Raw genomic sequence first — 57671 nt, forward strand, 5'->3', positions numbered from 1 at the left:
TGAATCTTCAGATATCATAGAGTATCCAAGCGATATTATATCGATAAATTATATATCTTTCACACCGGCTAATAGTTCCGGCTATACAATATATGTAAATGGATATTCAGGAAATGACTAGCCCGTTTAAACTGAACGTACCACTTTAATGTTTATATTGTTTTTTGTACCCTTGTAAAAAATTACAATGGAAAAACCACTGATAAACATAACCTATTGCCCAAAATGTGGCTGGATGCTGCGCTCCGCCTACATGGCCCAAGAGATTTTGACTACATTTACCGAAGAGATAAAGGGTGTAGCTTTATTGCCTAGCGAAACAGCAGGGGTTTTCACCATAAAAGTGGATGAAAAATTAATTTTCGATAGAAAACAGATGCAGCGTTTTCCCGAAATTAAAGAGTTGAAACAGCTTATCCGCGATGAGGTAAACCCTAGCATGCATTTGGGGCATTCGGATGTTAATAAATGAGAATATTGGCAGAATGCTAATAAAAGCTTAGGTATGGCTTAGATAGCATAACTTTGTCAATCCAAAATATCCTTATAATTACAATAATTAAATCACTCCCTGTTTTAATTAAAGTTATGATAAGAAAAATTGTACTGTTTTTACCGCTGCTGCTTTGTTTGAGTTTCATTGGTTATGGTCAATTTCGAGAAATAGGCAAAATTAAGGAATCATTAAAAGGTACTACCGATAGCCTTAGTTATGTAAATGCATTGAACCGATTGGCCATACTCATGTACGAGTATAATATCGATAGCACCTTTTACTTTGGCCGGAAAGCCCGCGAAATTGCCAATAGGCATAATTATACCAAAGGAAAAGCAGATGCCCTCAATAACCTGGGTATTTTTTTTGGCATCAAGGGCGACGTGCAGCTTTCTCTCCGTTATTTTAACGAGGCTTACAACATGTACACAAGTATTGAAGATCAGGGTAACAGTGTTCAAGCCATAATGAATATTGCCATTGCCTATAAAGAAACAGGCAAAAACCATCGGGCACTCAAGTGGTTCGATAGGGCGGTACGGGCCGGAAAAGAATTAAAACAAGATTCTATTATGTCGCTCGTCTACTTTAATTACCTCTTATATTTTCCGCAAAAGCTAAAAAATCAAGATCGGGTTAAATACATGTCCAGAGCAAAAAACATTGCTTTAAAATACAATGATGAGAGAATGATTTTAGCAATGGATAAGCTTGTAGCCGACGAACTTATCGTTAACGGACAGGTTAAAGCCGGTTTGGCATTAGTTAACCAAACCATAGATAGCTCAATCCATAAAAAGTTTTATTACGGTTCAATCGGTATGCTGATCGATATGGGCGATAAGTTTGTTGTAAATGACCCAGCTTTAGCCTTAAATTATTATCAAAGAGCATTAGCTATTGCCGATAAAAATGATTTTCAAGTTTACAGTCAAAATGTATCAAAAAAAATATTCGATTTTTATCTCCTTAAAAAGGATACCGTTTCAGCAGGCATTTATGGCCGCAAACTCGTTTTATTAAGAGAAGAGCAAGAAAAAGTAAATAACCTGTTAAGTATTGATTACTTAGATTATGCCCGCAAAGAACATGAGGTTGATGCCTTAGTGGTCCGCTCAAAGTATCAGGTTATGCTACTCGTTGTTATTACCATAGCTTGCGTGCTGGCTATCGCCATTACAATGGTTATCAGGCAAAACCTTAAGCATACCAAAAAGCTTAACGAAAAGGTAATTGACCAAAATGATAAAATGAAAATAGCACTTAACGCTTTAGAGCAAAGTCAGGCAGATAATACCAATATACTCAAAATTGTAGCTCACGATCTCCGCAGTCCCATTGCAGGTATACATGCATTAAGTGGGTTAATGATCAGTGATGATCACAGGTCGGAAGATGATTTGGAAATGCTTAAAGTCATTAAAGATTCGAGTAAAGATTCGCTTGTATTGGTTAACGAGCTGCTGCAGGCACAGTTTAGAACCGAAACGCTGGATAAAATTCCGGTTAATTTAGCAGAATTGCTGCGGCACTGTGTAGCCCTGTTAAAAAGCAGTGCCGATGCCAAAGCACAACAGATACTTACCGATTTTAAACCCATTGTTGTTTTTGCCAGTGGCGAAAAACTTTGGCGTGTAATGAGCAATTTAATTGCAAATGCCATTAAGTTTAGTCCAAACAACACTACCATTAAAGTAACAATAGAACAATATGGCAACCAGGTGCGTGTTGGAGTGGCCGACGAAGGCATTGGTATACCAGTTGAAATTGAAGATAAAATTTTCGAAATGTTCAGCGATGCGAAACGTGCCGGTACAGGGGGGGAGCAGCCCTTCGGATTGGGTTTGGCAATATCTAAACAGATTATTGCTGCCCACAATGGTAAACTTTGGTTCGAAAGGAAAACTAAGGGCGTTATATTTTTCGTAGAACTTCCCATAAATATCGATTAATCTATTTCCTTATATAAGCAGAATAAAATTATTTAAATAAAGCATAGTAATTCTATAGAAATTATATACATTTGTATTGTTGAAAGCGTTTTAAAGCTTTTGACCATAAATAGTCATGTGGCCGAGTGGTTAGGCAGAGGTCTGCAAAACCTTTTACAGCGGTTCGAACCCGTTCATGACGTCGATTTGAGGTGTTAACTCAAGTAGAAGCTCAATATTAATTGGGCTTCTGTTTTTTATTTAGATAGGGTAATTAATGTGTTACGCTATCGCGGATAATAAAACCTTATGTTTAGATTGGAATAACGGTTAACCCCTACCTATGGTTTTACCATCACCTTTAGCTATGAATAAACGTATATCTATTTTAAGTTGTGCTGCTTTGCTACTTTTTTTCAGCGGCACTTTACCAAAACCTGCTCAAAAAGTAAAGTCTCCTAATATTCTGCTGATTATGGCCGATGATATGGGCTATGCGGATATTGGCTGCTACGGCAGTGAAATTGCAACCCCCAATTTGGATAAGCTTGCCGCAAATGGCATTCGGTTTAGGCAGTTTTATAACAATGCACGCTGTTGCCCTACACGTGCTGCTTTGCTTACCGGTTTGTACCCACATCAGGCAGGTATAGGGCACATGTCCAACGATCCTGAAGATAGTACCAGCTTTAATTACAACCTGCCAGGTTATCAGGGCAGCTTAAATAATAAATGTGTAACCATTGCCGAAGTTTTAAAATCGAAAGGCTACCAAACTTTAATGAGTGGTAAATGGCATGTTGGTTATCATGGCGAGCAGCGTTGGCCGCTACAACGTGGGTTCGATAAATATTATGGCTTACTCGCTGGTGCAACCAATTATTTCAACCCTTCGGGCGGTCGTGGGTTAATGCTCATGAACGATAAAATTCAACCAACAGGTGATAATTTTTATCTTACTGATGCCATTACAGATTATGCAGTTAAATTTCTGGATGAAAACAAAAAAGAAAATAAGTCGCCTTTTTTTATGTATTTGGCCTATACCAGTCCGCACTGGCCATTAAATGCTTTAGAGAATGACGTGAAAAAATACCGCCACCAATACCAAAAAGGGTGGAAAGCACTTCGGCAGGCCCGTTACGAAAAGATGAAAGCATTGGGCGTAATTAAAAGCAATGCACTGCTCAGTGCAGCAGATGGTGCCGATTGGGATCAGTTATCGCCGGCTAAGCAAGATGAAATGGATCACCGGATGGCCCTATATGCCGCACAGATCGACCGCATGGACCAGAACATTGGCCGTGTAATTAAGCAGTTGGAGGCTTCTGGCGAGCTGGATAATACACTCATCTTTTTCCTATCCGATAATGGGGCCTGTGCCGAAGGTGGAGAACTGGGCGGCGGCCTTCCACAAAACCTGGGTACAAAACTGGGCTACCTGCTCAGCTACGGACAATCGTGGGCAAATGCCTCCAATACCCCTTTTAAAAAATTTAAGCACTGGATTAATGAGGGGGGCATTAGTACTCCTTTAATTGTACACTGGCCTAAAGCCATACCGCAGGTCAAGCTTGGAAAATTTACCGATCAGTATGGCTTCTTACCCGATATCATGGCCACCATTGTAGATGTGAGTAAGGCCAAGTATCCTACCAGTTATAAAGGCAATACCATTACACCCTTGCAAGGCAAAAGTTTGTGGCCGGTTATTTCTGGTAAAGAAATTCCCATTCATACTGAGCCCATTTTTTGGGAGCACGAAGGAAATGCTGCAGTTCGCTTGGGCAATTTTAAACTGGTTACTGAGTACGGCTCAGGCCGGCCAACCAAATGGGAGTTATACGATTTAAATAAAGACCGTTCCGAGCTGCACGATCTGGCAGCAGCAATGCCTCAAAAAGTTACCGAATTAACCACAGCTTACCAGAAATGGGCTGCCTATGCTGGGGTTGTATCTTACGATGAAATACTCAAAATTGCTGCACAAAAGAAAAAGGCAGTAAAGGCAGGGATTTAGCGCAAATACCGGATGTAAGTAGGCCCTGTAAGGATTAACATACAGGCTAAAACAGCGGTATATACTTGGGTTTTTAGGAAAATATGTATATTCGTTTCATACCAAGTATATCCCGGTACGGAATTTCTATGCTCCTTATTCGTAAAATTACTGCATGTTTCATACTCTTCATGTGGATGGGCATAAGTATTTGTCTAGCTCAAACACCTGCTGTAACCATTAAGTATTTGGGGGTAGAAAACGGCCTGTCTAACAACGTGGTAAACTCCTTATACCTTGATCGTTTTGGCTTTATGTGGATGGGAACCTACGATGGGCTGAACCGCTACGATGGCTACCATTTTAAGGTTTTTAGAAATGGCTGGGGCGATGAAAATTCGTTAATAAACAACCACATTACTGTACTTAACGGAGATAAGAAAAACAGGATATGGGTAGGTACACAAAAAGGAATTTCTTACTACGACTATGCCGATTCGAAATTTCACCGCTTATTTTATGGAGAAGCAGGCAAAAAAAGTGAAGTAAGTTTCCCCATTACGTCAATCGCAACAGGATCTGATTTATCAGTATATATTGCAACGGATGAAAAAGGGCTTTTTTTGCTAAAAAACAACAGTAAGGAGGCCACCCGTATTGCTTTTGGAAAAAACCTCAATTTTACCGTTAAAGCTTTATGCATCGATGATAAGCAAACCCTATGGCTTTTTATAAAAGATGTTGGCCTTTGCCGGTACAATGCTGCTAAAAACTTAATTTCACTGGTTACTGCAGGGCTGCATTCTGCAACAAGCATTGCGGCAGGTGCCAATCAAACTTTGTGGATAGGAACAGAAAGGGGGCTTTTTCAGTTTGATCAACTGACTGGAAAGTTAACCAAATTTGGTCAGCAACTGGCCAACGAGAATATTATGAACCTATTGCTTGATAAGCAGCAGAAACTTTGGATAGCTACAGATGGCGGTGGTATTACCCTTTATGATACCAAAACTCAGAAAACCAGTTATTTATCTGCAGGTAAAGAAAAAGGAGTGCTCAGCAGTAATTCTGTGGCACAGGTATATGAAGATAACGAATCGCGGAAATGGATTGCTACCTTACGGGGTGGGATAAATATAATCGACCAGCAGAACGACCAGTTTAAAACCATTAAACATGATCCTTTAAAGAGTAATTCGCTGATTAACAACTTCGTGCTTTCTTTTAGTGAAGATGAAAATAAGAATATCTGGATCGGAACCGACGGCGGTGGCTTAAGTGTTTGGAACCGCAAACAGAATACTTTTACCAACTATGCCAAAACCACTAGCCCCAATTCATTAACCAGTAACTTTGTTACCAGTATTTTAAACGATGCCGATCGCAACATCTGGGTGGCCACATTTAGCGGTGGGATTGACCGTTATGATAAAACGAGCGGCAAATTTGTACACTACAGCTGTTACAACACGGTTAAAGGGCTAGATGAAGTTAACCTATGGAAACTTTACCAGGATAGGCAACAGAATATTTGGGCCGGTACCACCAAAGGCGGTGCTTTATACCGCTACAACAAAAGCCTCGATAAATTTGAACTCTTCGATAACAGCCTGAAAGATATCCACACGCTGTTTCAGGATTCGAAAGGCAGGCTTTGGGCCGGAAATTATACCTCATTGATCAAAATTGATCCAGTTGGCAAAAAACATGGCTACACCAAAATCAATTTCCCCATCAGGGCTATCCACGAAGATGCCAAACAGCAGATATGGATTGGTACTGAGGGTGGGGGACTATTGCTCTACAATCCCGAAAGCAAAAAAATAAAGCGCTACATTCAGAGTGATGGCCTGCCGGGCAACTCTATTTTAAACATCCTTCAGGATAAACAGGGCAATTTATGGTGCAGTACCTACAATGGTTTATCCAAGTTTGATGTAAAGAACAATACGTTTAAAAACTATTATGCGAGTGATGGTTTACAGAGCAACCAGTTTAATTACAATGCCGCTTTAAAATTGAGCAATGGCGATTTTTTATTTGGTGGTATTGAAGGTTTTAACCTGTTTTCGCCAGATAGCATTAAAAAAAATAAACGCATACCTAAAATTGTACTTACCGATTTTAGGATCAACAATATTCCATTGGATCAGGATTCGGGCTACAGAAACGTTTCTGTTGTAAATTTAGACCGCATTGCCATTCCTTTCAATTCGGCCGTAATATCAGTTGATTATGCTGCAATTGAATTTTCTTTTCAAGATCAGATTTCTTACGCCTACTACCTCGAAGGTTGGGATAGGGACTGGAACTATGTAAATAAGCTCAGTACCGCCTATTATTCGAGGCTTAACGAAGGCGAATACAAACTGCACATTAAAAGTACCGATACCGAAGGTGCCTGGAGCAACAACGAAAAAGTGGTTGTTATTACCATTTTACCGCCGTGGTACCGCACCTGGTGGGCTTATGCCATTTATATTACGCTTGGCGCATCGCTATTTTATGTTTTCCAAAGCTATCGCAACCGCCAAAGAAGGTTAAAGCATGAGGTAGAGATTACCAACCTTAAAATGGAGCGCGAGAAAGACCTGAACGAGAAAAAACTGAATTTCTTTACCAATATTTCGCACGAATTAAGAACCCCTTTAACATTGATTGTTAATCCGATAAAAGATATCCTGAATAAAAAGGATGCTGGACAGGAAAAGAACGACCTGAATGTGGTGTACCGGAATTCGCGGCGTTTGCTAAGCCTTGTAGATCAGTTGCTGCTCTTTAGAAAAACAGAGAGTGAGAACGATATGCTGAAGATTGTAAGCATTAACCTATATAAATTTACCAACGAAATTTTCCTGTGCTTTAATTATCTGGCCAAAAATAACCACATTAATTATGTTTTCGATTGCGAAGAAGAAGAACTGAACATTTATGCCGATAAAGATAAACTCGAAATCGTGCTGTTTAACCTGCTTTCGAACGCCATGAAATTTACACCTAAAGGCGGTTTTGTTAAATTTAGTGTTAAAACAGCGGGTTTAGGTGTTCAAATTGAGGTGCGCGACAGTGGTCCGGGTATACCGGCTGATGTTGGCGAAAAACTTTTTGATAAGTTTTATAAGGTAATGACCAACGAATCGCTTAAAATGGGTTTTGGAATAGGTCTTTATCTGGCCAAAAACTTTGTAGAACTGCATAAAGGAAAAATTTCTTTCAGTGCCAACCCGGGTATGGGTACCACATTTTTAGTCGATATTCCAATCGGAGAGCCAAATCAGCCACATTATAACAGTGTTTTTCAGAATGAACTCACTTACGTAAACGAACTGATTGCGCAGGAAGAAGAAGTAGAAAATAATGAAGTTGACAATGTGGGCAACCTCGAACTGTTGATTTCTGACCTTCACTCCATCCTTATTGTGGATGACAATCCCGAGATTATCGATTACATTAAACAGATTTTTCAGGATAGTTTTAAAATATACAGGGCCGAAAACGGTTCGGACGGTTTGCGTTTATGTAAAGAATACCTGCCTGATATTGTCATTTCGGATGTAAATATGGATGGTCTTAACGGTATCGAACTGTGCAGGGCCATAAAAGAAGATTCGGCCATGAGCCACATCCCTGTAATTTTGTTAACCGGCGATCCTGGTCCGGAAGTTAAGCTAAAAGGGATAGAGGTTGGTGCATACGATTTTATCAGTAAGCCTTTTGATAAAGACCTTTTTACTGCAAAAATTAATGGTATTATTAAAAACCACACCAATTTGCAGTCTTATTTTTATAACGAAATTACCTTAAAATCCGATACGCATAAAGTATCCCAAGAAGATAAAGGCTTTCTGCAGAAATGCATAACCATTATTGAGGAAAACTTGATGGAAGATAGCTTTAATGTAAAAACATTGGCTTCCGATCTGGGCATGAGCCATTCTAACCTCTATAAAAAGATCAAAACAACCTCTGGCCAATCCATAAATGGCTTTATCCGTTTTATCAGGTTAAGAAAAGCAGCCGAACTGTTAATCAACACCAATTTAAACATTAACGAAGCAGCGTTTAGGGTAGGGATAAATGACAGTAAATATTTCAGGGAGCAGTTTCAAAAACTATTTAAATTAACCCCTTCCGATTTTATCAAGAAGCACCGGAAAAGTTTTCACAAGTACTACAACATTAATGCTACCACATAAAAGTTACGCTAATTTGGGCTTTGAAGCGCATTTATCTTAAAACGCCCCCTGCAAAGTATGATTTAGCCCCCTGTACATAGCTTAAAAATTTCGGTACTTCGGCCTTACCAAATGTAAAAAACTGAGCATCCAAATCATCTAATGCATCTAAAATTCAACAAGCCTATTTTATTAACCGTTTTACTGTTTGCAGTAAAGCTAATCTGCTATGGGCAGGATACGCAGCTCAGTACCATTGCCAATAATGGCTGGTCTAATAATTCCGTTAATGCCGTTATTTTCCGTAAAAATGCATTGGTTACCTTTAAAAATATACAATACGCTGCGTTTTACGATAACGAACAATATGTGGTGCTGGCCAAGCGCAAAACCGGATCGTTGAAATGGGAGACTCAAAAAACAGCATACAAAGGAGACGCAACCGATGCCCACAAATCCATCAGTATTATGGTTGATGGCGATGGTTTTCTGCACTTGGTTTGGGGGCTGCACAACAACAATTTAAACTATGCAAAATCGGTTTCGGCTGGCGCTTTAACGTTGGGTGAAAAATTACCAATGCTTGCCGCAAAAGAAAGTAAAGTAAGCTATCCTGAGTTTTATAAACTTGCCAATGGCGATCTATTGTTTTTGTACCGCGATGGCGGTTCTGGGAACGGAAATCTCATGATTAACCGTTATAACCGCCAAACAAAGAAATGGACACGCATACAAGATGGAATGATTGACGGCGAGGGACAACGGAATGCCTACTGGCAGGTAGCTGTTGATCGGGCCGGTACCATTCACCTCTCTTGGGTTTGGCGCGAAAGTCCGGATGTGGCCAGCAACCACGACTTATGCTACGCCAAATCAGCCGATGGCGGTTTAACCTGGCAAAAATCAACCGGCGAAAAATATGTACTGCCCATTACGTTGGGCAATGCCGAATACACACTTAAAATTCCACAAAAAAGCGAACTGATTAATCAAACCTCTATGTTTGCTGATGCCAATGGAAAGGTATTTATTGCTGGCTATTGGCGCGATGCTGACCAAAAAGTTCCACAATACCATTTGGTTTTTAAAACAGGGAGCGAATGGAAAGTGAGTAACCTTGGTTTCAGAAAAACGGCCTTTAGTTTAAGCGGTGGAGGTACCAAACAGATTCCTATATCAAGGCCTCAGATTATTGTATGGACAAACAAAGTGCACTATGCTGCAGGTTTGCTTTTCCGAGATGCTGAACGTGGAAACAGGGCATCAATTGCCATAAACGATTATCTGGGCTCAGAAAACTGGAAGATAAAAGATTTAACCGAAACCAGCGTGGGCGATTGGGAACCCAGCTACGATACCGAAAGGTGGAAAAACAAAAACATTTTAAGTCTATACCTACAACACGTTACCCAGGTAGATGGCGAGGGTAGGGCCAACCAGGCGGCAACACCGGTACAGGTATTAGACTGGAAACCCAATAATAAATAGCAGATTATCACATCAATGAAACCTCATTTAATTAAATATCATATCGCGCTGTTCATGGTGCTGTTTGCTGTATCAGCAGATGATGTTATGGCGCAAAAGAAGCAGGCTACAGCTGCTGCTAAAGAAAATGTGGCTTATCTTTTTACCTATTTTACAGGAAATTCGAAGGCAGAAGAAGCCATCCGCTTTGCGGTGAGTACAGATGGCTACCGGTATAAAGCTTTGAACGGCAACAATCCGGTAATTTCTTCCGAAAAAATTAGCAGTACAGGCGGTGTGCGCGACCCGCATATATTGCGCGGTGCCGATGGGAAAACATTTTATATGGTGGCTACCGATATGGTTTCGGCAAATGGCTGGAATTCGAATAGGGCCATGGTTCTGCTTAAATCAAATGATCTGATCAATTGGAAATCCAGCATTGTTAATATTCAGAACCGTTTTCCAAACAACGGTAATCTTTTGAGGGTTTGGGCACCACAGACCATTTATGATGCGGTTGCCAAAAAATACATGGTGTACTGGTCTATGAAGCATGGAGATGAGCCCGATAAAATTTACTATGCTTACGCTAATTCCGATTTTACTGATCTTGAAACCGCTCCAAAACAGCTGTTTTTTAGTCCTACAAACGGTTCTTGTATCGATGGCGATATCATTTACGACAAAGGCAAATATAACTTGTTCTTTAAAACAGAAGGCAATGGCAATGGCATTAAAAAAGCAGTTTCTGATCAATTAACAGGAGGCTATGTACTGGAAGACCGGTACCTGCAGCAAACCAAAGAAGCGGTAGAGGGTGCTGGTGTTTTTAAGCTGAACCATAGCAACCAATACATACTGATGTACGATGTGTACATGAAAGGCCGCTATCAATTTACAAGAAGCAGCGATCTCAAAAACTTTAGTGTGGTAGACCAAGAGGTTACCATGGATTTTCACCCTAGGCATGGTACAATTCTGCCCATTAACCAACTGGAATTAAACCGCTTGCTATCCAAATGGTATACGGTAGAATCGGTGCTGAAAAGTGCGAATAACAAAGCTATCAATCAGCATAATATCGTACTGGATAGCCTGAACCAGAAACTTTACCTGCCAGTAAGCTACGGAACAGCGTTAAAGGCTTTCGATCCGCAGTTTAATACCTTTAACCAGATTGAAGTTTTGCCCAAGGGTAAGCTCGATTTTACTAATGGGCCGGTAAAAGTACAGGTTAAAATTCCTGGCCAGCAGCCAAAAACCTTTACGGTAAACGTTGCGGTAGCCAATAATCCAGTTCTAAAAGGTTATTACGCCGATCCCGAAATACTGTATTCCAATAAAACCGCTAAATATTATATCTACCCAACAAGCGATGGCTTTACCAATTGGAGCGGAACTTATTTTAAAACTTTTTCTTCAACCGATCTGGTTAACTGGAAAGATGAAGGTAAAATCTTGGATCTCGAAAAAGATGTATCCTGGGCTAAAAAAAATGCCTGGGCACCAACCATTATCGAACAGAAAATTAACGGGGCCTATAAATACTTCTATTACTTTACGGCTGCCCAAAAAATAGGCGTGGCTGTTGCCGATGACCCAGCTGGCCCGTTTAAGGATGGCGGCCATGCTTTGATTTCTACGAAGCCAAAAGGTATTAAAGGTGGTCAGGAAATTGATCCCGATGTATTTAACGATCCTAAAACCAATAAAAACTACCTCTACTGGGGCAATGGTTACATGGCAGTTGCGCCCTTAAATGAGGATATGGTTACGATAGATACCAATGGCATTAAAATTATTACCCCAAATAATGGTTTTAGAGAAGGGACAGAGGTTTTTTACAGAAACAACAAATATTATTTCCTGTGGTCTGAAGACGATACCCGAAGCGAAAATTACCGGGTGAGATATGGTTTTTCTGATTCGCCCACGGGTAAGATCACCATTCCCGAAAACAATTTAATTTTAGCCAAAGACGCAGCTCAGGGCATTTACGGAACCGGGCACAATAGTGTAATCAAAATAAATGGAAAAGATGAATGGTATATGGTTTATCATCGTTTTACAAGGCCAGAAGGCATTTTGATGGGACGCGCTGCTGGCTACAACCGCGAAGTTTGCATCGACAAAATGGAATTCAATGCAGATGGAACAATTAAACCGGTAATACCAACCATAAATGGCATTAAACCAATACAGTAATGAATTTAAAATTATATAGCCTCATTGCCCTGCTGCTTTTTGCAAATTTTGCGGTACATGCACAAAAACAAACTGATGTGCTTGAAGCGCTTAACCGTGCAAACGCCTATTGGCAAAACAACAATAAAGCCCAGGTGCGTGCTTTTTGGGACCATGCTGCCTATCACACTGGTAATATGGAGCTTTTTGCACTTACCCAAAACCAAACTTACCGTAAATATTCAGAAGATTGGGCCGAGTATAACCAATGGATGGGCGCAAAATCGACCGATAAAACCAAATGGAAATACAAATATGGCGAAACAGATGAGTATGTGCTGTTTGGCGATTGGCAGATCTGTTTCCAAACGTATATCGATCTGTATCACCTTAAACCCGAACCCTATAAAATTGCGAGGGCCAAAGAGGTAATGCAGTACGAAATGAGTACGCCCAATAACGATTACTGGTGGTGGGCCGATGGTTTGTATATGGTAATGCCTGTTATGACCAAGCTTTACAAACTAACCGGAGATAAACAGTATTCGGATAAACTGTACGAGTATTTTATGTATGCCAACAGCATAATGTACGATAAAGATGAAAAACTGTACTACCGCGATGCCAAATATGTTTATCCCCAGCATAAAAGTGTAAATGGCAAAAAAGACTTTTGGGCAAGGGGCGATGGTTGGGTATTTGCAGGCCTGGCCAAAGTTTTGAAAGATTTACCCCTTAACGATCCGCACCGTAATGAATATCTTACCAAGTATAAAAATATGGCTAAGGCAATTGTAAAAAGTCAGCAGGTAGAAGGGTATTGGACAAGGAGCATGCTCGATCCACATCATGCACCAGGGCCCGAAACAAGCGGTACAGCCTTTTTTACCTATGGTTTACTCTGGGGCATTAACAATGGTTATTTAAAAGAAAAAACCTATTTGCCAGCAGCACAAAAAGGTTGGCAATACCTCAGTCAAACGGCATTGCAGGCCAACGGAAAATTGGGTTACGTACAGCCCATAGGGGAGAAAGCTATTCCCGGGCAGGTGGTTGATGCCAACTCGACAGCAAATTTTGGCGTTGGTGCATTTTTACTTGCCGGTTCCGAAATGTACCGTTACTTATCACACAAAAACTAATATCACAACAAATGAAATTGAAGAATATTTACCTAATGGCTTTGTTGGTTCTGCTGGTCGGAGGATCATCTTTTGCCCAGAAAAAAGCGAAGAACACTAAAAATGCCGTTTTAACCGACAGGCAGTTTTGGTTACAGCAAATGGATAAAATGGTAAAGCCTGTTTTGTACAACCTGGCAAAAGATAGCTTACGGATTGCCATGCCAAAGGTTACCTCTATCCATATCGATAATAAAGAACACCGCATTAAAGTGCAATATGTAGAGGTTTTAGGCAGGGTTTTAAGTGGCATAGCCCCATGGCTACAATTAGAAGGTGGCAGTGCCGAAGAGGTAGCTTTAAGAAAACAATACCGTGACTGGGCTTTAAAAGGTTTGAAAAACGCTTTAGATTCTAACGCCAAGGATTTTATGAATTTCGATATCGGCGGTCAGCAATTGGTAGATGCTTCTTATGTGGCATTGGCCTTAGTGCGTGCGCCTTGGTTATGGGAAAACCTGGATAAAAAAGATCAGCAGTTGATGATGCAATCTATCGTAACCACCAGAAGGTTTAAACCTGTTTTTTCTAACTGGCTGCTGTTCTCGGCCATGAATGAAGCTTTTTTGGCTAGGTTTGGCTACAGTTGGGATCCTATGCGGGTAGATTATGCCCTGCAACAAATGGAGCAATGGTACACCGGCGATGGCATGTATACAGATGGAACATCATTCGCTTTTGATTATTACAACAGCTACGTCATCCATCCTTACCTGGCAACTTTGGCCAATATTATCGGTGCCAAAACGAACAGCTACAAAGATATGTTCGATAAGATTAAGAAAAGGAACGAAAGGTACGCTGTAATTCAGGAAAGGTTAATCAATGCCGATGGCACGTATCCGGCAACAGGCCGTTCTATAATTTACCGCGGTGCAGCCTTTCATCATCTGGCCGATATGGCCTGGAGAAAAGCTTTGCCGAAGCAGTTAAGCCCTGCACAGGTACGTTGCGCCTTAACAGCAGTAATCAGAAAAACATTAGAAAGCCCAAGTACCTATAAAAATGGCTGGTTAACTATCGGCTTATACGGCGATCAACCCAATCTTGGCGATTTTTACAATAACCAGGGCAGTCCGTACATCGCTTCAAACATCTTCTTGCCATTGGGTTTGCCAGAAAGCGATCCTTTTTGGGCCAGCCCCGCAGAGAAGTGGAGTGCACAAAAAATATGGAGCGGAGAAAACTTCGAAAACGACCACAGCGCAAGCTTAAAATAAATTTAGGGTAGTATAACTACAGAATTGAAGAACTTAAGTAAATTACCGTCTTAATAACGTTAAAACAAAAACATGAATAAGGGAACTAGTTTTATTATAGGATTTATAGCTTTTATACTGTTGCAAAATGGAAGCATTTCTGCTCAACAGGCTTACACCTCTTTTACCCCGGGCAAAATCTGGAAAGATGATAAAGGGGTTCACATTAATGCACACGGAGGTGGTATTGTTGAACATAAGGGCACTTACTATTGGTTTGGTGAGCATAAAATAGAAGGCGAAAAAGGCAATACGGCCCAGGTAGGGGTACATTGCTATTCATCAAAAGATTTATACAACTGGAAAGATGAAGGAATTGCGCTTCCTGTTTCTGATGATTTAACGAGCGATATTGCAAAAGGCTGCATTTTGGAAAGACCAAAAGTGGTGTACAACAAGAAAACCAAAAAGTTTGTGATGTGGTTCCACCTCGAGCTTTTGGGTAAAGGTTATGCAGCAGCAAGATCAGGAGTGGCTGTAGCCGATCGCCCTGCAGGGCCATATACTTTTATCAAAAGCTACCGTCCAAACCCAGGTAAAATGCCTTTCTATGCAGCAGGAACTGCCGATAAGGACAAGGTTAACTGCGAAACACCTGCCAATAAAAGCGATGGATTTTTCTGCAGGGATTTACCCGGCGGACAAATGGCAAGGGATATGACCGTTTTTGTAGATGACGATGGCAAAGCCTACCACATCTTTTCATCTGAAGAAAACTTTACCCTTCATTTAGCCGAACTAACGCCCGATTATTTAGGACATACCGGAAAATTTATCAGGATTTACGTAGGGCAACAAACTGAGGCGCCTGCCTTATTAAAGAAAAACGGAACCTATTACATGGTGGGTTCAGGTTGTACCGGTTGGGCGCCCAACCCTGCAAGGTGGTTTAAGGCCAGTTCTATTTGGGGGCCATGGACCTACATGGGCAACCCGTGCCAGGGAGATGGGGCGAAGTTAACCTATGGTGGACAAAGTACCCACGTACTGCCTGCACCGGGCAAAAAGGGCGAATTTATTTTTATGGCCGATAAATGGGAACCTAAAAATGCGATAGACGGTCGTTATTTGTGGTTGCCGATCAAATTTGAGAACGATAAAATTTCGATAAACTGGCTTGATCAATGGGATCTGAGCGTGTTTAAAAAGTAGAGAAAAACCCAATATTATATAAAACCAAGGTGATGAATTGCGCGAAAATGCGCAAAAGGGAGTTCTTTTTGCCCAAAAAATCCAATCATCTTAAAACAAGATTTAAAAACATGAAAAAGAATTTACTATGGTTGGTTGTGTTTTGCTTCTCCATATCTGCGTTTGGACAGGCCCCTAAGCACACATTTAAATTAGGAGAATCGGACTTTTTACTGGATGGGAAACCGTTTCAGATTATTTCTGGTGAGCTACATTACCCCAGGGTACCGAAAGAAGCTTGGCGCGAACGCATGAAAATGGCCAAGGCCATGGGCTTAAATACCATAGGCACCTATGTGTTCTGGAATCTGCACGAACCGCAAAAAGGTAAATTCGATTTCTCGGGCAACAATAACATCGCCGAATTTGTAAAAATTGCACAGCAGGAAGGACTGTGGGTAATATTAAGGCCAAGCCCTTACGTTTGTGCCGAATGGGAATTTGGTGGCTATCCGTACTGGTTGCAGAATGAGAAGGGCCTTGTGGTAAGGAGCACCGAAAAACAATACCTGGAAGAGTATAAAAAATACATTATCGAAGTAGGTAAACAGCTTGCTCCTTTGCAGATTAACCATGGTGGAAACATCATTATGGTTCAGGTAGAAAACGAATATGGCTCTTACGCTGCCGATAAAAACTATTTAGATATTAACCGTAAAATGTTTATTGAGGCCGGTTTTGATGGCTTATTGTATACCTGCGATCCTGCTGCCGATGTAAAAGACGGTCATTTGGCTGGTTTGTTGCCTGCAGTAAACGGGATTGACAATCCGGCAAAAATTAGAAAGCTGGTAAATGAAAACCATGATGGTAAAGGCCCTTATTTTATTGCCGAATGGTATCCGGCCTGGTTCGATTGGTGGGGAACAGCACACCATACCGTGCCGGCAGAGCAGTACACCAAAAAACTCGATTCGGTTTTGGCAGCGGGTATTTCGATCAACATGTACATGTTCCACGGTGGTACCACACGCGATTTCATGAACGGGGCCAACTATAAAGATATTTCTCCTTACGAACCTCAAACCAGCAGCTACGATTACGATGCGCCTTTAAACGAGGCTGGAAATGCAACCGAAAAGTTCAGACAGTTTAGAAGTGTGATTGAAAAACACCTGCCAGCAGGACAAAGCTTACCGGCAATCCCAGCGGCAAAGCCAAGCATGGCCATAGCACCGTTTAAATTGAATGAGCAGGTAGCCCTGTTCAATATGCTTCCGCAAGCTGTAAAAAATGCAACGCCATTAACTTTCGAAGATCTTAAACAGGATTATGGATACGTGCTTTACCGTACCACCATTAAAGGCGGTAAACAGGGTGAGCTGCAACTTAAGCAACTGCGCGATTATGCTATAATTTTCATCAACCAGAAAAGGGCTGGTATTTTAGACCGCAGACTGAACCAGAACACTTTGAGCTTAACCCTGCCAGAAGGCGATGTACAGCTCGATATTTTTGTAGAAAACATGGGCCGTGTAAACTTTGGCAAATACTTGCTAGAGAACAAAAAAGGCATAACCGAACAGGTAACTTTTGCAGGTACTGAAGTTAAAAACTGGTCGATGTACGGATTCCCTTTCAAAAACATAAACAGTTACACCACTAAGCCGTCGGCTATACAAGGAAACGGACCAACATTGCAAAAAGGAACTTTCAAAATTAACACTGTTGCCGATACTTATTTGGATATGACCGATTGGGGAAAAGGCGTGGTTTGGGTTAACGGACACAACCTCGGCAAGTACTGGGCAATTGGGCCGCAACAAACATTGTACATTCCCAAAGAGTGGTTGAAAAAAGGCAATAACGATGTGGCAGTTTTGGAACTGCTTAAAAATGATCAGCAAATTTTAAAGGCAATAGATCAGCCGATCTTAAACACGCTTAAAAAAATAAACGTAGAATAAACGTTTAAAATATCCGAAAATAGGGGTTAAAGGCCGAAATTTAACAAAAAGTAACAATTTAACCCCTATTAATTACCGTATTACCCCTCCACTGAGCGTGTTTTTTATGGTTAATTTGTTAAAACCAAATAGAATAGATATGAGCAAAAGCAAACCTTTTTAACTACAGCCTACATCCAGAAAAACATTAGCAATAATATTCCACAAATAACCAAGTAAACCATTTGCTCTCCTGAGCAGAAATTTTTTAAACTAACCATCCTAGTATGCAAAAAAAATTACTACTGAAATTTTCGGTTGTGTTTTTATTGTTGCTAAAACTTATCCCTGCGCAAGCTTCGGCCGAGGCCAAACACGCATTAAGTTTTAAGCAGAATATTGATACACTGCAAACGGGTTTATCCCTTTACCTTGTTGATGAAAATCAACTGCCCATTGTAGGCGCCAAGCTTGTTAATACCAAGAACAAAAAGAGTGGCGTTACCGATAATAATGGCATTGTTCAATTGGCCTATGGTGCGGGCGATGTGATTGAGGTTTATGCATTGAATGCACTGGTATTCAAAACAGAAGTTAAAATCGGTCAGAGTGTAATTGTGGTAAACAGTAAAAACCCTGGCGTAGCTTCGCTAAAACCGGTAAGAGCACTTTTCGATCAGACTGTTAAACAATCGCTGTCTACCATGGCTACTGATGCGGTTTACACGAACGATTTGATTAAATCTCCGCAAACATCCATTAAAGCTGCCATTACAGGCCGTTTATCGGGCTTATATACCAATCAAAACTCTGGGCGCTTAGGTTCGGAGGGCAGAACAGATGGAACAGCTTCCTTAATTTCGCTGGGTTCGCTAGGTGGCGATGCCATTACCATGTCGTTAAGGGGCCAAAACCCTGTGGTTATTGTAGATGGTATACCAAGGCCTTTAACCATTTTTAATATGGAAGAGATCGAATCTATCACCGTGCTGAAAGATGCCGTTTCTACAGCCATGCTTGGGGTAAAAGGTGCCAGTGGAGCCATTTTGATTACCACCAGAAGAGGAACTAAGGCCAAACAGAGCATTTCGTTTACCGCGCAAACTGCTTTTCAGAAATCGCTTAAACTTCCACAGAGCCTAAATGCATTTCAGTATGCTACTTTATACAATGAAGCCCGGGTAAATGACGGTTTAACCCCGGTTTACACCGCTGCCGATCTGCAGGCCTACCAAACCGGTAGCGATCCGCAAGGGCATCCCGATGTTAACTGGGCCGATCTTATCACCAAACCAACCTCGCGCTTTAACCATTATACCTTAAACGTAGCCGGTGGAAATGATTTTGGAAAGTATTTTGTTGCCGTAGAGCACGTTAACCAAAACGGACTTTTCAGAAATTCCGATATCAACACCTACGATACCGATAATACCTATAAAAGTTATGTGATCCGCTCGAACGTAGACATACAGATCAATAAAAAACTATCTGCCGGTATTAATTTAATGGGACGCTTAATCAACTCCAACGATCCTGGCTATGGCTCACAGCAGATTATCAATTCGATAAATGCTACACCAGCTAACGCATACCCTATTTATAACCCGAACGGAAGTTTTGCAACCACTTCGTCGTATCAGAATAACGTTTATGCACAATCGATAGGTTCGGGCTATATTGGTACTTATAAGCGTGATGTATCTGCCGATCTGTTTTTGAAAAGAACTTTTGATGAAATTACCAAAGGTTTATGGTTAAGGGCAAAGGCTTCTATTTATGCAACCTTATCCGAAAATACTTTCAGGAACAAATCTTTTGCTTCGTTTTTTTACAACACCGCTACCAAAGCCTATACACAATATGGAACCATTGGAACGCAGAATAATTATACCGGTATAAATTATCAGGGCCATTCAGATTACGAGGAACTTGCATTGGGTTACGACCGTAATTTTAACAAACATGGCATTAGTGCTACTGTATTGGCCAACCACGATAATTCATTTACAGGTTCCGATCTGCCTTACACCGTTCAGGGTATTTCGGGCAAGGCAGCATACAATTACGATGAGAAATATGTGGCCGAACTGGCTTTTGGTTACAACGGCTCAAATTATTATCCGCCAGCAGGCGATTATAAATATGGCTTTTTTCCGGCCGTAGCGCTTGCATGGAACATCAACAAAGAAAACTTTTTGAAAGAAAGTAGCTGGTTAAATACCTTAAAACTTTATGGTTCTTATGGTAAAACCGGTAACGATAACCCTGGCTATTTTGTTTACATCCAAAGGTATTTTGATGGAACATCTACTTATTTTGGATCAACACCAGGTTCTAACACCAGTATTTTTGAGCAGGTATTGGCCAATCCGAACATCACCTGGGAAAAGGCAAATAAATTTAACCTGGGCTTACAGGCTACTGTTTTAGCAAATAAACTGGGCTTTACCGTAGAATATTATCGCGATAAATATTACGATTTGTTGATGCAGAGAGGTAAAAACTCAGCACTTATCGGGCAGAGTTATCCGCTCGAAAATATCGGTCAGAGCAGATATACCGGTTGGGATTTCAAACTGAACTATCAACAGAACGTAAACGATTTCAGTTATTACATTGCGGCTACCGGTGGTTTACAGCAATCTAAAGTACTTTATCAGAACGAAGTTAACCAGCCTTTTCCATGGATGGCTAAAACAGGTCAGGCTGTTGGACAAAGATTTGGATACCTTGCAGATGGTTTGTTCCAAAGTACAGCAGAAGTGGCCAGCAGTGCCAAATTGGAAGGTTATACCGCTCAGCCCGGAGATATTAAGTACCGCGATTTAAACGGAGATGGAATCATCAACCAATTAGACCAGACTGTTATCGGTAACACTAAACCGCTTTTTTACTATGGCTTAAACCTGGGTTTCCAGTTTAAGGGATTTGATTTCAGTGCACTTATTCAAGGTGCCTTAAACCGTACCATTTATTTATCTGGCAATACAGAATGGGCCTTCCAGAACAACGGTTTCGGTCAGGCCTGGGTGCAAAACCTGGATAGATGGACACCGCAAACGGCAGCAACCGCAACTATGCCGCGCCTATCTATCGGTACAAACATCAATAACGAAGCTACTTCTACTTTTTGGCAGCACTCGGGCAATTACGCCCGCTTAAAAAATGTAGAGCTGGGTTATACCATTCCGAATAGCTTAACCAAAAGAATCGGTCTGCAAAGTATCCGGGTATTTGGAAATGCAACCAACCTGGTAACTTTTGCCGCCTACGATAGGGTAGATCCAGAGGTGTACAATGGAAACTATCCAATCCAGAGATCGATCAACATGGGCATCAACATTAAATTTTAATGATATGAAAAATTTTAAACAACATATATTCTTCGTTTTATTTGGCTTGCAGGTAGCTTTGGCTATTACATCCTGCAAAAAAGTAGAAACCGAACCTAGAGATTGGATTCAGGCCGATCTGGTTTGGGATACCCAGGATAAAAACGGGACGGTAGCTGGCTTTTTCTTAAATAGCGTTTATACTTTCATTCCCAATGGTTTTAACAGGATTGATGGTGATTTTTTAGATGCCGCATCTGGTGATGCCATTCCATCCAGAAACAATACACAGATAGAATATTTTACCAATGGAAGGATCAGTACCTTAAACAATCCCGATCCATATTGGGGCAATAGCTATAATGGGATCAGGGCCGCGAATATTTTTCTGGCCAACATTAATGTGGTTCCTGTTGCGGCGCTTACCAAACAGTATTGGCGGGCAGAGGCCAGGTATATCAGGGCCTTGCTGTATTTCGAACTGGTAAAAAGATATGGCGGTGTTCCGCTTATCGGCAATAAGATTTTTACGCTTGATGACAATCTGGAGCTGCCTCGAAATAGCTTTGCCGATTGCATAAACTACATTGTTAGTGAGTGCGATGCGGTGAAAGATAGCTTGAGGTTAGAAACCGGCGCAAATTATACCACTTCCGATTGGGGGCGCATACCGAAAGGGGCAGCTATTGCCTTAAAATGCAGGGCTTATCTTTACGCCGCAAGTCCATTGTACAACGGTGGAGGTGTAGAGGCCAATGCAAATTTAAAAGCCTTAACAGGTTACCCTACTGCCGATGCCAGCCGCTGGCAAAAGGTTGTTGATGCTGCAGTAGAGCTTAACGCACTAAACTATTATCAACTACAGGCCACCTACAACAATATTTTCTTGACCAATAAAAATACCGAGGTTATTTTAAGCAAACAGGGGGCTACGAACACCAGTATCGAAACCAATAACGCCCCATCTGGTTATGGTACACCTGCAATAAGTAATGGGCGTACAAGCCCAACGGTTGATCTGGTTAATGCCTTTACCATGAGAAACGGATTGCCGATTACCGATCCGGCTTCGGGTTACAGTGCAGCAGCACCTTACACCAACAGGGATTTGAGATTGGATTACACCATTTTTTACAATGGCGTGAATTGGTTAAACAGAGCTGTACAGACTTTTGAAGGAGGCTTGGATAAACCAGGGGGAACCACCGTGCAAACCCGCACAGGTTACTACATGCGTAAGTTTATGGGCAATTTTGCCACCAATAGCACCTACACCAACCAATCGCATAACTTCATCATCTTTAGGTATGCCGAAATTATATTGAACTATGCAGAGGCTTTGAATGAGCTTGGCCGTACCGAAGATGCTGTTACCCAGATTAAATTGATACGTGCTAGAGCAGGTATTACTGCGGGTACCAACACACGTTATGGCATACCAACGGGAATTAGTCAAGACAACATGAGAACCTTGATTATGAACGAAAGAAGGGTAGAACTCGCTTTTGAGGAACACCGCTTTTGGGATATCCGCAGGTGGAAAATTGCACCAGCTGTATTGAATGGAGCGCTTAGTGGCACCAAAATTACCAAGAACGCCAACAATAGCTTTACGTACGAGAACATTCCGGTGGTAAACTCAATTTTTACCAATAAGCTCTACCATATGCCAGTACCTTATTCAGAAACAACTAAAAACAGTCAATTGCTTCAAAATGAAGGTTGGTAGGTCATGTGTAATTAAATTTCAGATCATATTATGAAACATATATATAAATATTTACTGGTGTTGCTTGTGCTGTTAACCGGCAATTTAGCCATGGCACAAAACCAGGTTATATCAGGCGTGGTAAGCGATGCTACCGGGCCAATTGCAGGGGCATCGGTAAAAGAGAAGGGGATGCCCACCAATGGTGTAGTTACCGATGTAAAAGGTAATTATAGCATCCGCCTAAAGGGGACAAGTGGGGTTATTGTCATCTCGTTTGTAGGTGCACTGCCCAAAGAAGTGGTTGTAGGTGCCAGAAAAACGGTTAATGTTCAGCTGGAAGACGATGTGCAGGGATTAGAGCAGGTGGTGGTAATCGGTTACGGTAAGCAAAAGAAAATAACCCTAACAGGTTCTATGAGTACCATTTCTGGTGCAGATATCCGTCAAAACCCATCAGCCAGTTTACAGAATACTTTGGTGGGTAGGTTACCGGGTTTCTTTTCGCAACAGCGTTCGGGCGCTCCAGGCTCAGATGGTGCAACATTTTTTATCAGGGGTATCAGTTCTTACAACGGTGGTTCAACAACACCACTCATTATTGTAGATGATATTGAATACAGTCCCGATCAGTTTGCGGCTATTGATGCCAACGAGGTAGAAAACATCAGTATTTTAAAAGATGCGGCCACTACAGCTATTTATGGTATTAAAGGTGCAAACGGCGTTGTGGTGGTAACCACTAGGAGGGGTAAATTGGGTATTCCACAGATTACTTTCAGGAGCGAGTACAGCGTAATGCAGCCTACGGTAATGCCCGAGTTTTTAGATGCTTACGAATCGGCCAAACTTTACAACCAGGCAAGGGCTAATGATGGTCTTTCGCCAAGGTTTTCAGCAGACGATCTGCAGAAATACCAGGATGGTTCCGATCCTTATGGCCACCCGAACAACGATTGGAAGAAAATCCTATTTAAAGATTTCAGTAACCAGGTAAAAGGAAATTTCGACATCTCGGGTGGTACCGAAAAAGTTAAATATTTCGTTTCAGCAGGCTTTCTTTTTCAGGATGGTATGCTCCGCAATTACGGGAAAGAAGAAGGCGTAAATTCCAATTTCTATTACAACAGGTACAACTACAGGTCGAATTTAGATATTAAAGCAACCAAAACCCTCGATTTAAGGATCGATTTATATGGTAACCTTGGCGTAACCAATACCAACAACATTGGCAGTGCATTTGGCTATAACGATATCTTTTACGATTATGTGAGTTTCCTTTCCTTAGCACCTTTTAACTATCCGGTTTACAACCCCGATGGCAGTTTTGGTTACAGCAAATGGCAGAGAGATGAAAATCCAAATTACAACCAGAACAATATTGTAGGTAGGATTACCCACTATGGTTACAACCGTAAATACGGAAACAACATGAATTTGGTGGCCAATGCCAATCAGAAGCTCGATTTCATTACCAAAGGATTATCTGTTAAAGGTGTATTATCGTATGCCAGTACTTACGATTATACCAGAAGCATGACCCGCGATCAGTTTCCATCTTTTATTTACGATCCGGTAAATAATGCATACGAACCACGCGATCCAAATATTTACAGGGTAAGAAGATACTTTATCGGTTATGGTGCTGGCAGTACCATCAGAAATTTAACCACGCAGGTAGTATTAAATTACGACAGGAGCTTTAACAGCCACCACGTATACGGAACCGCCCTAACCAATATCAATACCGTTATAAAATACAATGCCAATTCGGTTTACAACTTTGTACCGAACAACTTTAAAGGCTACACCGGTAGGGTTGGTTACGATTATAAAGATAAGTACCTGTTCCAGTTTAATGCTGCGTACAATGGTTCCGACCGTTTTGTAAGCACCAAGAAATATGGTTTTTTCCCGGCAGCATCAGCAGGTTGGGTAGTATCAAACGAGAAATTTTTTAAAGATAATGTTCCTTTCATGGATTTCTTGAAATTCAGGGGATCGTACGGGGTGGTAGGAAACGACCGCATTGGCGATAACTTTAATTATTACTATCAGCAAAATTACAACAACGGGGGCAATGCATCTTTCGGTTATTCGGATAACACCCAAACAGGTATTTTAGAAGGTACCCTGGGCAACAACGAAGTAACCTGGGAGAAAGAGAAGAAAACGGATGTGGCAATGGAATTTGGCCTTTTCGGAAGTAAAATTACCGGATCGATCGATTTATTCCACAATGTGAGGAGCGATATCTTAACCAGCCGCGGAACGGTTTCATCAGTATTCGGTGTAGGCTTACCTCCGGTTAACTTGGGTAAAGTGCAAAACCAGGGAGGTGAGATCGAAATCAGTTACCGCGATAAAATCGGCAACGTCGATTTCTCGGTACGTGCCAATTACTCGCTGGCTAAAAATAAAATCCTTTATCAGGATGAACCCCTTGCTGCATATCCGTATCAGCAGTTTACCGGAAACAGCATCGGCCAGATCCTTACCTATCAGTGGATCGGTTTTTACACTTCTGCAGCCGATATTGCTTCTAGCCCAGTACCACAAACTACGCCAAGGGTGGGCGATTTAAAATATGCCGATTTAAACGGGGATGGAAAGATAGATGGTTACGATATGTCGATTAACGGCTACCCGAATTTGCCGAATACCAATTACGGACTTGAACTGCGCGCCAACTACAAGAACTTTGGTTTTAGCCTTTTATTCCAGGCAGCAACCAATTTCAATGTAAGGGGAGTTGCCGAAGCTATTCAGGCATTTTCGTCTAACCTAACCTCGGTACACCAAAACTCATGGAATCCGGAAATTGGCGATGCGGCGCAATATCCTTTGCTTTCACTATCACCAGGTTTAAGCAGTCCATCGGCCTATCCTTCTACCTTCTGGTTTATTTCTGGAAATTACCTTCGCTTAAAAAATGCTGAAATTAGTTATGCGCTGCCTAAAAAGTTAATAGAGCGCTTAAAAGTGCAGAACATCCGTACCTACGTTAACGGCTACAACCTGCTTACCTGGTCTGATTTAAACAGCAGGTATCAGTTCGATCCAGAATCAAATTCAGGGCAGGACAGGATTAAATATCCACCACAAAAAATGATCAATTTAGGTTTAAGTGTTACTTTTTGATAAATCACTTGATATGAAAAAAATATTATTAATGATATGTTTATGTACCGCTTTGGCGGCATGTAAAAAAGGCAGCGATTTTCTGGATAGCAAAGCCGATACCGGCGAAACAGAAGCAACTGTTTTTACCGATAGTTTAAAATCGATCAGATTTCTTACCCAGATTTACAGCTCTTCCAGTTATAGTTTTGCCAAAGGCCGTTTTAGCAGTCATGGCAATACCGAAATGGCTACCGATGACGCTGAGTATGCCTATTCAGGGCCAACGCAGAATGCGGTAATTATGTACAATGGAACGCTGTCGCCCACAAATTTTTGGAGCGGTGGCGGACTGCCCGATTTTTGGACAACCCCTTATACCAACATCCGCAGGGTTAACCTGATGTTGTCTAAATTGCCTATTATTCCGCTTTCAGATGCCAAAAAGAAACGCATTACAGGCGAATTAAGGTTTCTAAGAGCATGGTATTATCATTTGTTGCTGATCAATTTCGGTGGCATTCCAATAGAAGGCGATAACGTATATGGCATTACCGATGTAATCGATCTGCCAAGGTCATCGTTCGATGAAACCGTAAACTACATTACGGCCGAGCTAGATGCCGCTGCCAATATTTTACCAGTTACTGCCGATTACGCTGAGCAGGATTATGGCCGTGCTACCAAAGGGGCTTGTTTAGCCTTAAAAGCAAGGGTTTTATTGTATGCTGCTAGTCCGTTGTTTAATGGAGGTGCCATTACCCAGGCTTCGGCTGCGGTTAAACCTATTGTAAGTTACCCAAGTTATAGCGTAGCGCGTTGGCAAAAAGCTGCCGATGCAGCCGATGCACTGATTAATACAGGTACATACAGCCTTTTCGAAGATAATACAACCGCGCCGGGTTATGGTTTTTATAATGTGTTTTTGAAAAGGGTAAATCCTGAGTACATTTTTGCGTTTAACAGACCGGTTAACCGTGATTTTGAAGGTTATTATAATCCACCATCAAGGGGAGGTGCCAAAAACTCAACTCCAACCCAACAGTTGGTAGAAGCTTTCCCAATGAAAAACGGTAAATCCATTACCGATCCAACCTCGGGTTTCGATGCAGCTAATCCGTATGCCAACCGCGACCCACGTTTTGGTTATTCTATTATTTACAATCAATCACTTTATTACAGTACCACCACCAGCACCAAAATTGTGGTAAATACTTACAATGGTGCACCAACAGATGGTTATACATCAAACGGAACTGGCCCTACAACTACCGGTTATTATGCACGTAAAATGTGCGATGAAAACATTTCGAGCAATAGTTCATTCAATACCGAAAGAGGTTGGCCGCTTATCCGCTACGCCGAAATTTTGCTCAGCTATGCAGAAGCAATTAACGAAACCGGACAAACTGCACTGGCTTACCCTAAACTGGTAGCCATACGCAAAAGAGCAGGCATTACCGCTGGTGCCGATAATCTTTACGGTTTAAAGGCCAATATGAGTGTTGATGAGATGCGCGTGGTTATCCAGAACGAACGCCGTATTGAACTGATGAACGAAGATCACCGTTGGAATGATATTAGAAGGTGGAAAATAGCCGTTGCCGTAAACAATGGTTATAACAAGGCCATCAATATTACCAAAACTGGGAATGTGTATACCTACCAAACGGCCAATACCATCCGTTTACACGTTTTCAATCCACAACATTATTTAATGCCGATACCACAATCAGAGGTAGCTAAAATGCCATCAATGATCCAAAATCCAGGTTATTAGTCCTATTCTTTTATATTTATTCAGGCTCCTCAACTGCTTTTGCGGTTGGGGAGCTTTTTTTTAACCGCACAGCACTAAGTCAAGCAGAATTTAAAAAATGCCGTCTTTCTCGCGCATGCGGGAATCTTAATGCGTTTTAATCACAAGCCGCAAGGACACAAAGTTTTATGTCGTTCTACATTTAACAGCAAAGCACTAAGCCTACCAGAATTTAAAAAATGCGGTCATTCTCGCGCATGCGGGAATCTTAATGCGTTTTAACCGCAAAGCCACAAAGGACACGAAGTTTTATGTTGTTCTACACTTAACCGCAAAGGTTAAATTATTACGAAGCCTGTTCTCCAACTACTCAATTCAAGAAATGCTTCCTGCCATGCGCACCGTCAAATCATAATTTTTTCACGAAACCTCCAAAAAAAGCGTTTTTGATACCGCTTGTACCAGCTGATTAGGAAAGCTTGGAACGACTAGCCATATCCTGTAAAAACATCAAGGACTCAACTATACACATTTGGTTTTTCAGCAAAATTAAGCCATCAAAACCACACCTTATTTATACAGAAAATGACCGTCTTGAATTTTTAGTTATAAACGTATAATTAACGTTTATAAAAATGCGGTTTTATTCAAAAAGCCCAAAAAAGCTTAAAAAACAGCAAAAAGTAAGAATTTAACCCCTTAATATTACCGTATTACCCCTCACTACAAGCGCTTTTTTTATGGTTAATTTGTTTCAACCAAGTATAATAATATATGATCGATCCGGATTATTCGAGATTAACTACCAAGAATAATTGATGGGTGCAGCAAAAAAAATGTGGCATCCAGTTTTTTCAGAAACCAAACCTAAATCATTAACAGATCGTGAAAAGAGATAGAAACTAAAATAGATCAAAACTGTTAAGCGCAGCTAGGTTATAGAAGTTACTAATCATTCAAACAAAAAAATACCTAAAAAAATGAAGAAAGCTAAATCGACTCCCCATTCTATTTCAAGTTAACCTACGAAAATAGATTGGTCCTTATCTGCTTTTGAATGCAGACCAATTAATTGATAATGATGAAGAATAGGAGGCATTTTGCTCCTGTTGCTAAAACCATAACTGACGAGTATTCGATCGGAATGGCTGTGTAATGCCCTTGTTTACAGCAGGGATAAGCTGGCCCAATCTGATATTATATAACTAACCAATTTAAACCATTTTTATGAAGAAAAAATTACCGAAGAAAATCCCGCTCAATCTGCCGGGTATTACTTTTAAATCAATCTTAAAAGTTTTAGCCTGTCTCTTAATTGCAAGCTCCTTTTTAACGGCTTCTGCACAAACAGATGTAACCGTTAGAGGGGTAGTGAAAGATACCCTTGGTGGTTTACCGGGAGTAAATGTTAAAGTATCGGGTACCAACCGGGGTATATCTACCGATGAATTTGGACGGTATACCATTAAATTACCACGTACTGGTAAACTATTGTTCACCTTGGTGGGCTATAAACCCAAAAACGTGGCCATTGCCAATTATGATAAAAATGCCGAAGGGGTATATGTGGTTAACGTAACTTTAGCAGCAGACGATAATTCTTTGGAAGAGGTAGCCGTTGTAGGTTTTGGTACGCAAAAGAAAACGAGTGTAATCAGCTCTATTACGGCCATTAACCCTAAGGAGCTGAAAGGGCCAACCAGTAACTTAACCACCATGATGGCCGGTAGGGTAGCCGGTATGATTGCCTACCAGCGCAGTGGCGAGCCGGGGGCAGATAATGCGCAGTTTTTCATCCGTGGTTTGGGTACATTTGGTGCGGGTAAGCAAGATCCTTTAATTTTGATCGATGGTATCGAATCGACCCAAAACGATATGGCACGTTTGCAGCCCGATGATATTTCATCATTTAACGTATTAAAAGATGCAACGGCATCGGCCGTATATGGTGCAAGGGGTGCAAATGGGGTAGTGCTCATTTTAACCAAATCGGGTGTAGCCGGTCAAACCAAGTTCGGTTTCAGGGCAGAATCCTCACTATCCTCCAATACCAAAAATTTCCAGTTTGCCGATAATGTAACCTATATGAAACTGGCCAACGAAGCTGCACTAACGCGGAACAGGCTGGCCATATTGCCTTATTTACAGACCAAGATAGATGCTACCGCCGCAGGCGAAAATGAACTACTTTATCCTAACAACAACTGGATTGAGCAATTGATTAAAGATTATACCATCAACCAAAGGTATAACCTCAACATTTCTGGCGGAGGTACCAAAGCCAGCTATTACATTGCAGGTACCTACAACATCGATAACGGGGTATTAAAAGTTGCCGATTTAAATAACTTCAACAGCAACATCAAGTTAAAAAACTACTCGGTCCGTTCTAACGTAAACATTAACTTAACCAATACCACCGAAGCCATTCTTAGGGTGTATGGTCAGTTCGATGATTATACTGGTCCGGTAGGTGGCGGTGGTGCAACCTTTAACAGGGCCATTTGGTCTAACCCGGTAATGTTTCCTGCAGTTTATCCAGGCAGTTTATCGCCGTTTAGCAACCATCCTTTATTTGGTAACGCCATTTCGCCAAGAGGTGGATTATACATGAACCCTTATGCCGAGATGGTTAAAGGTTATCAGGATAAAAATGCTTCGACACTGCAAACGCAGATTGAGATTAAGCAGGATTTAAAATTCATTACGCCGGGCCTAACCGCCAGGATGATGAGCTATGCCCGCAGGTATTCGTATTTCGATATCTCCCGTGCCTATAATCCTTTCTATTATTCGGCTACCGAGCAACCCGATAAATCTATAGGACTGAGCTTAATCAACGGCGGTGGTGCCTTATCAATTGGTACAGTTGGAACCGAGTATTTGGGTTATTCTGAAGGAACTAAAGATTTAAACTCTACTTTTTACGCAGAATTTTCTGCCAACTATAACCGTACCTTTAAAGAGAAACATGCCGTAGGCGCCATGATTATTACCACCATGCGCAATTATCTGGCCGCCAATCCGGGCAGTCTTCAGCTTTCGCTGCCATCACGTAACCAAGGTGTATCGGGCAGGGCTACTTATGGTTACGATAACCGTTACCTGGCCGAGTTTAACTTTGGTTACAATGGCTCTGAACGTTTCGCAGAAAATAACCGTTTTGGTTTCTTCCCTTCGTTTGGTTTAGGTTATATCATTTCGAACGAAAGTTACTTTAAGCCTTTAACCAAAGTAATTAACAGCTTAAAACTAAGGGCTACTTATGGTTTGGTAGGTAACGATCAGATTGGAAACGCTGCCGACCGCTTCTTTTACCTTTCGGAAGTAAATATGAACAACGGAACATTTGGGGCGCGGTTTGGCGAAGATGGATTGTACTACCGTGATGGTATTTCGATATCGCGCTATTCAAATCCTTTAATTACCTGGGAGCGCTCTAAACAGACCAATATTGGTTTGGATATGACCTTGTTCAATAGCTTAAACCTAACCTTCGATATTTATAAAAACGAACGTTCGAACATTTTAACCGACAGAACATTTATACCAAGCACCATGGGACTGCAGGCTTCTGTAAGGGCCAACACCAACAAAGCTGAAAGTAAAGGTGTCGATTTTTCTGCAAGCTATAATAAATCTTTCAGCAACAACATGTTCTTGCAGTTGCGGGGTAACTTTACCTACGCTACCAACAAAATCTTAATTTACGATGAACCTTCTTTTAACGCCAATGAAGCTTATCGTTACCACATCGGTTTACCTACCACACAGGCATTCGGTTACATTGCAGAACGTTTGTTTGTTGATGATGCCGAAGCTAAAAACTCGCCGGTTCAGTTTTCGGGCGTACCAGGTTTAGATTATGGTGGTGGCGATATCAAGTACAGAGATGTAAATGGCGATGGTATTATCAGCGATGTAGATCAGGTGCCAATCGGTTTACCTACCAGTCCCGAAATCGTGTATGGTTTTGGCGGTACCTTCGGCTTTAAAGGCTTCGATATATCTGCATTTTTTCAAGGTTCGGCCAGGTCTTCATTTTTCATTAATCCTGGTAATATTTCTCCTTTTGTACTTAATAACGAAGCAGGCAATCCCAATGTTACACAGAATGGATTGCTGGAAGTTATTGCCAACAGCCACTGGTCTGAGCAGAACCGCGATAGTTATGCCTTCTGGCCACGTTTGAGCCCAAATTTTGTAAACAATAATACCCGTACCTCAACCTGGTGGATGCGCAATGGTGCCTTTTTAAGGTTGAAAAGTGTGGAGTTGGGCTACAATCTGCAAACCAAACTGCAGAAAAGACTGGGCTTAAGCAGTGCCCGTATTTATGCCAATGCCACCAACCTTGGGGCTTTTAGTGCCTTCAAACTGTGGGATCCTGAAATGGGCGGAAATGGCTTGGGTTACCCTGTTCAAACCGTTTACAATTTAGGTTTAAATGTTTCATTCTAACCATTGAGCTTAAAAATAACAATATGAAAATCAATAATATTTTATTTCGAAAACACACGGCAAAGCTAGGTTTGGCCAAATTCACACTGGCTGTAATAGTCATCGTTTTATCGCTGAGCTCTTGCAAAAAATACCTCGATATTGTGCCCGATAATGTGGCTACTATTGATAATGCCTTCACGTTAAGGAACGAAGCCGAAAAATACCTGTTTACCTGTTATTCTTTCCTGCCGAAAGATGGAGAACCCTTGTTAAATGCCGGTTTTATGGCCGGTGATGAAATCTGGACTTCGCTGGATGAAAGGGAATTTATTTCTTATGGCTGGAGAATGGCCAGAGGCGGACAGGGAGCAGAAAACCCATATTTAGATGCATGGAATGGCCGCTATCAGGGCGGTGGTAACGTTTACAACTACAATGATAATCCTGGCGGAGATTATGGTTTGTTTAAAGCTATCAGAAACTGCAATATCTTTTTGGAAAACGTGCAGGACCAGAGTAAAATTCCGGATCTGAGTTTAAACGAACGTCAACGTTGGATTGCCGAGGTGAAATTTTTAAAAGCGTATTATAATTTCTACCTGTTGCGGATGTATGGCCCAATCCCGATTATCGATAAAAACTTAGGCATCAGTGCCAGTGAAGATGAAGTACGCGTAAAACGGATGCCTTTTGATGAATGTGTAAATTATGTATCAGGCTTGCTGGATGAGGCTATTCCAGGCTTGCCGCAAATTATTACGGATAAAAGTACCGAACTGGGGCGTATTACCAAACCCATTGCATTGGCCATTAAAGCCAAGCTATTATTAACAGCAGCAAGTCCTTTGTTTAACGGCAATACCGATTACAGTAACTTTAGGGATAAAGACGGCGTAATGCTGTTCAATACCGCTTACGATGCCAATAAATGGAAAAAAGCGGCTGATGCCGCCAAAGCAGCTATCGAAGCTTCAGAAGCAGCCGGCTTTAAGCTGTACCAGTTTCCAGGTACTACTTTCAAATTATCAGATACTACACTTAGACAGCTTACCATTAAAGGTGCCGTAACCGAGCGTTTTAATGCCAACCTGGAGCATGTTTGGGCAAACCCGAATAGCAGGACTTTTAACATGCAGCGGGCAGCCATGCCGCGTTTGGCTTTAACCGTTGTAGTAGGTAGCGCAAGGCAGCAACTGGCCCCGCCGTTAAAAATTGCCGAAATGTTTTACAGCAAAAACGGAGTGCCTATTAACGAAGATAAAACCCTCGATTTTACCAATAAATACACATTGCGTACCGCAGTTAAAAGCGAGCGCTTTTATGTAAAAGAAGGTTACACCACCGCAAGGATCAATTTCGACAGGGAACCCAGGTTTTATGCCGATTTAGGTTTTGATGGCGGAATCTGGTATAAATACGATAGCCCGACCAATTCGGACGAAGGTACTTTCGTATTGGAAGGTAAATCGAACCAGGTGGCCGGCGCAAACAATTTCGGCTGGTATAACGAAACCGGTTATTTTATTAAAAAACTGGTCGATTGGAACATGATTAACGGTACAAACGGTGCCAGTTACCGCGATTATCCTTGGCCACAGGTAAGAATGGCCGATCTTTATTTAATGTATGCCGAAGCATTGAACGAAACACTTGCTGCCCCATCGGCTGATGTTTACGAATACATTAACCGCATCAGAACAAGAGCGGGCTTACCAACGGTACAAAACGCATGGACCAACTTTTCAACCAATCCGGGCAAGTACACTACTAAAGATGGTATGCGAGAAATTATCCAGCAGGAAAGATTGATTGAGATGGCATTTGAAGGAAGCCGCTATTGGGACATTAAACGCTGGAAACGTGCAGCAGAAATGTTCAATCAATCCATTACCGGATGGAGTGTTTACCAGCCAACTGCTTCAGAATATTACCGTGTGAGAACCATTTTTAACCAGAATTTTGTTGCTCCACGCGATTATTTATGGCCATTAAGAACTTATGATTTAACTGTAAACCCTAAACTGGTTCAAAATCCAGGTTGGTAGTATTAACTGATGATTAAAAATATTCGATATGAAAAGAATAAATAGAAACCTGCTGTTATGCCTGTTAAGTTTAACGGCAGCCTTTTCGGGCTGTAAAGAGGATGTATTGGGCCCCTTGGAAAATAACACCACGCCACCAGGCAAAGTAGCAAATGTTTCGGTTACCAATGGTCCGGGCAATGCCAGCATTACGTTCACCTTACCTGCCGATAAAGATCTGTTGTATGTGAAAGCCGTTTACTATTTGGCAAACGGGCAGGAAATGGAAGTAAAAACTTCTTATTATGGCAATACTTTGTTGGTAGAAGGCTTTGGCGATACCAACGAACACGAAGTGAAAATTTACGCCGTAAACAGAAGTGAAACGGCTTCCGAACCAACGATTGTTAAGGTTAAACCGCTCGAAAATCCAATTTGGGGTGTTTATCGGAGTCTTAAGGCAGTGGCCGATTTTGGGGGTTTAAACTTTAAAGGAAGCAATCCATCTAAAGCCGACCTGGCCATTGAGGTTTTGGTCCTATCGAAGGGCAAATATGTACCGACTTCGAAAAATATTTATACCGCTGCTATTGATATTGATCAATCGGTGAGGGGATTAGATACCCTCAGCCAGAAATTTGCCATTACCATACGCGATAGGTGGTTAAATTACAGCGATACCCTTTTTACTACATTGAAGCCACTTTACGAAACAGCGCTTCCTAAATCAGGCTACAAAGAAGTTATTCTGCCAACCGATACCCCCCAGGAATATGGCGGTACCGGTGTAGCTAAAATGTGGGATGGTAACATTATCGACTGGCCGAGTGTATGCTTAACCAAACCATCGGTACTTACCCCACAATGGGTAACCTTCGATTTAGGTAAAGTGGCAACCATGAGCCGTATTGTAGTTTGGAATTATCCCGAATACTTAAATGCTGGCCGTACCTATTATTATGGTGGAAATTTAAAAGATTTCGAAATCTGGGGTACCGATAACCCACCGGCAGATGGCAGTTTCAATAACTGGGTAATGTTAGGCAAATACAGTTCTACAAAACCTTCTAAAAGCGCTTATGGCGTGCAAACCAGCGAAGATTATGCTTTCGCAAATGCCGGTATCAGCTACAATTTTGCTGTGGGCTTGAAAAAGGTAAGGTACATCCGCATTAAATCCATCAATAATTGGCAGGGTAATACATTCATGAGCGTATCAGAAGTGCAGCTCTATGGCGATCCACGATAAGGTAATTACTAAACAGAATTTTAGAGATGAATAATCAAAAAACATATATCAGAACCCTAAAACTAGCTTTAATGTTCGCATGGGCAGGCACCTTTATGGCTTGTACCAAATCAGACGATTACAAAAAGTTTACCGAAAAAGGTGAGATTTCTTATACCGGAAAATTAGATTCGGTAAAAATAATGTCGGGCAGCAACCGGGTGTACATCAGGGGCTTATTTCTTTCCGATCCGAAAGTAACCCAATGCAAAATTTTCTGGAACAACAGGGCCGATTCGGTAGTGATACCCGTAAAGAAAAAATATGCTATCGATACCTTAAAATATTTTGTAGAAAACGTGCAGGAAGGTGTGCAGAACTTCCAGATTTATACTTACGATGCAGCCGGAAATAAATCAATTCCGGTATACAAAACCGGAAGGTCTTATGGTGCAAGGTACCAGTCATCATTGTTCAACAGGCCTATCGAATCGGCCTTTACGAACGCCAGCGGTGCAACCACCATTACCTGGCAGGGTATGGATAGGTTAACCGGGGTATTTGCAACAGAAGTAGAATACACGAATTTAAACAATGTAATTAAAAAGATCAGAACCAAAATCGACGAAACTACAACGGCTATTCCGGATATAAAACCCGGTACCAATTTAAGGTACCGCACCCTGTTCTTGCCCGATACCGTTTCTATCGATACCTTTTCTACCGCTTTTCAAACACAGCGCGTAGGAGCCGATATTACTGCAACTTATTTTAAGAACAAAGGAAACCCTTTTCTAGCGGCAGCAAGCGGTGGCAGGTGGCGTAACATTGCCGATTGGACCGTTACGCCAAATATTAGGAACCACGGCGGTTTGGGCGGTTGGTGTTCTGATTCTGGTGGTTGTTTAGCCATGGAAATGGGTTGGGATGGTACTGCACAAATTACAAACGGCAAAATATACCAAACCTTTACGCTTCCGGCAGGTAGTTACAGCTTCGAAATTACGATGGCCAAAAATGAAGCAAAAGATCCGGTTTACATTGTAGCAGCAGCTGGCAATACCCTGCCCGATGTAGCCAATGTATCCACTTCTTTAGGTTATACCAATTTTGCCAACAACAAGTTTCAGTTTACCCTAACGCAATCAACAACCGTATCAATTGGCTTTCTTGCCACGATGCTGACCGCATCGGGCAATCAATTTTGGATTGTAAAAGAGGTCATGCTCAAATCGCTCTAGTACTGCCTGTAAAATTTAACTCATCATCTATTCTCTGGGTTCCTGAAAAGGAGCACAGAGAATTTTTTGTTGAAAAGAATATTAATTTAGTAGCTATAAAACTTCATATGCAAAATAGAATTCAAGCCTACCTCATTTTGTTGTTATCCATTTTCCTCCAATCCTGTGCGCTAAAAAAGCAGCAAAATTTCGCCAATGCTTACACCGCAGAGGGTTACCATTTGGTTTGGAGCGACGAATTTAATGAGAACGGCTTACCAAATGCTGCCAACTGGACTTACGAAAAAGGTTTTGTGCGCAATGAAGAATTACAATGGTACCAGGCTGAAAATGCTTTTTGTAAAGCTGGTAAACTAATTATCGAAGCGCGGAAAGAACAAAAGCCTAATCCATTATACGTTGCAGGAAGTAAAGACTGGCGCAAAAAGCCTCAAAATATCGAATATACTTCGGCCTGTATCATTACCAAAGATTTGCAAAGCTGGCAATACGGTCGTTTCGAAATGAAAGCTAAAATAGATATATCAGCAGGTTTGTGGCCCGCATTCTGGACGTTAGGCCTAAAAGGACGCTGGCCGGCCAATGGCGAAATTGATATAATGGAATATTACAGAGGGAAATTACTCGCCAACATTGCCAGTATGGGTAAAAACGATAAACCCAAATGGTTTAGCAATACCAAATCAACCGATTCGCTTGGTGGCAAAAAGTGGGCAGCCAAATTTCATGTATGGCGCATGGACTGGGATGAGCAAGCCATTAGTTTGTTTGTTGATGGTATGCTGCTGAATAAAACTTTGCTCAGTCAGCTCGATAACGAAAATGGTACGGATTTCCATCCTTTTAAACAGCAACATTACATCTTGTTCGATTTGGCGATGGGCGGTATGAACGGGGGCGATTTAATGGATACAAAATTTCCCAACAGAATGGAAGTTGATTATGTTAGGGTTTATCAGAAATAACTAAATAAAAAAGAGTCGTCATTTCGGCTGGAGTGCAACGGAGTCGAGAACCACGCAGTGCTCAGCGAAGCTAAATCTATGTTGATTAGATCTCTCCATTTCGCGGTGCTCCAGTCGGGATGACGACTTTTCTAAAATATTTTAATTCTGAACTTTAATTTCAGTTCTTCTGTTCAGTATTCTTCCTTCCTCACTATTGTTGGTGCTGATCGGCTCTTTTTCGCCATGACCCACAATGGTAAAATGATCGCCTTTTAAACCTGCATTTACGAAGTAAGATTTTACTGCATTTGCACGGTCGATAGAAAGTTGCATATTGTGTTCAGGTGTACCTTCTGCCGATGAATGTCCGTTTAGGATAAACTTGGTATCAGGGGCTTTTTTCATTTCTGCCACAGCTTTATCCAAAATAGAAAAAGAAGAGGTTTTTAACACAAACGAATTGAATTCGAACTGGATATTATCGAGGTTAAAATTAGGTTTTTCTACCGGTGCTGGTTGTTCTGGCGCTTTCTCTGGTGCAGGTGCTGGTTTTTTCTCTTCAACAGGTACAGGTTTTTCTACCGGTGCCGGAGCAGGTTTGGCTGCCAGTTTTTTCGTTTTACACGAATACATGGTAAGGCTTAACGATGCAATGAGCGCAGAAAATAAAAGGTTCTTGGTAATGTTCATGTTTTAAGATTAATTTAAGTTTATTGTGTGTTTTGTTGCCAAACATACTAATAAATTGATTATAGCTATAACGATGATTTTTAAAAGAACTTATGCTTCCTGTAGCAAAGGGGCAAAAAATCGGGCATGTAAATGCCCTTTTTGAAGCCATTAAACTTTTAAATTGGGTATTAAGTTTAAGAAAGCCTGTGCGTTGGCACTATATTTCTTTTTATCCAGTTTAAAATAAAATGCACCTTTTTTTGAACCGGTTTTATCCTTTTCGGCCAGTTTAATCAACAATCCTGTAGAGGTAATTTTACGGCTAAAATTGCGTGTATCGATTTTGGTATCGTTCACCTCTTCAAAAAGGATATGCAACTGCGGGATGGTGAATTTTTTAGGCAGCATCTCGAACAGGATAGGGTGGAGGGCAGCTTTGTACCTCAGTTTTTTCCGGGCATCGGCAACCATCTCGTTATGGTCGAAAATGAGTTTAGGCCTATCATTGATCAAAAACCATTCGGCCTCATAGTCATCATTTAGCTGCGCTTCGTACTTATGTATATCTATCAGCGCAAAATAACCCACAGAAAGTGTTCTTTCTATCGGATCGCGCTTCGGTTCGCCATAAATCTGCAGCTGCTCCAAATAAACACCTTCCAGACCGGTCATTTTTTTTAATACCCTGTTTGCTGCATCGTCAGGGCTTTCATCAGGACCAACAAAACCACCCATTAAACTCCACTTGTTTATTTCGGGCTCTAAACCCCTTTTAACAAGCAAAATCTTCAGGTGTTCGCCATCAAATCCAAATACTATACAATCAACAGCAACGAGGTAGTGCGGCTGTCCGGAATATTCAATCATTTTTTTAATCGGGTTTTGAACGGTTAATATGTTCAAATTTTTACGAATATAAAAATTATTATTAATTGTCGTTTTGACAATTAATAATAATTTTATAATTTGGCGGCTTAGATGGGCAAAGCTATGCTGGCTTTGTTATGCTAACCATTTATAAATTATAAGATGAACCAAACATTCGAACTCGACAATAATCCGCACACCCGGTTAAATATTTTAACAGGAGAGTGGGTTTTAGTTTCCCCACACCGCACCAAAAGGCCATGGCAAGGTAAAGTAGAAGATATTACGCCAGATAACCGCCCTGAATACGATCCTAAATGTTATTTGTGCCCCGGAAACGGTCGTGCAGATGGCGATACCAATCCTGAATATACCGAAAGCTTCGTTTTTAATAACGATTTTGCTGCTTTGTTGTCCGATACGCCTGCTGGTCATATGAACGAAGATGACCTGTTGGTTGCCAATAACCAAAGAGGGCTTTGCAGGGTAATCAGTTTTAGTCCTAAGCACAACCTTACCTTACCAGAAATGAGTGTGGAGGCCATAACCGCAGTGGTAAATGTTTGGCAGAAAGAATTTAACAGCCTGGCAGAAAACGAATGGATCAAATACATTCAGATTTTCGAAAACAAAGGCGAAATAATGGGTTGCAGCAATCCGCACCCGCATGGTCAAATCTGGTCGCAGAGCGATATTCCGCTCGAAATTGCCAAAGAAACCGAGCGCCAAAAAACATATTACGCCATACACAGAAGAAGTTTGTTGGGCGATTATCTTAAAATTGAGCAGAAAAAGAAAGAACGCATCATATTTGAAAACGATCATTTTGTAGTACTTGTTCCTTTTTGGGCAGTATGGCCTTACGAAACCATGATTGTAAGTAAACGCCATGTAAACAGCATCAAATTATTTACCGAACAGGAGAAGAAATCGTTGGCAGAAGCCATTAAAATGCTAACCACCAAATACGATAACCTTTTCGAAACCTCATTTCCATATTCAGCAGGTATGCACCAGGCGCCCGTGAATAACGGTTATTATCCAGAGTGGCACTGGCATATGCACTTTTATCCGCCGTTGCTGCGTTCGGCTACAGTTAAAAAATTTATGGTAGGTTACGAAATGCTTGCCAATCCTCAACGCGATATTACGCCCGAGTTTGCCGCGCAAAGATTGAGGGAAATGTCTACACAACACTATAAAACCAGCAAAGCTGAAGATTAAATTCTGAAATAATGAATGCACAACAGTTAAAAAATACTTTTAAAAAGCTTTTCAATGCCGAGCCAATTTTAGTCCGCTCGCCGGGAAGGATCAATATAATAGGCGAGCATACCGATTATAATGGCGGTTTTGTAATGCCAGCAGCTATTGATAAAGCTATTTATGTAGCCATATCAAAGCGCCAAGACGATGAAATTCACCTGTTTTCAGAAAGTTATCAGCAATTTGATATCTCATCGATCAACAACTTAAAAAAATCAGAGAACAGCTGGGCCAACTACATTTTAGGCGTTGCCGATCAATTGAAAGAAAGAGGTTACAGTTTAGGTGGCTTCAATTTTTATATCGACGGCGATGTACCGCTAGGTGCCGGTTTATCTTCATCGGCAGCAGTAGAATGTGCCACTGGCTTTGCATTAGATCAGCTTTTTTCCCTTTCTGTTCCGAAAATGGACATTGCGCTGATTGCGCAAAAGGCAGAACAGACTTTTGCCGGCGTTAACTGTGGCATTATGGATCAGTTTGCATCAGTGTTCGGCAAGAAAGACCAGGCCATTATGCTCGACTGCAGGTCAATGAAATACATTTACATCCCTTTAAAACTGGATGGATATAAGCTTTTACTTTTAAACACCAATGTAAAACATGCACTTGCGGATTCGGCCTACAACAAAAGAAGGGCTCAGTGCGAGCAGGGGGTAGCTTGGGTAAAAGAGCATTATCCAAATGTAAATACCCTGCGTGATGTGGATTTATCAATGCTCGATGCACATGTTAAGCCGAAGGATTTGGATGTGTATAACAAATGCCGTTTCGTAATCGAAGAAATTGGCCGCTTACTTACCGCTGCAGAACAATTGGAAAATGGCAATTTACCAGGCTTGGGCAAGCTGATGTTCGAAACACACGAAGGTTTGAGCAAAGATTATGAAGTAAGCTGTAAAGAACTCGATTTCTTGGTTGAAGCCGTTAAGCCTTTAGATGATGTGCTAGGCGCCCGGATGATGGGCGGTGGCTTTGGTGGATGTACCATCAACATTGTTAAAGAAGATAAAATTGCCGGTTTAATAGAAGAGCTTGCCAATAAATATCAATTGCAGTTCGGCCTTAAACTTGATGCCTACACGGTGCAAACCGATAACGGAACCAGCCTGTACAATTAAATTTAAATAACCTAAGGTATACTAACCAAAATAAATCAATGAAGAACAATTTATTAGACACGAAAGATTACATTGTATTTGCCGTGTATTTCGTAATTGTAGCAGCTTACGGGCTCTATATTTATAACAAGAAAAAGTCAGAATCAACAGGTTCTAAAGATTATTTTCTTGCTGAAGGATCTTTAACCTGGTGGGCCATCGGTGCATCGTTAATTGCATCAAATATCTCTGCCGAGCAGTTTATCGGCATGAGCGGATCGGGCTTTAAAATGGGATTGGCCATTGCCACTTACGAGTGGATGGGGGCCGCAACCTTGGTTGTGGTTGCAGTTTTCTTTATTCCGGTGTACCTCAAAAATAAGATTGCCACCATGCCGCAGTTTCTGCACCAGCGTTATAACGGTACTGTAGCTATGATTATGGCGGTGTTCTGGTTATTGCTTTATGTAGTGGTTAACCTAACTTCAATCCTGTATTTAGGCGCTTTGGCGGTAAGCAGTATTTCTGGTTTCGATTTAAGTTTCTGTATGTATGCCATTGCCGGTTTTGCCATTATTATTACGCTGGGCGGTATGAAGGTAATTGGATATACCGATGTGATACAGGTGTTTTTCTTAATTCTTGGGGGTTTGGCCACAACTTACCTGGCATTAAACCTGGTTTCTACACACTACGGTACTACAGGTATTTTTGAAGGCTATAGTTTAATGACTTCAAAAGCATCTGAGCATTTCCACATGATCTTAAAACCAGATAACGAAAATTATATCGATTTACCGGGCTTAAGTGTGCTTGTAGGTGGTATGTGGATTGTGAACTTAAACTATTGGGGCTGTAACCAGTACATTACGCAACGTGCTTTAGGTGCCAATTTGGAAACTGCCCGTGGTGGTATCCTCTTCGCAGCTTTCTTAAAACTATTAATGCCAATTATTGTGGTATTGCCAGGTATTGCCGCTTATGTATTGTATAAAGATGGGGCTTTCCAATCAGAAATGATCCAAGGAGGTTCAGTAAATCCAGATCGTGCTTATCCAGTATTGTTAAACTTGCTTCCAGCGGGATTAAAAGGCTTATCATTTGCCGCCCTAACTGCTGCAGTAGTAGCATCGTTAGCTGGTAAAGCCAATAGTATAGCAACCATTTTTACATTAGATATTTATAAGAAAGTATTAAAAGTTGATGCTTCAGAAAAAAATCTGGTAACCACCGGAAAAATCTCTATTGTGGTAGCCATGATTCTTGGGGTGTTGATTGCACCGCACTTGGGTATCGATAAAAAAGGTGGTTTCCAATATATCCAGGAGTATACCGGTTTTGTATCGCCTGGTATATTTGCCATGTTTATTCTGGGCTTTTTCTGGAAAAGAACAACTTCTAGTGCCGCGTTATTTGCAACGATTGGTGGTTTTGCGCTGTCAATTGTACTTAAGTTCTTACCTAATGTAGCTGATCTTTCTTGGTTATCAGGAATGGGATTCTCGGTTAAAAATGCGGCGGGCGTTTATGAAATTCCATTTTTAGATAGAATGGGCTTTGTATTTGTATTCTGTATCATTGGTATGTACATCATCAGTATGTTCAGCAATAAAGCAGAGGCAGAAGCTAAAGGCCTTGCCATTGATGCAAAAATGTTCAAAACAACAACAGGTTTTGCCGTTGGTGCCTTATTGGTGCTCGGTTTACTGGTAGCTTTATATAGCGTTTATTGGTAAGCAATCATATGTAAAATTCAAAAGGGATAAAATCGCAAGATTTTATCCCTTTTTTTATGTCGTAACAGTACCCATGTGCAAGGTAAAATGTATGATGGACGATGGAGGCCCAGCCTTAATGATTTTAATTTCTTAATGGTAAAAGGATGTGCAAGGTAAAATGTATGATGTAAGATAGATGCCCAGTCTTAATGATCTTAATTTCTTAATGGTAAGAGGATGTGCAAGGTAAAATGTATGATGTAAGATAGATGCCCAACCTTAATGATCTTAATTTCTTAATGGTAAGAGGATGTGCAAGGTAAAATGTATGATGTAAGATAGATGCCCAACCTTAATGATCTTAATTTCTTAATGGTAAGAGGATTTAAAAGGATGTGCAAGGTAAAATGGACGATGGACGATGGAGGCCCAGCCTTAATGATTTTAATTTCTTAATGGTAAAAGGATGTGCAAGGTAAAATGTATGATGTAAGATAGATGCCCAGTCTTAATGATCTTAATTTCTTAATGGTAAGAGGATGTGCAAGGTAAAATGTATGATGTAAGATAGATGCCCAACCTTAACGATCTTAATCCCTTAATGGTAAAAGGATGTGCAAGGTAAAATGTATGGTGTAAGATAGATGCCCAACCTTAATGATCTTAATTTCTTAATGGTAAGAGGATTTAAAAGGTAAAATGTGAGATGTAAGATAGATGCCCCAAACCTTAACTACCTTAATCAATACCCTGTAGTTAACGCTGTAACCTCGGTCTCTTACTTTTAAAAGGCTGATTGGTTTTTGGCTTCACGGTTTTGGCTGTATTTTCTTCTTCCGAAATTTTTACGGTAATAATATTGCCCTTAAAAGATTCTCCATTTAAGGTAGATACAATGTTTTTGGCATCAGGAAGGCTGAAGATCTCTAAAAATGCATAGCCTTTACATTTTCCTGTAGCCCTATCGCGAACAATTTTAATTGTTTCAACTCTGCCATGAAGGCTAACAAATATGGCCAGATCCATCTCTTGGATATTATCAGGAAGGCCGCCTATAAAAATCTTAACCATTAATTCTGCTGTTTTAAGAACATACGATCGACTTGATATCGAATTCAGAAATGTTCTTTTGGAGCTGCAAAATAAGAAAAATGATGTTCTTATTCAAACTAATTAATTAAAATTTGTCATGTTTCTCCTATTAATTTGCATTAGCCAACCCCACATATTGGTGTTGATAGATAGAAAATGTACATTCGCTTTCTAATCATCAAAAAATACCAAATATATGAGTCTCCCGAAGTTAAAAACATCAATATTTATCGCATTATTGATATTTAGTTCACAGTTATTACAGGCTAAGGTAATATTGCCTTCTGTTTTTAGCGATAACATGGTTTTACAGCAGAAAACAAATGCAGCCATTTGGGGTAAAACCGATCCTGGTAAAGCGGTTAAGATAACTGTATCGTGGAATAAAATTAATTACGGTGCCATTGCAGATGCCAGTGGAAACTGGAAAATTAAAGTCGCTACACCAAGTTTCGGCGGACCATATACCGTTACCATCTCTGATGGAGAAACACTTGTTTTAAATAATGTGCTTATTGGCGATGTTTGGGTTTGCTCTGGCCAATCCAATATGGAAATGCCTTTGGCCGGTTGGGGTAAAATACTCAATTATGAAAAAGAAATTGCTGAGGCTAAATTTCCCAGTATCCGTTTGCTACAGGCAGAACATATAACCAGTAATGTTCCTTTAAACAATGCGAAAGTTACCAATGGCGGCTGGCAAGAGTGTAACCCAAAATATATTGCCGAATTTTCATCCACCGCCTATTTCTTTGCACGCGAAATTTATGAAAAAACCAAAATCCCTATCGGTTTAATCCATACTTCGTGGGGCGGTACCATTGCAGAAGCCTGGACAAGCGCAGAATCTTTAGCAAAAATGACTGATTTTGCAGCAGCTGTTGAGAAAATAAAAGCATCAGCCAAAAATCCATCTACAACATCGTACGAAGAAAAGGTTCAGAATTGGGTTAAAATTACCACAGATAAAGATTCTGGTAATTTTAATGGTCAACCGAAATGGGCGCTTACCGATGCCAGTGGATGGAAAACTATGGGCTTGCCAATTTTATGGGAAGATGCAGCGCTTAAAAACTTTGATGGAGTAGTATGGTTTACCAAAAAAATCACTATCCCCGAAAATTGGAAAAAGAACGGGGTTAAACTGAGCTTGGGCACCATTGATGATAACGACATTACCTATGTAAACGGCGTAAAAGTTGGCGAAACCGTAGGTTACAATGTAGAACGAACCTATGTTTTACCTGCAGACATATTAAAAGCTGGAGAAAATACCATTACAGTAAGGGTTTTTGATAGTGGTGGCGGCGGTGGTATATATGGCGAGACCAAAAATTTAAACCTGATAAATGTTTCGGGTGAGAAAATTTCCTTAGCAGGCGACTGGAACTATAAAGTGGGACTGGATTTTAAAAACATTGAAGCCAGACCCTACGAAGAAAACGGACCAAACAGACCTACAGTTTTGTATAATGCCATGATTCATCCCTTTCTTCAATTTTCAATCAAAGGGGCAATTTGGTACCAGGGAGAAAGTAATGCCGATAGAGCTTACCAATACCGCGAACTTTTCCCGAGCATGATTAAAGATTGGCGTCAAAAATGGGGGCAGGGCGATTTTCCATTCTATTTTGTTCAATTGGCTAATTTTATGCAGGTAGATAACGAACCGGTTCCATCTGCTTGGGCCGAACTCAGGGAAGCTCAGGCTAAAACACTTGCTTTACCAAATACAGGCATGGCCACCATTATCGATATTGGCGATGCGAAGGATATACACCCAAAAAACAAACAGGAAGTAGGACGCAGGCTGGCTTTAATTGCCTTGGCTAAAAACTATGGCGAAAAAATAAACTTTTCAGGCCCGGTTTATCAATCACAAAAAGTAGAAGGAAAAGAAATCCGCTTAACTTTTACCAATATCCAAAATGGATTAAAAACAGTTAATGGCGAAGAACTTAAAGGTTTCGCTATTGCAGGCGCCGATAAGAAATTTTATTGGGCAAAGGCAACTGTTCAGGGCAATCAAATTGTAGTGAGCAGCCAGCAGGTAGCCAACCCGGTAGCTGTCCGCTATGCATGGGGCAATAACCCTGTTTCCAATCTGGTTAGTACGGATGGTTTGCCGGCATCTCCGTTTAGAACCGATACCTGGCAGGGGATAACTTTTGGTAAAAAATAAAGCTTCGGTATTTTTAAGAAATTTGTGCAATGTGTGTGATGAAATCCGTGTAATTCAGGCAATATTGAAAGTGTCTAAATTTTTTGTGGCTTACTTTCTATTTTTACTGCCTAACCGGAAATTATGCCAAATACTTTGTCCGATCAGGAAACCATTCTCCTGATCGCAGATCTTGAAGAAAAGTTACTCGATGGATTTAAAAAAACAGATCTTGGAACATTAGATTTATTATTTGCCGACGGAATGATTTTTCACGATCAATATGGAAATGTACTGGATAAAGAAATGGATATGGATGCGTATAGGAAAGGCCTCGTGCAGATCAACAAAATCAATGTATCTAAGCGTGAAATACGTGTTTTCGGCTCCATTGTAGTGGTTTCTGCAAGTCTGTTTATCAAAGGAAACTATTCCGATATACTGCTTAACGGTAAATATCAATGGCTTAGGGTTTGGGCGAAAGTGCAGAACGATTGGAAAGTAATTTCAGCAAGCTGTACCATCATTCCTGCCTAATTTACGGGCCTAAAATAAGAACGGGAGATAAGCCCTTAAGCTATCCCCCGGTTCTAAATTAACGCTCTCTAGAACTAAGGTATAACTAATCCCCACTTTTTCCAAAATGCATCTGGCAGTTGTACTGCTCTATCGCACAGCCCTGGGCACAATTTTTCCAATATCAGCACTCAATTGTAAACTTAACACCTATAAGTTGTAAACCTGTTGTGCCCGTTTCAAGTTTCCTTTTCCTAAAACCTGCTCATTATTTGCCTTCAAATTATTTTAAATAGTCTTACTAAATCGTTTTAATATTCCTTCCATATTTGTTAGTTTTATAAAAAATATCTAACCAATAGCCCTTTTTATGAAAAGAATAGTAAAACCACTTTTTTTCTTAGTTTCCTGTCTATCTACCCATACCTTGTGTGCGCAAAATTTAAACGAATTTAATAAGCTTCCGTTAAAACAGGATGTTTATGTACAACTGCCAATCGGGAGCATCAAGGCCAAAGGTTGGCTCTTAAAACAATTGGAGCAACAAAGAGATGGCGCAACCGGCATGGCAGAAGAACTATATCCAGAAAAAGATAATTTGGGCAAAAACTCCGACTGGCTGGGAGGCGATGGAAACGGGTGGGAGCGGGTACCCTATTATGTAAAAGGATTGGTTGCCCTGGCTTATACTTTGGATGATGCCGCGCTAAAGGCCAAAGCACAAAAATATATCGATTGGACTTTAAACAACCAGCAGCCTAACGGATTGTTCGGCCCTGTTAAAATGAAAGACTGGTGGCCGCGTATGCCAATGATGTACGCCTTGCAAAGCTATTACGAAGCCACTAATGATAAAAGGGTTATTCCTTTTCTAACTAAATATTTTAAATATGAACTGGCAAATCTCGATGCCGATCCGCTGAAAGAGTGGGGCAAATCAAGGGCTGGCGATAATATGGAGATTGCCATCTGGCTTTACAATAAAACTGGAGATCAGGATCTCCTAAAACTGGTCGAAAAACTAAAACAACAGGCCTACCCTTGGATTGACATTTACAGCAACAATGAATTTTATTTTTATGGAGATGATTTTCAGCCAAAGCATATGGTAAATGTAGCCCAGGCCTTAAAATTTCCGGTGGTGTATGCACAGCTGCATGATGTAGCTGCCAACCGCGATGCACTTTTAAAGGGAATTAATCACATCATGCACGATCATGGTCAGCCCGAAGGGTTAGGCTCCGGAACCGAGTTTCTCGCGGGTACAAGCAGCATCGAAGGTGTAGAAACCTGTACGGTGGTAGAATGGATGCAGAGTTTAGAAACTGCAGCCAAGGTTATCCACCAGGCGACAATAGGCGATCAACTGGAAAAAATAGCTTTTAACGCACTCCCTGCACAGTTTAGCCGCGATTTTAAAAACCATTCTTATTATACCCTTCCCAATCAGGTACAAAGTGTACATGGCGAACATGGCTTTAACCAGGATTATGGCTCAGGAATAGTGTCTAGTCCATATTCGGGTTATGGATGCTGCCGCTATAACATGCACATGGGATGGCCTTATTTTGTTAAGAACAGCGTGGTAGCTACGCCCGATAAAGGATTGGCAATGATTACCTATGGGCCAATGGAAGTAACCACAACTGTTAACGGAAAGGACCAGGTAAAGATTATAGAAAGCACCAATTACCCTTTCGAAGAAAAGATCAGTTTAAAAATAGTTCTTCCGGCTGCAACTGCTTTCCCTTTAACCTTGAGGATTCCAACATGGGCAGATCAACCAAGTATTAAGTTAAACGGAATTGCTTTAAAAGGTTTAAAAGCCGGCGAAATGTTTAAAATTGAACGTCAGTGGAAAAACAACGATGTGCTGGAACTAAACTTCCCAATGAAAATTAGCATGGAGCAGCAGGTAAACAATTCGGTTAGCGTAACCCGTGGTCCAATGGTGTATGCACTCGAAATCAAAGCGGCCAATAAGGTTACCAAAAATCATAGTGTAGCTGGATTTACCGATTACGAAATCCGACCCGAATCGGCTTGGAACTACGGATTATCTTTAAAAAACGGCAATCTAAACAATAGTATCAAGGTTGTTAAATCGGCCATGCCTGCAAATCCATTCATTGCGGCTACTTCGCCGGTTAAATTAAAAGTGCAGGCCAGAAAAATCCCATCGTGGGATTTAGGCTATAATCAGGTTGCTGCTTTCGACGTTCCTTTTAGCCCCGTTGCCTCTACAGAAAGCGATGAAGAAGTTACCTTAGTGCCTTACGGATCTGAAAATATCCGTTTAAGCTGCTTCCCGGTAATCGGTATTCCTAAAAAAGTGAACAAAAGTTTGATCGAAAATTTCGATCAGGGAATGGCTTCCAACTGGGTTTTTTACGGCGGTGGCTGGTTTTGGAAAGATGGCGAGGTAAATTCCGCATCAAATGCTGGTTCAGGCGGTTATGGCATAAATGGTTCTAAATATGTGGCCAACGGAACTGATTTTAAAGACTTTACCTTTCAGGCCGATATCCGGATCAATACAGCTGGCGATGCCGGTTTAATGTTCAGGGTAGCTCATCCGGCCATTGGTCCTGATGCCTACGAGGGCTATTATGTAGGTTTGAACCCACTAAACAAAACCGTTCAGCTGGGCAAGGCTGCCAATCAAAAATGGACGGTAATCAGTACTGAAAAATATCCTGTTGAAATGAACAAAATGTATACTTTAAAAATAGTGGCCAAAGGCGATAAATTCGATATTTTTATAAACGGATCGGCTAAATCTGTTCTATCTGCTACCGATGGCCAGTACCAATCGGGCAGTATTGGATTAAGGGCTTACAAAGCATTGGCCAGCTTCGATTCAGTAAAGATTAACGCTTTTTAACACCCGTTTGGGCTTAGGTTAAACATTGCGGCAAGAAATTTGTTAAGGTATTATCGATAAAAAAAATAAGATTATGAAATTATACAAATCAATCCCAATAATGCTCTTTACCCTGGCACTTGCTGCTGGCTGCGTAAGCAATAAAAAATATGCCGAACTTCAGGATACCTATGCTAAGCTAAGGGAAAGAAACCAGGAGTTAAGTAATAAATACCAGGATAGCCAACGCGAATTAAGCGGTACTACAAGTAGGGTAAAAAGTTTGGAGGAGCAAATCGCTTCAGAAAAAGCCAATGTAGTTGCCTTACAGGATGCCCTAAATAAATGTTTGAATTCAAGCAACCAAGGAAATGTTAACATCTCTAAACTGGTTGATGAGATTAACAGCTCTAACAAATACATTAAACAGCTTATCAATGCGAAAAACAAAAGCGATTCACTTAATATGGTGTTAACCAATAATTTAACCCGTTCTTTAAGCAGGGAAGAATTGGGCGATGTAGATGTACAGGTGCTTAAAGGCGTGGTATACATCTCATTGGCAGATAATATGCTTTATAAATCAGGTAGTTACGAAGTTTCTGATAAAGCTGGCGAAACATTAAGTAAAATTGCCAAAATTATTAAAGATTACGATACTTACGATGTGCTGATTGAAGGTAACACCGATAATGTGCCTATCGCACAGACCAATATCCGCAACAACTGGGATCTGAGTGCCCTTCGTGCTTCATCAGTAGTACAGGTGCTGCAAACCAAATATGCAGTAGATCCTAAGCGCTTAACAGCAGGTGGACGTGGTGAGTTTAACCCAGTTGCCGATAACAATACGCCAGGGGGTAAAGCGAAAAACAGACGTACGCAGATTATCATCACGCCTAAATTAGATCAGTTTATGGATCTGATCGGTAAAGCTCCAGAACAATCGCAGAAATAATTGCGCATAATAAATTAAGAAAAAAGCAGCCACTCGGCTGCTTTTTTTGCGTATAAATATTTTACTTCTTGTTTTGAAAATCATTATCTTGTGAGCTGATTTTTAAACGCTCAATTCTTTATGAAACCTTCTTTCTCTTTTGGGGTTCACTCAAAAGCTTTCTCACTGGTCTTTGTCCTCTTCTTTATCGTATTCAGCAGTTTTTCGCAAGAAAAGAAACCCAGTTACAATTTATTATGGAAAATTAGTGGCAAAGGCTTAGCCAAACCATCTTATCTTTTCGGATCAATGCATGTTAAAGATAAACGTGCCTTTAATTTTAGCGATTCGGTAATGAAAGCTATAGCAGCCAGCGATGGTTTTGTTTTGGAAGTACATCCCGATTCTTTGATTAGATCCATATTCGATAGTGCGGTTCAAAAAGACAATAAAAGAAAAATTACCAACCTGATAACCGCCGAACAAACGGCAGAGCTGATTAAAAGGTTTGAAGCCCAAAATGGTTATACCCCTGATTCTGCCCTGCTCGATAATCCTGTTCTGGTTGCCTCGCTAATGAAGCATAAGGAAGCTAAAAAAGACGATATGCAAACTTTTGTCGATGCTTACTTATACGGAATGGCCCGGACGATGAAAAAGAAGATCTATGGATTGGAAAAACCACAGGATCAGGTTAATCTATTGTATGGCAGCGACGAAAAGATTGCAAGTTTATTCGATGTTGATGAAGAAGCCGAAAATGAAAACCTCGAAAAAATGGTCAGCATGTATGCAAAAGGTAACCTCGAAGCAATTTCAGCGTATTTAAACAGCGAAAGCGAAGTGTACCTCAACATCAACGCCCGTAATAAAGTAATGGCAGATGGCATACTGAAAATGATCAGATCAAATACTGTTTTTGTTGCGGTAGGTGCTGCGCATTTGCCTGGCGAACAAGGTGTTATCAATCTTTTAAAAAAGCAGGGATATACTTTACAGCCCGTTAAAGCCGATTTTACTGGAGTGGCCAAAACTTTTAAAATCGATTACTCCAAAATGGATTGGGTAAAGCACAGAGATGTGGTTAATAATTTTGAAGCCGAATTTCCGGCACAGCCGTTTGTAAGCAAGCAGATCATAAGTACGGCGGTAACCTCATCCGATCTGGTAACCAATGTTTTGTATACCATTAATACAACCTATACCGGACCGCTTGTAAATATGACACCGATACAATATCTGGATACCGTTTTAACAGCTTATCAAAAAAAAGGGACCAGATTGATCAGCAAAAAGGCCGAAAACCGCTTTGGCGGAACAGGCTTCGATATCGAAATGGAGGTGAACAATAAATTTACAAGATCCATCCTCATCCATAAAAACAGTACTTTTTACATTATTAACGTAGAAAATGAACAGAATAACCTCCACGAAGCTTTTGTAGAGAAATTCTTTTCTTCCTTTAAAATTACCGATCCCGTAACCGCAAAGAATGGCAGTTGGTTAGATTACAAGCACAGCGTTGGTGGCTTTAGTTTAAAAATTCCTATGCAGCCCGAAGAAGTAATAAAAGAAGTTCCAAATCCAGCTTACACTGCCTTCCCCTATATCATGAACATTTACACCATGCTGGATAAGGTTAATTTTGTAAGCTATCTGTTCAAATACAACGATTTTCCAGAGGGAATGTACCTGGCCGATAAAGCTACCGTGTTTGATGGTACCATTAGTCAGCTGCAAAAAAGCGGTAAAATAGTAGATGGCCCCTTAACTATCTATAAAAACGGACTGGAGGGCAGGGAAGTAGGCTTGCTTTTGCAGGGTACCTATATGAAAGTGCAGGTTTTTTTAAGGGGTAACCGTACTTACCTTCTGATGAAACAGAACCAGGTGAGTGCCGATAAACCCAAAGATGATGAGTTTTTTAGCTCTTTTAAACTGGAAAAATATGCAGAGGGCAAAAGCGCATCGCACCCTATAGAAGATATACAGGTTTTTACGCCTGGCAAGCCCAATGCCGTAGAGCCAAATAACGAAAAAGATTATACCTCAATAATAGCCGATAACAACACGTATTACTCGCTTAATAAAAACACAGGGGGACTGTACATGATCGAAACAGGCAATTTGAGTAAGTACTTCAAAGCTGCTGATATGGATTCCGTTTATCTGGCAATGATCAATAAGATAAAGAAAGAAAAAGATACCATACATAAAATTGAAAATGCAATGGTAGGTACGGCTAAGGCAAAAGTATTTACCTACACCGATAGCGCTGCAGGTATGCTTAGAAAAGCGAAGATGTGGATTAATGGTGGCCGTTTTTATTATCAGGGCCTCATGGCTACCAATGAAGAGCTGGAAGGTAAACAGGCTACCGAATTTTTCAACGCTGTAAGCACTATAGTTGCGCCAAAACCTTTCGATATCAAGGCTTCGAAGGCTAAACAGTTGTTCGATGACCTGAAAAGTAAAGATTCGCTGGTGTTTAAGCCTGCTTTTGGGGCATTATCTTACTACGAATTCGATAAAACAGAAGTTCCATTGATGATTTCGGCACTCAACTTAAAGTATGCAGATGATACCCTAAACAATGGCACGCGGGTAAAACTGATCAGGGAGCTGAGCGCACTACAGAAAGAAAAATGCATTCCGCTTTTAAAAGAACTATTTGCAGATACCAAAAACACAGATATTATCCGGTCAAGAGCACTTACCGAAGTGGTTAACTTAGACAGCAACCAATACGATTGGTATTTGAAAAATTTATCAGATGGCAAAGCACTCCAATTAGAGAGTTACTGGTCTATCTTCAGACCGTTAAAAGATTCGCTTGGTTATGTAGCTAAGCATTTCGATCAGGTGTTAGCCCTAAAGGATAAGGCACCTTACCGCAGTAACATATTAGGCCTTGTAGCCGATATGGTTGATAGTGAAGAACCAGCATACCTTGCGCAGGTTAAAAGCAATAAAGAAAAGATTTCGGCAGGCGCCATGGCCGATTTAGCTGCCTATTTGGCCGATAAGCAGAATAATTTTCCAACTTTGGTTTATTCTTATCTCGATATTTTGCCCATACTCGATCTGCCTAAATTGACCGATGCATTTACCCAAAAAATAATTGCAGATACCGTTCCTTATCTGGTTACCCAGGCAATGGTTGCCAGGATAAAAGCAAATCTGCCGCTCAATCAGAAACTGCTTAGCGCACAATTGGATAGTTTATCCAGTAGGTACGATATTTTGCTGGCTTACGATGCCAAACAGAGCCTGGATCTTGTTCCGGCCAAATACAAAAGCCAGGAAGAAATTGCCAAAGTACTGCTATATAACTATGCGGGCGAGGAGCAAGACTATCCAAACAGCATTACCCTATTGGATAAGGTAGTTAAAGATGGAAAAACCTATTATGTTTTTGAGTTTACAAGTGGAGAAGGGGAAGAAAAAAGCAGCTATGTTGGGGTTTGTGGGCCATTTGATGACAAAAGCAATAAAATTAACTTTAAAGAATACTATTGCAACAGCGATTTCGAACCAAAAGACGAAAACTGGCGAGAGAAGGCTAAAACATTGATAGCTCAAATAGAAGAAGAATAACTGATGAGAAAGGGCTGCCGAGAGGTTAGCCCTTTTTTTTGCTGTACAATAGCACAAGTAGTATAATTTATTAATTTTGCGCTCCCTATCTGGTAGATCATGAGAAAAAGAATAAGGAGGCACTTACGAACCGCTAAGTATATTGTTTATAAAGAAACGCTAATCGATTTTAAAGAGCATTTTTGGACTTTCGTGGGGGCATTTTTAGGTATTGCTATAATTGGTCTGCTTAACTCGAAATATTTTACCGCTAACGATAATCTCTTTCTCATTGGCTCCTTTGGGGCATCATCAGTACTCATTTACGGCATTATAAATAGCCCTCTGGCACAACCGCGTAATTTAATCGGTGGCCATTTTCTTTGCGCGCTGGTTGGGGTAACCATACACAAGCTCATTCCAAACGAACCATGGCTGTCTTCTTCACTTTCAGTCGCACTTTCTATTGTTGTGATGCAGATTACCAAAACTTTACACCCTCCGGGTGGGGCAACTGCGCTTATTGCCAATATAGGTTCTGCGAAAATTCAGGCATTGGGTTACCTGTATGTTTTTAGTCCTGTATTATCTGGAGCCTGTATTTTATTGCTGGTTGCAATTTTTGTCAACAACAGAACTTCGCACAGAAGCTATCCAATAAATAAAAATTGGTATAGGGTGTGGCACAGATACCGCCGTTAAAACTTTGTTGAATTATGGCGGTAAGTTAATTTTGAAAAATTATTTAATCCCTGAAAATTAGTCGATACAGACAGTTTTTTGCTTCTGTTTGTTTAAATACGCAACGATTTGAGTCAAGGTTATGCATCTTGTAGCCCTAACAGCCGATTTTAATGCTTCTGAGCTTACGCCTAATCGCTTGGCCCAGTAGTTTCTATCAGTTTCTTCAGATAATAAGATGATTTCTTCTTTAATGCTCGGGGTTTGGTTGAGATTTTCCATAATTGGGATGATTAATTCAGTAATAACACGCACAAGCTCGATTTGCGTTGTAAAAATAATTCTTTTTATTCATAATAACAAGCTGTAAGACAGTTATTTGATTTTTTTTATTGAAGCTTTTTTTGAACTGAAAAAAAATATTTTGATAATTGTCAAACCTGTCAAAATGATCACATTGAGTTTTTGATAACGTTAATTCGATTTAGTAATGCTTACAATAAATTAATAGAGCTTCTCGTTGTGCAAAAAATAGTGATTATGTATTTTTTATGATACAATATTTACCTATAATTGCCCATTATTTATAAAAAATATTTCTTTATGGGCGACAAGAGGAGGGGGGAAGTAATTCATATTGACTATGAATCGGGCTTAGGGACCATCATTGATGAAAACTGCCAGGATATTCATTTTCAGTTAGATGATGTTTCTAACCAAATAAAAATAAAATCGAAAGTAATTTTTGAAATCGAATTGGGCCAACAGGGCTTAGCAGCTGTTAAAGTAGCACTCGAAAATATCGAAGTTAATGTTTAGCCGGACGTTGGCCAGGAATGAAAACGCTAATTATCTATCGGCAAACTGAAGTAAAAAGTAGAGCCTTCACCAACCTTGCTCTCTACCCATATTTGTCCATAATGACGCGCTATTACTTCTGCACAGATGTATAAGCCAACGCCGAAGCCTGCAATTGTTTTGGTGCTTGGGCTATCTACGCGGAAAAAGCGTTCAAAAAGTTTAGGAATGTCGCTCTCTTTAATCCCAATACCTTCATCCTCTACCGCAACAATTACCCTGCCTTTTTTTCTTTCACACTTAATCGCAATCAAAGAGTCTTTTTTCGAGTATTTGGCGGCATTGCCGATCAGGTTGTTCATTACATTGGCAATTTTCTCCATATCGGCATTAACGATAATCTCTTCTTCCCCAATTACCTGTATAAAGTGGCTAGGTAAAACCTGCTGACTTTCTTCCGCGATTGTTTTGAGTAGGTTTACCAGATCGAAATCGGTTTTGTTCAGTAAAATCTTACCCGATTCGAGCAGGGATACATTCAGGAAACCATCTATCATCAACGACATTCTCCTCAACTGAAGATTTACCTTACCCAACGTTTCAATCGTGAAATGGTCGCTACTTCCTTTCGATTTGTATTGCAACAGTTGTATGTAGGCACTTAATGAGGTTAAAGGCGTTTTAAGCTCATGGCTAACCATCCCGATAAAATCGTTCTTCCTGATCTCGTCATGCTTATGTTCGGTAATGTCCAAAACAGCTCCGGCAATGTATACCGCTTTCCCTTCCTTGTTATAATAAGCCTTGCCGGCAGTTCTTAACCATTTTGTTTTGCTTGGAACACCGCTCACATTAATCTGATATTCGATATTAAATGCTGTTTTATTGTGTAATGCTTTGCGTATACTGCTTGTGAGGTAATCGAGATCGTCTTTTAAAATAAGGCCTTTGGCTTCTTCAAGTCCTAACCTGTAATTGTCTAATTCGTATATCTGTTGCGCACGTTCAGAAAGAAGTACCTTTTTTGTACCCAAATCTACATTCCAAGAACCCATTTCTGAGGCATCCATGGCCAGCTTCAGGATATCTTTTGCCTTTAAGAGCTCATTTTTGAAGTTCACTTCCTCCGTTATATCCTTAATAATGGCTAAAATACGGGTTACTTCATTTTTGTCGTTTTTTAGTGGCTGGTACATGGCCACAAAATAGCCCTTTGCTACAGGGGTAGAAATTTTTAATTCGTTGAGCGTTAAAGGCTGCCCGGTTTTAAATATTTCTTTTACCCGTTTAATAATTGCTTTTTGATGTTCCAGTTCAGGTCTGGCTACTTCTTGCGCAATGCCGATTACTTCTTTTCTGGTTTTGCCCCAGAGTTTTAAAATATTATCGTTTGCATATTCTGTTATCAAATCTGTGCCCCTTAGTACGCACATGCCCAAGGGAGCCTGTTCAAAAAATCCCCTAAACCGCGATTCGCTTTCAGAAAGTTCCAATAAAATGTGCTCCAGGTTATCTTCATTCATCGGGATTTCGCGCAACGAACAAATGATATATTCTATGGGCTGATCGTTCTGCACCACAGGAGAAAATTCGAGTTCCCATTTTACATTGGGCGAATTGGAATATATAGGATGGATAACCAGGCTGGTGGTATTCCGGCCCGAACTAATTTCCTGTATCGTTTCAATCAATAAATCCCTTTCCTTATCAGATAATAAACTAGGGATAATGTCTACATCATAAAATTTTAATTTCCCTCCAATTCGTTCTATCAAAGCCTGATAAGCATCATTATGTTCTACAACCACAAGGGCTGGCTTTATTTTAAAGATGATTATGGGATTTTTAGC

At 40.7% G+C, this 57671-nt stretch carries 35 protein-coding genes and 1 tRNA gene (2 of these 36 cut by a window edge); 31 read left to right on the top strand and 5 right to left on the bottom strand.

The features are described from left to right. The 21 genes from ACS5PU_RS18225 to ACS5PU_RS18325 form a co-directional block, all read left to right on the top strand. Positions 1-121 carry the final stretch of a hypothetical protein gene (locus tag ACS5PU_RS18225; RefSeq protein WP_439460593.1) on the top strand. It extends 1625 nt beyond the left edge of the window, so only the last 121 of its 1746 coding nucleotides appear in the window; the start codon falls outside the window, past its left edge; it ends in the stop codon at positions 119-121. Positions 122-187: 66 nt separating this feature from the next. Continuing rightward, entirely contained in the window at positions 188-472 is a 285-nt protein-coding gene (locus tag ACS5PU_RS18230) for a SelT/SelW/SelH family protein (RefSeq protein ID WP_439460594.1), read from the top strand. Between the two features lie 116 nt (positions 473-588). After that, positions 589-2448 (top strand): ATP-binding protein, encoded by a 1860-nt coding sequence (locus ACS5PU_RS18235; RefSeq protein ID WP_439460595.1) that lies wholly within the window; start codon positions 589-591, stop codon positions 2446-2448. A gap of 111 nt (positions 2449-2559) precedes the next feature. After that, positions 2560-2630: transfer RNA gene (locus tag ACS5PU_RS18240), tRNA-Cys, on the top strand. 164 nt (positions 2631-2794) lie between these two features. Further along, entirely contained in the window at positions 2795-4447 is a 1653-nt protein-coding gene (locus ACS5PU_RS18245; RefSeq protein WP_439460596.1) for an arylsulfatase, read from the top strand. Between the two features lie 176 nt (positions 4448-4623). Next, entirely contained in the window at positions 4624-8622 is a 3999-nt protein-coding gene (locus tag ACS5PU_RS18250) for a two-component regulator propeller domain-containing protein (protein ID WP_439460597.1), read from the top strand. A gap of 141 nt (positions 8623-8763) precedes the next feature. After that, positions 8764-10089, top strand: a complete 1326-nt coding sequence (locus ACS5PU_RS18255; protein WP_439460598.1) for a BNR repeat-containing protein — start codon at positions 8764-8766, stop codon at positions 10087-10089. Positions 10090-10104: 15 nt separating this feature from the next. Next, positions 10105-12276 (top strand): family 43 glycosylhydrolase, encoded by a 2172-nt coding sequence (locus ACS5PU_RS18260; RefSeq protein WP_439460599.1) that lies wholly within the window; start codon positions 10105-10107, stop codon positions 12274-12276. After that, complete coding sequence (locus tag ACS5PU_RS18265; protein ID WP_439460600.1) at positions 12276-13397, top strand: glycoside hydrolase family 88/105 protein; 1122 nt, start codon at positions 12276-12278, stop codon at positions 13395-13397. Before ACS5PU_RS18260 ends, ACS5PU_RS18265 begins: the two co-directional genes overlap by 1 nt. A gap of 11 nt (positions 13398-13408) precedes the next feature. Continuing rightward, complete coding sequence (locus tag ACS5PU_RS18270; protein ID WP_439460601.1) at positions 13409-14656, top strand: DUF2264 domain-containing protein; 1248 nt, start codon at positions 13409-13411, stop codon at positions 14654-14656. A gap of 72 nt (positions 14657-14728) precedes the next feature. Continuing rightward, entirely contained in the window at positions 14729-15847 is a 1119-nt protein-coding gene (locus tag ACS5PU_RS18275; protein ID WP_439460602.1) for a glycoside hydrolase family 43 protein, read from the top strand. 110 nt (positions 15848-15957) lie between these two features. After that, positions 15958-17793, top strand: coding sequence for a beta-galactosidase (locus ACS5PU_RS18280; RefSeq protein WP_439460603.1), 1836 nt, complete (start codon positions 15958-15960; stop codon positions 17791-17793). Positions 17794-18059: 266 nt separating this feature from the next. Continuing rightward, positions 18060-21125: a SusC/RagA family TonB-linked outer membrane protein gene (locus ACS5PU_RS18285; protein ID WP_439460604.1), complete on the top strand. Its 3066-nt coding sequence runs from the start codon at positions 18060-18062 to the stop codon at positions 21123-21125. Positions 21126-21129: 4 nt separating this feature from the next. After that, a complete protein-coding gene (locus tag ACS5PU_RS18290) occupies positions 21130-22833 on the top strand; it encodes a RagB/SusD family nutrient uptake outer membrane protein (protein WP_439460605.1) in 1704 nt (567 codons plus the stop codon). Between the two features lie 30 nt (positions 22834-22863). Next, positions 22864-25953: a SusC/RagA family TonB-linked outer membrane protein gene (locus tag ACS5PU_RS18295; RefSeq protein ID WP_439460606.1), complete on the top strand. Its 3090-nt coding sequence runs from the start codon at positions 22864-22866 to the stop codon at positions 25951-25953. Positions 25954-25966: 13 nt separating this feature from the next. Then, positions 25967-27712 (top strand): RagB/SusD family nutrient uptake outer membrane protein, encoded by a 1746-nt coding sequence (locus tag ACS5PU_RS18300; RefSeq protein WP_439460607.1) that lies wholly within the window; start codon positions 25967-25969, stop codon positions 27710-27712. 1206 nt (positions 27713-28918) lie between these two features. After that, positions 28919-32152: a SusC/RagA family TonB-linked outer membrane protein gene (locus tag ACS5PU_RS18305; protein ID WP_439460608.1), complete on the top strand. Its 3234-nt coding sequence runs from the start codon at positions 28919-28921 to the stop codon at positions 32150-32152. A 23-nt stretch (positions 32153-32175) separates the two neighbouring features. Then, positions 32176-34179 carry a RagB/SusD family nutrient uptake outer membrane protein gene (locus ACS5PU_RS18310; protein ID WP_439460609.1) on the top strand — a complete coding sequence of 668 codons (2004 nt, stop codon included), beginning with the start codon at positions 32176-32178 and terminating at the stop codon, positions 34177-34179. A gap of 28 nt (positions 34180-34207) precedes the next feature. Then, positions 34208-35407, top strand: coding sequence for a DUF5000 domain-containing lipoprotein (locus tag ACS5PU_RS18315; protein WP_439460610.1), 1200 nt, complete (start codon positions 34208-34210; stop codon positions 35405-35407). A 26-nt stretch (positions 35408-35433) separates the two neighbouring features. Next, positions 35434-36627, top strand: coding sequence for a DUF4998 domain-containing protein (locus tag ACS5PU_RS18320; protein WP_439460611.1), 1194 nt, complete (start codon positions 35434-35436; stop codon positions 36625-36627). Between the two features lie 107 nt (positions 36628-36734). Further along, on the top strand, positions 36735-37592 hold the full coding sequence (locus tag ACS5PU_RS18325; protein ID WP_439460612.1) for a glycoside hydrolase family 16 protein: 858 nt from the start codon (positions 36735-36737) through the stop codon (positions 37590-37592). A 141-nt stretch (positions 37593-37733) separates the two neighbouring features. On the opposite strand, the gene ACS5PU_RS18330 is transcribed toward ACS5PU_RS18325, so the two are convergent. After that, a complete protein-coding gene (locus ACS5PU_RS18330; RefSeq protein WP_439460613.1) occupies positions 37734-38264 on the bottom strand; it encodes an OmpA family protein in 531 nt (176 codons plus the stop codon). Positions 38265-38414: 150 nt separating this feature from the next. Continuing rightward, positions 38415-39113, bottom strand: a complete 699-nt coding sequence (locus tag ACS5PU_RS18335) for an NUDIX hydrolase (RefSeq protein ID WP_439460614.1) — start codon at positions 39111-39113, stop codon at positions 38415-38417. A 162-nt stretch (positions 39114-39275) separates the two neighbouring features. On the opposite strand from ACS5PU_RS18335, the gene ACS5PU_RS18340 reads away from it, so the two are divergent. The 3 genes from ACS5PU_RS18340 to ACS5PU_RS18350 are packed head-to-tail and all read left to right on the top strand — an operon-like array spanning position 39276 to position 43215. After that, positions 39276-40337: a UDP-glucose--hexose-1-phosphate uridylyltransferase gene (locus ACS5PU_RS18340; protein WP_439460615.1), complete on the top strand. Its 1062-nt coding sequence runs from the start codon at positions 39276-39278 to the stop codon at positions 40335-40337. Positions 40338-40348: 11 nt separating this feature from the next. Further along, complete coding sequence (locus tag ACS5PU_RS18345; RefSeq protein WP_439460616.1) at positions 40349-41500, top strand: galactokinase; 1152 nt, start codon at positions 40349-40351, stop codon at positions 41498-41500. A 38-nt stretch (positions 41501-41538) separates the two neighbouring features. Continuing rightward, positions 41539-43215: a sodium/sugar symporter gene (locus ACS5PU_RS18350; RefSeq protein WP_439460617.1), complete on the top strand. Its 1677-nt coding sequence runs from the start codon at positions 41539-41541 to the stop codon at positions 43213-43215. 738 nt (positions 43216-43953) lie between these two features. Here the strand turns inward: ACS5PU_RS18350 and ACS5PU_RS18355 are convergent. Next, the gene (locus tag ACS5PU_RS18355) at positions 43954-44268 is read right to left on the bottom strand and encodes an RNA recognition motif domain-containing protein (RefSeq protein WP_439460618.1); all 315 of its coding nucleotides are present in this window, start codon (positions 44266-44268) and stop codon (positions 43954-43956) included. Positions 44269-44485: 217 nt separating this feature from the next. Here ACS5PU_RS18355 and ACS5PU_RS18360 point away from each other — a divergent pair, with 217 nt between their 5' ends. The 6 genes from ACS5PU_RS18360 (at position 44486) to ACS5PU_RS18385 (ending at position 55044) form a co-directional block, all read left to right on the top strand. Next, complete coding sequence (locus ACS5PU_RS18360; protein ID WP_439460619.1) at positions 44486-46471, top strand: sialate O-acetylesterase; 1986 nt, start codon at positions 44486-44488, stop codon at positions 46469-46471. A gap of 123 nt (positions 46472-46594) precedes the next feature. Beyond that, a complete protein-coding gene (locus ACS5PU_RS18365) occupies positions 46595-46987 on the top strand; it encodes a nuclear transport factor 2 family protein (RefSeq protein ID WP_439460620.1) in 393 nt (130 codons plus the stop codon). Positions 46988-47336: 349 nt separating this feature from the next. Next, positions 47337-49850, top strand: coding sequence for a beta-L-arabinofuranosidase domain-containing protein (locus ACS5PU_RS18370; protein WP_439460621.1), 2514 nt, complete (start codon positions 47337-47339; stop codon positions 49848-49850). 73 nt (positions 49851-49923) lie between these two features. Further along, complete coding sequence (locus tag ACS5PU_RS18375; protein WP_439460622.1) at positions 49924-50787, top strand: OmpA family protein; 864 nt, start codon at positions 49924-49926, stop codon at positions 50785-50787. A gap of 120 nt (positions 50788-50907) precedes the next feature. Beyond that, positions 50908-54363, top strand: coding sequence for a TraB/GumN family protein (locus tag ACS5PU_RS18380; protein WP_439460623.1), 3456 nt, complete (start codon positions 50908-50910; stop codon positions 54361-54363). A 99-nt stretch (positions 54364-54462) separates the two neighbouring features. After that, a complete protein-coding gene (locus tag ACS5PU_RS18385) occupies positions 54463-55044 on the top strand; it encodes an HPP family protein (protein WP_439460624.1) in 582 nt (193 codons plus the stop codon). Positions 55045-55101: 57 nt separating this feature from the next. On the opposite strand, the gene ACS5PU_RS18390 is transcribed toward ACS5PU_RS18385, so the two are convergent. Beyond that, the gene (locus ACS5PU_RS18390; protein ID WP_439460625.1) at positions 55102-55305 is read right to left on the bottom strand and encodes a DUF3606 domain-containing protein; all 204 of its coding nucleotides are present in this window, start codon (positions 55303-55305) and stop codon (positions 55102-55104) included. Between the two features lie 321 nt (positions 55306-55626). Between ACS5PU_RS18390 and ACS5PU_RS18395 the strand changes: the two genes are divergently transcribed. Continuing rightward, positions 55627-55842 (top strand): hypothetical protein, encoded by a 216-nt coding sequence (locus tag ACS5PU_RS18395; protein ID WP_439460626.1) that lies wholly within the window; start codon positions 55627-55629, stop codon positions 55840-55842. A 26-nt stretch (positions 55843-55868) separates the two neighbouring features. Here ACS5PU_RS18395 and ACS5PU_RS18400 read toward each other — a convergent pair whose 3' ends face one another. Next, a protein-coding gene (locus tag ACS5PU_RS18400; protein ID WP_439460627.1) for an ATP-binding protein crosses the window boundary here: on the bottom strand, positions 55869-57671 show its 3' portion. The gene runs 45 nt beyond the window's last position; only the last 1803 of its 1848 coding nucleotides appear in the window; its start codon lies beyond the right edge, outside the window — the gene reads right to left on this strand; the stop codon is at positions 55869-55871.

It is taken from the genome of Pedobacter sp. GSP4, assembly GCF_051857575.1.
Lineage (GTDB): Bacteria > Bacteroidota > Bacteroidia > Sphingobacteriales > Sphingobacteriaceae > Pedobacter.

Coding starts and splice junctions, on each gene's coding strand:
- ACS5PU_RS18230 (WP_439460594.1), top strand. CDS start 188: ATGGAAAAACCACTGATAAACATAACCTATTGCCCAAAATGTGGCTGG.
- ACS5PU_RS18235 (WP_439460595.1), top strand. CDS start 589: ATGATAAGAAAAATTGTACTGTTTTTACCGCTGCTGCTTTGTTTGAGT.
- ACS5PU_RS18245 (WP_439460596.1), top strand. CDS start 2,795: ATGAATAAACGTATATCTATTTTAAGTTGTGCTGCTTTGCTACTTTTT.
- ACS5PU_RS18250 (WP_439460597.1), top strand. CDS start 4,624: ATGGGCATAAGTATTTGTCTAGCTCAAACACCTGCTGTAACCATTAAG.
- ACS5PU_RS18255 (WP_439460598.1), top strand. CDS start 8,764: ATGCATCTAAAATTCAACAAGCCTATTTTATTAACCGTTTTACTGTTT.
- ACS5PU_RS18260 (WP_439460599.1), top strand. CDS start 10,105: ATGAAACCTCATTTAATTAAATATCATATCGCGCTGTTCATGGTGCTG.
- ACS5PU_RS18265 (WP_439460600.1), top strand. CDS start 12,276: ATGAATTTAAAATTATATAGCCTCATTGCCCTGCTGCTTTTTGCAAAT.
- ACS5PU_RS18270 (WP_439460601.1), top strand. CDS start 13,409: ATGAAATTGAAGAATATTTACCTAATGGCTTTGTTGGTTCTGCTGGTC.
- ACS5PU_RS18275 (WP_439460602.1), top strand. CDS start 14,729: ATGAATAAGGGAACTAGTTTTATTATAGGATTTATAGCTTTTATACTG.
- ACS5PU_RS18280 (WP_439460603.1), top strand. CDS start 15,958: ATGAAAAAGAATTTACTATGGTTGGTTGTGTTTTGCTTCTCCATATCT.
- ACS5PU_RS18285 (WP_439460604.1), top strand. CDS start 18,060: ATGCAAAAAAAATTACTACTGAAATTTTCGGTTGTGTTTTTATTGTTG.
- ACS5PU_RS18290 (WP_439460605.1), top strand. CDS start 21,130: ATGAAAAATTTTAAACAACATATATTCTTCGTTTTATTTGGCTTGCAG.
- ACS5PU_RS18295 (WP_439460606.1), top strand. CDS start 22,864: ATGAAACATATATATAAATATTTACTGGTGTTGCTTGTGCTGTTAACC.
- ACS5PU_RS18300 (WP_439460607.1), top strand. CDS start 25,967: ATGAAAAAAATATTATTAATGATATGTTTATGTACCGCTTTGGCGGCA.
- ACS5PU_RS18305 (WP_439460608.1), top strand. CDS start 28,919: ATGAAGAAAAAATTACCGAAGAAAATCCCGCTCAATCTGCCGGGTATT.
- ACS5PU_RS18310 (WP_439460609.1), top strand. CDS start 32,176: ATGAAAATCAATAATATTTTATTTCGAAAACACACGGCAAAGCTAGGT.
- ACS5PU_RS18315 (WP_439460610.1), top strand. CDS start 34,208: ATGAAAAGAATAAATAGAAACCTGCTGTTATGCCTGTTAAGTTTAACG.
- ACS5PU_RS18320 (WP_439460611.1), top strand. CDS start 35,434: ATGAATAATCAAAAAACATATATCAGAACCCTAAAACTAGCTTTAATG.
- ACS5PU_RS18325 (WP_439460612.1), top strand. CDS start 36,735: ATGCAAAATAGAATTCAAGCCTACCTCATTTTGTTGTTATCCATTTTC.
- ACS5PU_RS18330 (WP_439460613.1), bottom strand. CDS start 38,264: ATGAACATTACCAAGAACCTTTTATTTTCTGCGCTCATTGCATCGTTA.
- ACS5PU_RS18335 (WP_439460614.1), bottom strand. CDS start 39,113: ATGATTGAATATTCCGGACAGCCGCACTACCTCGTTGCTGTTGATTGT.
- ACS5PU_RS18340 (WP_439460615.1), top strand. CDS start 39,276: ATGAACCAAACATTCGAACTCGACAATAATCCGCACACCCGGTTAAAT.
- ACS5PU_RS18345 (WP_439460616.1), top strand. CDS start 40,349: ATGAATGCACAACAGTTAAAAAATACTTTTAAAAAGCTTTTCAATGCC.
- ACS5PU_RS18350 (WP_439460617.1), top strand. CDS start 41,539: ATGAAGAACAATTTATTAGACACGAAAGATTACATTGTATTTGCCGTG.
- ACS5PU_RS18355 (WP_439460618.1), bottom strand. CDS start 44,268: ATGGTTAAGATTTTTATAGGCGGCCTTCCTGATAATATCCAAGAGATG.
- ACS5PU_RS18360 (WP_439460619.1), top strand. CDS start 44,486: ATGAGTCTCCCGAAGTTAAAAACATCAATATTTATCGCATTATTGATA.
- ACS5PU_RS18365 (WP_439460620.1), top strand. CDS start 46,595: ATGCCAAATACTTTGTCCGATCAGGAAACCATTCTCCTGATCGCAGAT.
- ACS5PU_RS18370 (WP_439460621.1), top strand. CDS start 47,337: ATGAAAAGAATAGTAAAACCACTTTTTTTCTTAGTTTCCTGTCTATCT.
- ACS5PU_RS18375 (WP_439460622.1), top strand. CDS start 49,924: ATGAAATTATACAAATCAATCCCAATAATGCTCTTTACCCTGGCACTT.
- ACS5PU_RS18380 (WP_439460623.1), top strand. CDS start 50,908: ATGAAACCTTCTTTCTCTTTTGGGGTTCACTCAAAAGCTTTCTCACTG.
- ACS5PU_RS18385 (WP_439460624.1), top strand. CDS start 54,463: ATGAGAAAAAGAATAAGGAGGCACTTACGAACCGCTAAGTATATTGTT.
- ACS5PU_RS18390 (WP_439460625.1), bottom strand. CDS start 55,305: ATGGAAAATCTCAACCAAACCCCGAGCATTAAAGAAGAAATCATCTTA.
- ACS5PU_RS18395 (WP_439460626.1), top strand. CDS start 55,627: ATGGGCGACAAGAGGAGGGGGGAAGTAATTCATATTGACTATGAATCG.